The 54010-nt window shown below is 67.8% G+C and carries 62 protein-coding genes (1 of these 62 running past the window's edge); 12 read left to right on the top strand and 50 right to left on the bottom strand.

Annotated elements, in window-relative coordinates; all coding sequences use genetic code 11:
• Positions 1-37 precede the first annotated feature (37 nt).
• The gene (locus BXU09_RS09875; RefSeq protein ID WP_078302150.1) at positions 38-1258 is read left to right on the top strand and encodes a type II secretion system F family protein; all 1221 of its coding nucleotides are present in this window, start codon (positions 38-40) and stop codon (positions 1256-1258) included.
• Between the two features lie 67 nt (positions 1259-1325).
• On the opposite strand, the gene BXU09_RS09870 is transcribed toward BXU09_RS09875, so the two are convergent.
• Positions 1326-2528 carry a S8 family serine peptidase gene (locus BXU09_RS09870; RefSeq protein WP_240501148.1) on the bottom strand — a complete coding sequence of 401 codons (1203 nt, stop codon included), beginning with the start codon at positions 2526-2528 and terminating at the stop codon, positions 1326-1328.
• Positions 2529-2755: 227 nt separating this feature from the next.
• The gene (locus BXU09_RS09865; protein WP_346417559.1) at positions 2756-2995 is read right to left on the bottom strand and encodes an HNH endonuclease; all 240 of its coding nucleotides are present in this window, start codon (positions 2993-2995) and stop codon (positions 2756-2758) included.
• A 145-nt stretch (positions 2996-3140) separates the two neighbouring features.
• On the opposite strand from BXU09_RS09865, the gene BXU09_RS09860 reads away from it, so the two are divergent.
• The gene (locus BXU09_RS09860; protein ID WP_168174582.1) at positions 3141-3722 is read left to right on the top strand and encodes a Uma2 family endonuclease; all 582 of its coding nucleotides are present in this window, start codon (positions 3141-3143) and stop codon (positions 3720-3722) included.
• A 78-nt stretch (positions 3723-3800) separates the two neighbouring features.
• Here BXU09_RS09860 and acnA read toward each other — a convergent pair whose 3' ends face one another.
• Positions 3801-6512, bottom strand: coding sequence for an aconitate hydratase AcnA (gene acnA / locus BXU09_RS09855; RefSeq protein ID WP_078302144.1), 2712 nt, complete (start codon positions 6510-6512; stop codon positions 3801-3803).
• Between the two features lie 197 nt (positions 6513-6709).
• On the opposite strand from acnA, the gene BXU09_RS09850 reads away from it, so the two are divergent.
• From BXU09_RS09850 to BXU09_RS09835, 4 genes are all read left to right on the top strand, one after another.
• Positions 6710-7549: a hypothetical protein gene (locus BXU09_RS09850; protein WP_078302142.1), complete on the top strand. Its 840-nt coding sequence runs from the start codon at positions 6710-6712 to the stop codon at positions 7547-7549.
• 169 nt (positions 7550-7718) lie between these two features.
• Positions 7719-8501 carry a DUF664 domain-containing protein gene (locus BXU09_RS09845; RefSeq protein WP_078302140.1) on the top strand — a complete coding sequence of 261 codons (783 nt, stop codon included), beginning with the start codon at positions 7719-7721 and terminating at the stop codon, positions 8499-8501.
• Positions 8502-8876: 375 nt separating this feature from the next.
• On the top strand, positions 8877-10808 hold the full coding sequence (locus BXU09_RS09840; RefSeq protein ID WP_078302138.1) for a cation-translocating P-type ATPase: 1932 nt from the start codon (positions 8877-8879) through the stop codon (positions 10806-10808).
• A 129-nt stretch (positions 10809-10937) separates the two neighbouring features.
• A complete protein-coding gene (locus BXU09_RS09835) occupies positions 10938-11267 on the top strand; it encodes a hypothetical protein (RefSeq protein ID WP_078302136.1) in 330 nt (109 codons plus the stop codon).
• 195 nt (positions 11268-11462) lie between these two features.
• Here BXU09_RS09835 and BXU09_RS09830 read toward each other — a convergent pair whose 3' ends face one another.
• The 4 genes from BXU09_RS09830 to BXU09_RS09815 all read right to left on the bottom strand — a co-directional run bounded on the left by BXU09_RS09830 (position 11463) and on the right by BXU09_RS09815 (position 15001).
• Positions 11463-12527 carry a 3-oxoacyl-[acyl-carrier-protein] synthase III C-terminal domain-containing protein gene (locus tag BXU09_RS09830; RefSeq protein ID WP_078302134.1) on the bottom strand — a complete coding sequence of 355 codons (1065 nt, stop codon included), beginning with the start codon at positions 12525-12527 and terminating at the stop codon, positions 11463-11465.
• Positions 12528-12637: 110 nt separating this feature from the next.
• A complete protein-coding gene (locus tag BXU09_RS09825; RefSeq protein ID WP_078302133.1) occupies positions 12638-13534 on the bottom strand; it encodes an aldo/keto reductase in 897 nt (298 codons plus the stop codon).
• A gap of 110 nt (positions 13535-13644) precedes the next feature.
• The gene (locus tag BXU09_RS09820) at positions 13645-14424 is read right to left on the bottom strand and encodes a nitroreductase family protein (protein WP_078304920.1); all 780 of its coding nucleotides are present in this window, start codon (positions 14422-14424) and stop codon (positions 13645-13647) included.
• Positions 14425-14671: 247 nt separating this feature from the next.
• Positions 14672-15001, bottom strand: coding sequence for a hypothetical protein (locus tag BXU09_RS09815; RefSeq protein ID WP_078302131.1), 330 nt, complete (start codon positions 14999-15001; stop codon positions 14672-14674).
• Positions 15002-15091: 90 nt separating this feature from the next.
• On the opposite strand from BXU09_RS09815, the gene BXU09_RS09810 reads away from it, so the two are divergent.
• The gene (locus BXU09_RS09810; RefSeq protein ID WP_078302129.1) at positions 15092-15619 is read left to right on the top strand and encodes a hypothetical protein; all 528 of its coding nucleotides are present in this window, start codon (positions 15092-15094) and stop codon (positions 15617-15619) included.
• A 45-nt stretch (positions 15620-15664) separates the two neighbouring features.
• Here BXU09_RS09810 and BXU09_RS09805 read toward each other — a convergent pair whose 3' ends face one another.
• Both BXU09_RS09805 and ndk read right to left on the bottom strand, forming a co-directional pair.
• On the bottom strand, positions 15665-16696 hold the full coding sequence (locus tag BXU09_RS09805) for a GGDEF domain-containing protein (RefSeq protein WP_230275081.1): 1032 nt from the start codon (positions 16694-16696) through the stop codon (positions 15665-15667).
• A 281-nt stretch (positions 16697-16977) separates the two neighbouring features.
• Positions 16978-17394: a nucleoside-diphosphate kinase gene (ndk, locus tag BXU09_RS09800; RefSeq protein ID WP_055362801.1), complete on the bottom strand. Its 417-nt coding sequence runs from the start codon at positions 17392-17394 to the stop codon at positions 16978-16980.
• A 127-nt stretch (positions 17395-17521) separates the two neighbouring features.
• Between ndk and BXU09_RS09795 the strand changes: the two genes are divergently transcribed.
• The 4 genes from BXU09_RS09795 to BXU09_RS09780 all read left to right on the top strand — a co-directional run bounded on the left by BXU09_RS09795 (position 17522) and on the right by BXU09_RS09780 (position 22998).
• A complete protein-coding gene (locus tag BXU09_RS09795) occupies positions 17522-19492 on the top strand; it encodes an ABC transporter permease (RefSeq protein WP_078302127.1) in 1971 nt (656 codons plus the stop codon).
• Entirely contained in the window at positions 19489-20400 is a 912-nt protein-coding gene (locus tag BXU09_RS09790) for an ABC transporter permease (RefSeq protein WP_078302125.1), read from the top strand. Before BXU09_RS09795 ends, BXU09_RS09790 begins: the two co-directional genes overlap by 4 nt.
• Before the next feature lie 57 nt (positions 20401-20457).
• Positions 20458-21498, top strand: coding sequence for a helix-turn-helix domain-containing protein (locus BXU09_RS09785; RefSeq protein ID WP_078302123.1), 1041 nt, complete (start codon positions 20458-20460; stop codon positions 21496-21498).
• 360 nt (positions 21499-21858) lie between these two features.
• Entirely contained in the window at positions 21859-22998 is a 1140-nt protein-coding gene (locus BXU09_RS09780) for an AI-2E family transporter (protein WP_078304917.1), read from the top strand.
• 179 nt (positions 22999-23177) lie between these two features.
• On the opposite strand, the gene rplQ is transcribed toward BXU09_RS09780, so the two are convergent.
• The 7 genes from rplQ to infA form a co-directional block, all read right to left on the bottom strand.
• Complete coding sequence (gene rplQ / locus BXU09_RS09775; protein WP_055362798.1) at positions 23178-23528, bottom strand: 50S ribosomal protein L17; 351 nt, start codon at positions 23526-23528, stop codon at positions 23178-23180.
• A 27-nt stretch (positions 23529-23555) separates the two neighbouring features.
• Positions 23556-24557, bottom strand: coding sequence for a DNA-directed RNA polymerase subunit alpha (locus tag BXU09_RS09770; protein ID WP_055362797.1), 1002 nt, complete (start codon positions 24555-24557; stop codon positions 23556-23558).
• A 14-nt stretch (positions 24558-24571) separates the two neighbouring features.
• Positions 24572-25192, bottom strand: coding sequence for a 30S ribosomal protein S4 (rpsD, locus tag BXU09_RS09765; protein WP_055362796.1), 621 nt, complete (start codon positions 25190-25192; stop codon positions 24572-24574).
• A 144-nt stretch (positions 25193-25336) separates the two neighbouring features.
• A complete protein-coding gene (gene rpsK / locus BXU09_RS09760; RefSeq protein ID WP_046843186.1) occupies positions 25337-25732 on the bottom strand; it encodes a 30S ribosomal protein S11 in 396 nt (131 codons plus the stop codon).
• Between the two features lie 3 nt (positions 25733-25735).
• Positions 25736-26116: a 30S ribosomal protein S13 gene (rpsM, locus tag BXU09_RS09755; RefSeq protein WP_055362795.1), complete on the bottom strand. Its 381-nt coding sequence runs from the start codon at positions 26114-26116 to the stop codon at positions 25736-25738.
• A gap of 2 nt (positions 26117-26118) precedes the next feature.
• A complete protein-coding gene (rpmJ, locus tag BXU09_RS09750) occupies positions 26119-26232 on the bottom strand; it encodes a 50S ribosomal protein L36 (RefSeq protein WP_019012075.1) in 114 nt (37 codons plus the stop codon).
• A 117-nt stretch (positions 26233-26349) separates the two neighbouring features.
• Positions 26350-26592, bottom strand: coding sequence for a translation initiation factor IF-1 (infA, locus tag BXU09_RS09745; RefSeq protein ID WP_019012076.1), 243 nt, complete (start codon positions 26590-26592; stop codon positions 26350-26352).
• A 214-nt stretch (positions 26593-26806) separates the two neighbouring features.
• On the opposite strand from infA, the gene BXU09_RS09740 reads away from it, so the two are divergent.
• Complete coding sequence (locus BXU09_RS09740; protein WP_078302121.1) at positions 26807-28033, top strand: hypothetical protein; 1227 nt, start codon at positions 26807-26809, stop codon at positions 28031-28033.
• 103 nt (positions 28034-28136) lie between these two features.
• Here the strand turns inward: BXU09_RS09740 and BXU09_RS09735 are convergent, their stop codons facing one another.
• The 34 genes from BXU09_RS09735 to rpsG form a co-directional block, all read right to left on the bottom strand.
• Positions 28137-29318 (bottom strand): VWA domain-containing protein, encoded by a 1182-nt coding sequence (locus tag BXU09_RS09735; protein WP_240501146.1) that lies wholly within the window; start codon positions 29316-29318, stop codon positions 28137-28139.
• The gene (locus tag BXU09_RS09730) at positions 29315-31495 is read right to left on the bottom strand and encodes a DUF5682 family protein (RefSeq protein WP_078302117.1); all 2181 of its coding nucleotides are present in this window, start codon (positions 31493-31495) and stop codon (positions 29315-29317) included. The genes BXU09_RS09735 and BXU09_RS09730 overlap by 4 nt, the downstream gene beginning before the upstream one ends.
• Positions 31492-32793: a hypothetical protein gene (locus BXU09_RS09725; protein WP_078302115.1), complete on the bottom strand. Its 1302-nt coding sequence runs from the start codon at positions 32791-32793 to the stop codon at positions 31492-31494. The genes BXU09_RS09730 and BXU09_RS09725 overlap by 4 nt, the downstream gene beginning before the upstream one ends.
• A 2-nt stretch (positions 32794-32795) precedes the next feature.
• Entirely contained in the window at positions 32796-33887 is a 1092-nt protein-coding gene (locus BXU09_RS09720) for an AAA family ATPase (RefSeq protein ID WP_078302113.1), read from the bottom strand.
• Positions 33874-34536 carry a hypothetical protein gene (locus BXU09_RS20255; RefSeq protein ID WP_144012056.1) on the bottom strand — a complete coding sequence of 221 codons (663 nt, stop codon included), beginning with the start codon at positions 34534-34536 and terminating at the stop codon, positions 33874-33876. Before BXU09_RS20255 ends, BXU09_RS09720 begins: the two co-directional genes overlap by 14 nt.
• Positions 34533-35957, bottom strand: coding sequence for a DUF5691 domain-containing protein (locus tag BXU09_RS09715; protein ID WP_078302111.1), 1425 nt, complete (start codon positions 35955-35957; stop codon positions 34533-34535). The genes BXU09_RS20255 and BXU09_RS09715 overlap by 4 nt, the downstream gene beginning before the upstream one ends.
• Positions 35954-37285, bottom strand: a complete 1332-nt coding sequence (locus tag BXU09_RS09710) for an SWIM zinc finger family protein (protein ID WP_078302109.1) — start codon at positions 37283-37285, stop codon at positions 35954-35956. Before BXU09_RS09710 ends, BXU09_RS09715 begins: the two co-directional genes overlap by 4 nt.
• 364 nt (positions 37286-37649) lie before the next feature.
• On the bottom strand, positions 37650-38243 hold the full coding sequence (locus BXU09_RS09705; protein ID WP_078302107.1) for an adenylate kinase: 594 nt from the start codon (positions 38241-38243) through the stop codon (positions 37650-37652).
• Between the two features lie 303 nt (positions 38244-38546).
• Positions 38547-39866, bottom strand: a complete 1320-nt coding sequence (gene secY, locus BXU09_RS09700) for a preprotein translocase subunit SecY (protein ID WP_055362788.1) — start codon at positions 39864-39866, stop codon at positions 38547-38549.
• Positions 39867-40337, bottom strand: a complete 471-nt coding sequence (rplO, locus tag BXU09_RS09695) for a 50S ribosomal protein L15 (protein WP_055362787.1) — start codon at positions 40335-40337, stop codon at positions 39867-39869.
• Positions 40334-40501, bottom strand: coding sequence for a 50S ribosomal protein L30 (rpmD, locus tag BXU09_RS09690; RefSeq protein WP_055362786.1), 168 nt, complete (start codon positions 40499-40501; stop codon positions 40334-40336). Before rpmD ends, rplO begins: the two co-directional genes overlap by 4 nt.
• Positions 40498-41019 (bottom strand): 30S ribosomal protein S5, encoded by a 522-nt coding sequence (rpsE, locus tag BXU09_RS09685; protein WP_078304916.1) that lies wholly within the window; start codon positions 41017-41019, stop codon positions 40498-40500. The genes rpmD and rpsE overlap by 4 nt, the downstream gene beginning before the upstream one ends.
• Positions 41009-41347, bottom strand: coding sequence for a 50S ribosomal protein L18 (gene rplR, locus BXU09_RS09680; protein WP_055362784.1), 339 nt, complete (start codon positions 41345-41347; stop codon positions 41009-41011). Before rplR ends, rpsE begins: the two co-directional genes overlap by 11 nt.
• The gene (gene rplF / locus BXU09_RS09675; protein ID WP_078302105.1) at positions 41347-41904 is read right to left on the bottom strand and encodes a 50S ribosomal protein L6; all 558 of its coding nucleotides are present in this window, start codon (positions 41902-41904) and stop codon (positions 41347-41349) included. The genes rplR and rplF overlap by 1 nt, the downstream gene beginning before the upstream one ends.
• A 101-nt stretch (positions 41905-42005) precedes the next feature.
• On the bottom strand, positions 42006-42407 hold the full coding sequence (gene rpsH, locus BXU09_RS09670) for a 30S ribosomal protein S8 (protein WP_055362782.1): 402 nt from the start codon (positions 42405-42407) through the stop codon (positions 42006-42008).
• Positions 42408-42754: 347 nt separating this feature from the next.
• Positions 42755-42940, bottom strand: a complete 186-nt coding sequence (locus BXU09_RS09665; RefSeq protein WP_055362781.1) for a type Z 30S ribosomal protein S14 — start codon at positions 42938-42940, stop codon at positions 42755-42757.
• A gap of 9 nt (positions 42941-42949) precedes the next feature.
• Positions 42950-43489, bottom strand: a complete 540-nt coding sequence (rplE, locus tag BXU09_RS09660) for a 50S ribosomal protein L5 (protein WP_055362780.1) — start codon at positions 43487-43489, stop codon at positions 42950-42952.
• A 94-nt stretch (positions 43490-43583) separates the two neighbouring features.
• Positions 43584-43931, bottom strand: a complete 348-nt coding sequence (gene rplX / locus BXU09_RS09655; RefSeq protein ID WP_055362779.1) for a 50S ribosomal protein L24 — start codon at positions 43929-43931, stop codon at positions 43584-43586.
• Positions 43931-44335 (bottom strand): 50S ribosomal protein L14, encoded by a 405-nt coding sequence (gene rplN / locus BXU09_RS09650; protein ID WP_022800312.1) that lies wholly within the window; start codon positions 44333-44335, stop codon positions 43931-43933. Before rplN ends, rplX begins: the two co-directional genes overlap by 1 nt.
• Positions 44332-44616 carry a 30S ribosomal protein S17 gene (rpsQ, locus tag BXU09_RS09645; RefSeq protein ID WP_055362778.1) on the bottom strand — a complete coding sequence of 95 codons (285 nt, stop codon included), beginning with the start codon at positions 44614-44616 and terminating at the stop codon, positions 44332-44334. The genes rplN and rpsQ overlap by 4 nt, the downstream gene beginning before the upstream one ends.
• Positions 44613-44816, bottom strand: coding sequence for a 50S ribosomal protein L29 (rpmC, locus tag BXU09_RS09640; protein ID WP_055362777.1), 204 nt, complete (start codon positions 44814-44816; stop codon positions 44613-44615). The genes rpsQ and rpmC overlap by 4 nt, the downstream gene beginning before the upstream one ends.
• Positions 44803-45228 carry a 50S ribosomal protein L16 gene (gene rplP / locus BXU09_RS09635; protein WP_055362776.1) on the bottom strand — a complete coding sequence of 142 codons (426 nt, stop codon included), beginning with the start codon at positions 45226-45228 and terminating at the stop codon, positions 44803-44805. Before rplP ends, rpmC begins: the two co-directional genes overlap by 14 nt.
• The gene (gene rpsC, locus BXU09_RS09630; protein WP_055362775.1) at positions 45228-45971 is read right to left on the bottom strand and encodes a 30S ribosomal protein S3; all 744 of its coding nucleotides are present in this window, start codon (positions 45969-45971) and stop codon (positions 45228-45230) included. The genes rplP and rpsC overlap by 1 nt, the downstream gene beginning before the upstream one ends.
• Positions 45971-46369 carry a 50S ribosomal protein L22 gene (rplV, locus tag BXU09_RS09625; protein ID WP_078302104.1) on the bottom strand — a complete coding sequence of 133 codons (399 nt, stop codon included), beginning with the start codon at positions 46367-46369 and terminating at the stop codon, positions 45971-45973. The genes rpsC and rplV overlap by 1 nt, the downstream gene beginning before the upstream one ends.
• Positions 46366-46653: a 30S ribosomal protein S19 gene (gene rpsS / locus BXU09_RS09620; protein ID WP_055362774.1), complete on the bottom strand. Its 288-nt coding sequence runs from the start codon at positions 46651-46653 to the stop codon at positions 46366-46368. Before rpsS ends, rplV begins: the two co-directional genes overlap by 4 nt.
• Before the next feature lie 12 nt (positions 46654-46665).
• Entirely contained in the window at positions 46666-47499 is an 834-nt protein-coding gene (gene rplB / locus BXU09_RS09615) for a 50S ribosomal protein L2 (RefSeq protein WP_078302102.1), read from the bottom strand.
• 13 nt (positions 47500-47512) lie between these two features.
• Positions 47513-47800 carry a 50S ribosomal protein L23 gene (locus BXU09_RS09610; RefSeq protein WP_055362773.1) on the bottom strand — a complete coding sequence of 96 codons (288 nt, stop codon included), beginning with the start codon at positions 47798-47800 and terminating at the stop codon, positions 47513-47515.
• Positions 47797-48408, bottom strand: a complete 612-nt coding sequence (rplD, locus tag BXU09_RS09605) for a 50S ribosomal protein L4 (protein WP_055362772.1) — start codon at positions 48406-48408, stop codon at positions 47797-47799. Before rplD ends, BXU09_RS09610 begins: the two co-directional genes overlap by 4 nt.
• A 3-nt stretch (positions 48409-48411) precedes the next feature.
• The gene (gene rplC, locus BXU09_RS09600; RefSeq protein WP_055362771.1) at positions 48412-49032 is read right to left on the bottom strand and encodes a 50S ribosomal protein L3; all 621 of its coding nucleotides are present in this window, start codon (positions 49030-49032) and stop codon (positions 48412-48414) included.
• Positions 49029-49352 (bottom strand): 30S ribosomal protein S10, encoded by a 324-nt coding sequence (gene rpsJ / locus BXU09_RS09595; RefSeq protein ID WP_014685998.1) that lies wholly within the window; start codon positions 49350-49352, stop codon positions 49029-49031. Before rpsJ ends, rplC begins: the two co-directional genes overlap by 4 nt.
• A gap of 5 nt (positions 49353-49357) precedes the next feature.
• Positions 49358-50575, bottom strand: a complete 1218-nt coding sequence (gene tuf, locus BXU09_RS09590) for an elongation factor Tu (protein WP_078302101.1) — start codon at positions 50573-50575, stop codon at positions 49358-49360.
• A 497-nt stretch (positions 50576-51072) separates the two neighbouring features.
• Positions 51073-51498 carry a hypothetical protein gene (locus BXU09_RS09585; protein ID WP_055363462.1) on the bottom strand — a complete coding sequence of 142 codons (426 nt, stop codon included), beginning with the start codon at positions 51496-51498 and terminating at the stop codon, positions 51073-51075.
• Between the two features lie 171 nt (positions 51499-51669).
• On the bottom strand, positions 51670-53763 hold the full coding sequence (gene fusA, locus BXU09_RS09580) for an elongation factor G (protein ID WP_055363463.1): 2094 nt from the start codon (positions 53761-53763) through the stop codon (positions 51670-51672).
• Between the two features lie 155 nt (positions 53764-53918).
• Positions 53919-54010, bottom strand: the 3' portion of a protein-coding gene (gene rpsG, locus BXU09_RS09575) for a 30S ribosomal protein S7 (RefSeq protein ID WP_055363464.1). 379 nt of this gene lie beyond the right edge of the window; the window shows 92 of its 471 coding nt (coding positions 380-471); its start codon lies beyond the right edge, outside the window; its stop codon occupies positions 53919-53921.

The raw sequence follows: 54010 nt of genomic DNA, 5'->3' as shown, positions 1-54010 counted from the left end.
AGGTCAGCGCAAGACCATCAGACTATACTGATCCGGTATGCCCGTCTTCGAATACCGAGTGCGTGACCGCTCCGGCAAGGTGCTGAAATCCCAGATGGAAGCCGAGACGGCCAACCAGGTCCGGGACGCCCTGCGCGCCAAGAACCTGATGATCGTCGAGATCAAGGCCCCCAAATCGGGCCTGAACGCCGACATCAAGATCCCCTTCCTGGATAACCGCCCCCCGAACCTCAAACAGGTGGCCATCTTCAGTAAACAGCTGGCCACGCTGATCAACGCCGGGGTGCCACTGGTGCAGTCGCTGGCGATCCTGCAGAAGCAGATTGACCACAAGGGCTTCCAGAACGTCGTGAAGAACATGCGTACCGACGTCGAGTCCGGCACGCCCCTGAGCGACACCATCGTCAAGTACCCGAAGATCTTCAACCGCCTGTACGTGAACCTCGTGCGCGCCGGCGAGACCAGCGGCACTCTGGATTCGGTCCTGGAGCGCATCGCTGCCTTTCAGGAAAAGGACCTCGCGCTGCGCGGAAAGCTGAAAAGCGCCCTGACCTACCCGGTCGTGGTGCTGGTCTTCGCGATCCTGATCACGTACTTCCTGCTCACCACCATCGTGCCGCAGTTCGCGAACATCCTCTCGCAACTCAACGCCCCCCTGCCGCTGATCACCCGGGTACTGATGGCCGTGTCCGACTTCCTACAGAATTCGACTCTGATTATCGTCGCGATCGTTGCGGCCATCACGTACATCTACCGCTGGTACTACAAGACCCCCAAGGGCCGGATGATCATCGATGACATCAAACTCAGGATTCCAGTCTTCGGGAATCTCGTACAGAAGAGCGCGATCGCGTCATTCGCGCGCACGTTTGGGCTGCTGATCAGCAGCGGCGTGAACATTATCGAGAGCCTGGAGATCACCAAGGGCACCGCGAACAATGCCATCGTCGAGGAAAGCATCGAGAACGCCAAGAACGTCGTCATGGTCGGCGAGCAGATGAGTTCCAGCCTCGCGACCAGCAAGGTCTTCCCGCCCATGGTGGTCAGCATGATCTCCATCGGTGAGGAAACCGGTTCGCTAGACAACATGCTCGGGAAGGTCGGGGACTTCTACGACCGCGAGGTGGACGAGGCCGTGGACAGCATGACGGCCGCTATCGAACCGCTGATGATCGTGTTCCTGGGTGGGATCGTCGGGGTGATCGTGGCCGGGATGTTCCTCCCGATGTTCGCCATCATCGGGCAGCTCAGCCAGTAACGACCTTCGGTGTCAAGGGGCCGGTGAGCATAATGCACCGGCCCCCTTCACGTTGGCTCTGTGTAGTTCAGCGGGTGGCGGCTCGCACGGCGGCGTTCGCGTCCAGCAGGGGTTGCCCGGCCGCGCCGTTCACGCTGGCCAGCAGCCGGGCCTTCGTGTCGGCGGCACTCAGGGCGGGGTTCGCGGCGCGCATCAGGGCGGCCACGCCACTGACGAGGGGCGCGGCGAAACTGGTTCCTGCGCCCAGGGTGTACCCGCCGCCAGGCGCGAGGATCAGCATCTGCGCGGCGTTCGTGGCTCCGGGGCAGTTGCCGGCGCCGCCCGGCGCGACGATGTTCAGGGGGCGGGGCCGGGCGGCGCTGGGGCGGGCGCTGTAACAGGCGAGTTGACCGTCGTTCTGCGCGACGGCACCCACAGCGATCACGTCCGGGTGGCTGGCCGGGTAGTACACGCCGTCCCCGGCCGTATTCCCGGCAGCGGCGACCAGCACGGCGCTCCTCGCGGCGTCCGTGAGGGCCTGGGCCAGCACGGCGTCTCCAGGATCGCCAGCCAGTCCGAGGCTCATGTTGATGACCTTCGCGCCCTGCCGCACCGATTCGTTCAGGCCGCGCGCCAGATCGCTGGTGCTACCGCCCGCCGCGCCCAGCACTTCCACGGCCAGCAGCGGGCCGCTCCAGGTGACACCTGCCACGCCGCGCCCGTTGTTCGTGGCGGCACCCACCAGTCCCGCCGACGCCGTTCCGTGCCCGGTGCTGGTATCCGACCCGCCCGAGTCCGGGCTGAGGAACGACGCGCTGCCGGCCACGCGGCCCGTCAGGTCCGGGTGACCCGCCTCGACTTTCGAGTCCAGGATGGCGGTCTTCGCGGCAACCGGCGTCTTGCCGCAGCCCTGCAGGAACGTCCACGCCTGCGGGGCACGCACGCGCGTCAGGTACGACTGCGTGAACGTCCCGGCCCCGCTGATCGGGACGCCCGCGTTCCCCGGCACACCCGGATCGTTCGGGTTCGCCAGTGGCGCGTACAGGAAGTCCGGCTGGGCACGCAGTCCGGCCTGCTGCAACGTCACGGCGAACGCACGGTCATCCGTACCGGCGGGCGTGAAGGCCAGTCGCACGCCGTCCGTGACCGCCTGCGTCACCACGCCCGACAGGGTCGTCACGGACTGCACCGCCAGGGAATCTGCGCCCAGCAGCAGCACCCGCCCCGGCACGCGCGGCGCACTCCAGTCCGGCGCGCCCACCGCTGCCGCCGGAACGGACTGTAGCTGCACGGGCGAGGATGCTACCGCCTGCGTACAGATGGGACCAGCATCAGGTGGTGCGGGGTTCGGGGTGGAACTACCGCCCCCTCCGCAGGCCGACAGCAGCAGCGAGGCGCTCAGGGCAAACAGCAAGGGCACAGGCAGACGCATACCCCAGCGTATAAACCCCCGGCCTGACGCGGGTCTGAACAGCCTCCATCAACCCTGAACTTCACCCCGGCAGTCACCTAACCGGATCAGTGAACGCGCACACCCTTCGTCAGCGGCTGCTTCTGCACCCACTTCACGAACTTCTGCACTTCTTCCCGCTCGCGGATCGCCTCGACGGTATTCAGTTCATTGGCTAGCTGCGCGTTACTGAACGTCTTGCTCAGGAAGCCCTGGCAGGCCGCGCACATCTTCACGGTCGGGATCTCGCCCAGCTTCACGCCCTGCCGCCGCCCCTGCGACTTGGGCACCAAGTGATGGTCCGTCATGCTCGGAGCTTCACGCCCGCACAGCACGCACTCCTCCAGTTTCTGCACCTGGGTGTCTTCAACCCAACTCGCCTGCTCCCGATCCTTACGACCCATATCCGCACACCATAGCGCGGGCAGGACACCCGCCCGGTACACTGAACGCATGACCAGTTCGCCCCTGAAGAAACTCAGCGAGGCCGAATACCTGAGCAGCGAACCGAGCAGCTCCCACCGCCGCGAGTACGTGGACGGCTTCGTGTACACCCTTCCCGCCGACGCCCCCACCGCGCAGGCCGGAGCGACCAGCCGACACGGCACGGTCGCCACGAACCTCGTCGCCGCCCTGCACGCCCCCGCGCGGCGCCTGGGGTGCCGCGTGTACGCCAGCGACATGCGCGTCCGCATCCCCACCCACGGCACCCGCTACTACTACCCGGATCTCCTGATCACCTGCGAGGACATGCCGGACGACGCCCGCTACACGAACGCCCCGTGCCTGATCGTCGAGATTCTCAGCGACAGCACCCAGGACATCGACCGCCGCGAGAAACTCTGGGCGTACCAGCAACTCCCCAGCCTCCAGGGGTACCTGTTGGTGGATACCGGCACCCGCGCCGCCCGCCTCTACACCCGCACCGGCAACAGCTGGAGCGAAGACTACGTGGAAGGAGCGGGGGCGCTGACGCTGCCGTGCGTGAACATCAGCGTTGCACTGGACGAGATGTACGACGGGACGGCCCTGTAACGCCGGGCCACTGCCTCGCCATAGCGTGAGCCCCGCCCAGTTTCCCGGGCGAGGCTCGTTCACGTCAGAAGGTCAGGCTTAGGCTTTGACTTCGTTGCTCTTGGCGAGGATGCCGCGGAGCACGGTCTGGAGGATGCCGCCGTTCTTGTAGTAGTCGATTTCGACGGGGGTGTCGATGCGGCACTGGACGGTGATGGTGCGGGTGCTGCCGTCCTTGGCGGTGATCTTCACGTTGACGTCCTGGCGGGGTTTGAGGTCGCCGGGGAGGATGACGTCGAAGGTTTCTTCGCCGGTGATGCCCAGGGTGTCGGCGCTTTCGCCGTTCTTGTACTGGAGGGGCAGGACGCCCATGCCGACCAGGTTGCTGCGGTGGATGCGCTCGAAGCTTTCGGCGATGACGGCTTTCACGCCGAGCAGGAAGGTGCCTTTGGCGGCCCAGTCGCGGCTGCTGCCCATGCCGTAGTCCTTACCGGCGAAGATGACGAGGGGGATGTTGCTGGCCTTGTAGTTGACGCTGGCGTCGTAGATGGAGCTGACCTGTCCGGTGGTGTAGTCGGTGGTGAAGCCGCCTTCGGTGCCGGGGGCGAGCTGGTTCTTGAGGCGGATGTTGGCGAACGTGCCGCGCGTCATGATGCGGTCGTTGCCGCGGCGGCTGCCGTAGCTGTTGAAGTCTTTGGGCAGGATGCCGCGTTCGGTGAGGAACTTCCCGGCGGGGGTGTCGCTCTTGAAGCTGCCGGCGGGGCTGATGTGGTCGGTGGTGACGGAGTCGCCGACTTTCACGAGGGCGCGGGCGCCTTCGATGGACACGATGTCGCTGGGGCCGCCGGCGAGGTTGTCGAAGAAGGGGGGGTTCTGGATGTAGGTGCTGTCTTCCTTCCAGTCGTACAGGGCGCCCTCGGCGACGGGGATGGCGTTCCAGTCCTGGTTGCTCTTCTCGATGCCGTCGTAGACCTTGCGGAACATGTCGGCGTTGATGGCGCTGTCCATGACGGTCTGGATTTCAGCGGCGGTGGGCCAGATGTCGCGCAGGTAAACGGGCTGGCCGTCCTTGCTGGTGCCGATGGGGTCGTTGACGATGTCGTTGACGACCGTGCCGGCCAGGGCGTACGCGACGACCAGGGGCGGGCTGGCGAGGTAGTTGGCCTTGATGTGCGGGTTGACGCGGCCTTCGAAGTTGCGGTTGCCGCTCAGCACGCTGGCGACGACGAGGTCACCTTCGTTGATGGCGTCCACGGTGGGTTCGGGCAGCGGGCCGCTGTTGCCGATGCAGGTCATGCAGCCGTAACCGACGGTGTTGAAGCCGATCTGGTCGAGGTACGTCTGGAGGCCGGCAGCCTCGAGGTACTCGGTGACCACGCGGCTGCCGGGGGCGAGGCTGGTCTTGACCCAGGGTTTGCTGTCCAGGCCCAGCTCGACGGCTTTCTTGGCGACGAGGCCGGCGGCGATCAGGACGCTGGGGTTGCTGGTGTTGGTGCAGCTGGTGATGCTGGCGAGCGTCACGGCGCCGTGCCCGATCTTGATGTCGGTGCCGGTGATGGTGCCCTGCGCGTCCAGTTTATCGGCGGGCAGTTCGAAGCCGCGGGCCTTGACGGGCGCGGTGAGGGCCTCGTTGAACACGGTGTGCATGCCGGTCAGGTCCACGCGGTCCTGGGGGCGTTTGGGGCCAGCGAGGCTGGGGACGATGGTGCCCAGGTCGAGTTCGATGGTGTCGGTGAAGACGGGATCGACGGTGTCGTCGGTGCGGTACATGCCCTGGGCCTTGTAGTACGCCTCGACCAGTTCGATCTCGGTTTCGAGGCGGCCGGTGCGGCGCAGGTAGCGCAGCGCCTCGTCGTCGACGGGGAAGAAGCCCATGGTGGCGCCGTACTCGGGGGCCATGTTGGCGATGGTGGCGCGGTCGGGGAGGGTCATGTTGCTCAGGCCCGCGCCGTAGAACTCGACGAACTTGCCGACCACACCTTTGGCGCGCAGCATCTCGGTGACGCGCAGCGCGAGGTCGGTGGCGGTCGCACCTTCGGGCATGGCGCCCGTGATCTTGAAGCCGATGACTTCGGGCATCAGCATGTAGATGGGCTGGCCGAGCATGACGGCCTCGGCCTCGATGCCGCCGACGCCCCAGCCGACGATGCCCAGGCCGTTGATCATGGTGGTATGAGAATCGGTGCCGACGAGGCTGTCGGGGTACACGACGACGCCGTCGTCCTCGGGGCGGCTCTGGACGCCCTTGGCGAGGTACTCCAAGTTGACCTGGTGCACGATCCCCGAGGCGGGGGGCACGACGCCGAAGTTGTCGAAGGCCTGCTGGCCCCAGCGCAGGAACTCGTAGCGTTCGCGGTTGCGTTCGAATTCGAGGGCCATGTTGTTGGCGAGCGCGAAGTCGGTGCCGAACTCGTCGACCTGCACGGAGTGGTCGATGACGAGGTCCACGGGGATCAGCGGGTTGATCTTGCTGGGGTCGCCGCCGAGTTTGACCATGGCGGAGCGCATGGCGGCGAGGTCGACGACGGCGGGCACGCCGGTGAAGTCCTGGAGGATCACGCGGGCGGGCTTGAAGGGAATCTCGACTTCCTCGTTGACGGGTTTCCACCCGGCGACGGTGGCGACGTCCTCGCGGCGCACGTCGTAGTCGTTCGCCTCGCGCAGCACGCTTTCGAGCAGCACCTTGATGCTGACCGGCAGGCGGCTGATGTCATGGCCCTGCTCCTGGAGTTTGTTGAGGTTGTAGTAGTAGAGTTTCTGGCCGCTTTGCGTGGTGAGCGTGTCGCGCGCGCCGAACAGGTTCATCGCCATGTGTGTTCCTCCTTGCCCGTTTCCGGGCGGTACTTCCATCATACGTGAAGGGTGTCTGAGTGGGCGTTACCGGGGCAGGCACGCGACTTCCAGAGTCGTTACCCCTGTAGGGACAACAGCTCTGGGCAGGAGGCGTCCGGGGGGGGACGGCTCTGGTATCGTTCACGGGCATTCTCTTCCCTGCGAGGTTCCCCTGCATGAGCGACCCTACCCACCCGCCCGCCCAGCTTCAACCGCACCAGCGCGCCCGCCTGACCTCCCTGGAACAGACCGTCCGCGACGGCCTGCGTGACTTCCGCCGCACCGGGCAGGCGCTGTCCGAAATCCGCGACAACGAATTCTTCCTCGCCACGCACGACTCCTTCGAGGCCTACCTGCAAGACCGCTGGGGATTCACCGCCCCGCAGGCCGGTCGCCTGATCGACGCGGCGGACGTGGCCAGGGTGCTGGAACCGCTGGGCATCCAGCCGAAGAACGAGGCGCAGGCCCGCTCGTACCGCGCCGCCGCGAAGGTCATCACCGACCTCGAACCCGAACAGCAGCGCGTGATCGCCCGACTGGTCGAGCAGGCCGCCCCCGCCCCGGCCGACAGTGACGAGGACCTGCCCTGGGACGTGCCGGCCGCCGAGGTCCGCATCATGGCGGGCGTCGTGAAGAAACTGCACGACGACACGCTGGTCCACCACCCGGACAGCGGCGACGAGGTCCCCATGGGCACCCTGAGCACCCCGGAGCGCTTCGAGGTGGTCCGCACGCACGTGGACCAGAAAACCCAGGCGTACCGCGAGAAGCAGGAGGCAAAAGCGAACGCCCCGCAGGCCGAGAAGATCAACTGGGCCGACTGGGTCCTGAACACCGCCGCGCAGAACCTCGGGCACGGGCAGCGGCTGGAGATCACCGTGGAACCCGACGGCAGCGGCGCCGCCCGCGCCGTCGCCCGCATCGTGGACGGCAGCACCGGCGAGGTCCTCTCCGCCGGGGGCGGCGCCGTCACCCTGAAAAAAGCCGTGCTGAACCTCGCCGCTGAACTGAAGTAATACGGACTCCGATTGAAGGGGCTGCAAAGACCCTTCAATCCGAGCGGATGCGAGTAGGAGAGAAACGGGTTCCGGACGTGGAGCTGACAATCCGGTGAAGTTCCGGATTGTCAGCGAAACAAACGGAATCCGTATAACGCCGCGCGGAGGCGGCCCGTATGCTGCGGGCATGCCTTCCACCCTGCTGTCCGACCAGCCCGGTTTCACGCCCATGATCGCCCGACTGGTCGGCATGATGACGTACACGCGCGAGACGACCCTGGAGGCCGTGCAGGGCTGGACGCCAGAGGAACTGGACCTGATCCCGGACGGGCACGCCAACAGCGCCGGAATGCTGCTGGCCCACATGGCGGCCGTGGAACGCATCTATCAGCTCATCAGCGACGGGCACCCGGACCCGGACGGCGCGCTGGAAGCCCACCACTGGCCGGGCCTGAACCTCGGCCAGCAGGGCCGCGCCGAGATCCGGGGGCGGCCCCTGCGGCACTACCTGGAGGCACTGGCCCAGGTGCGCGCCGGGACGCTGGCCCTGCTCGCCGCGCGGGACGACGCGTGGCTGGACGAACCGCTGCCGCTGTGGGGGGACACGGGCAACCGGCACTTCATGTGGTTCCACGTGTTCGAGGACGAGATTAACCACCGGGGGCAACTGCGCCTGTTGCGGCGGCACCAGCCGGGGTTGCAGGGGCTGGGTACCATCGGCGCGTGGCTGGAACCGCTGCGGGACGGGCGCGGCGTGCGCTGCCGCATGGTGCATAAGGGCAGCCCGGCCGAACAGGCAGGCCTGCGCGGCGGAGATGAGATCGTCGCCATTGACGGGGCGGATGTGCGCGACACCCTGTTCCACGAGCTGCGGCTGGGCGCCGCGCCGGGCGTCAGCAGCACCTACCGCGTGCGCCGGGCCTCCGGGGAGCTGGACCTGACCGTGACGCGGGTGGCGCGGCCCGGCTGATACGGATTCCGTCTGTTTCGCTGACATTCCGGAAGGGCGCCGGATTGCCAACTCCACGTCCGGAACCCGCTTGGCTCCCACTCTGCGGGGCAGCTCTACGAGTCACATCCGCTCGGACCCAGCGGCTTGACAAGCCATTCAATCGGAGTCCGTATGAGTCTCGCGCTGAATGGGGAACCCGGACGGACTGGCCAAGCGGACCTACACGGGTTCCGGGGGCGGGACTTTCAAGAGACGTTCTGTCGGGCGATACCCGAGCATTCCGCTGGGTGTTCTGCGTTGAGTTAGCAGGGGAAGAGGAGTACAATCGAGCTTATTGAGAATCCTTCCTATTAAGAAGGACCGTCCCTCTCCCCCACCCCCGGAGGCTCACCCGTGACCAGCCAGACCCTCACTCCCACCCCGGAGCGTGCCGCGCCCCGTTTCACCCTCTCACGCGAACTGCGCCTCGCGGTCGCCCTGACGGCCCTGACCCTGGCCGGCCTGCTGCTCGGCGCGGCCGGCGAGTACCTGCTGGCCTCGCCGCCCCTGATGTGGGCCGGGTACACGCTGGCGTTCCTGGCGGGCGGCATTCCCGCCGGCCGCGCCGCCCTGCACTCGCTGTTCGTGGAACACAAACTCGACGTGGACCTGCTGATGGTCCTCGCGGCTCTGGGCGCGGCCAGCATCGGGCAGGCGGCGGACGGCGCGATCCTGCTGTTTCTGTTCAGCCTCAGCAACACCCTGCAGGACTGGGCGATGGGCCGCACCTCCAGCGCCGTCCAGGCCCTCATGAACCTGAATCCCGAGGGCGCGACCGTGCTGCGCGGCGGGCAGGAGAAGTGGTGCGAACTGGGCGAAATCCGCATCGGGGACGTGCTGGTCGTGCGGCCCGGCGAGCGGGTGGCCGCCGACGCCCGCGTGATCCGGGGTCAGACCAGCGTGGACGAGAGCCCCATCACGGGCGAGAGCGTCCCGGTCGACAAGGTGCCGGGCGCGGAACTCGCCTCGGGGACCGTGAACCTGAACGGCAGCGTGCAGGCCGAGGTGCTGCGCCCCGCCGGCGAGAGCACCCTGGCGCGGCTGGTCACGCTGATGGAACAGGCGCAGACGCAGAAGAGCCGCACCGAGAGCCTGACCGAACGCTGGGAGAGCCCCTACGCCATGACGGTCCTGCTGGCCGTACCCGCCGTGTACGCCCTGCTGAGATTCGGGTTCGGCCTGAACGTGGACGACGCGTGGTACCGCGCCATGACGTTCATGGTGGTCGCCAGTCCCTGCGCGGTCGTGATCAGCACCCCGGCCGTGATGCTCTCGGCCATGGCCGCCGCCGCGCGTGGGGGCGTGCTGTTCAAGAGCAGCGCCGCCGTGGAAGCCCTGGCGGGCGTGCGTACCGTCGCCTTCGACAAGACCGGCACGCTCACGCAGGCCCGGATGACCCTGGGCGACGTCATCGCAGACGACGGTCACGCCGCGCTGGCGCTGGCCGCCGGTCTGGAAGCGCACAGCGAGCATCCCATCGCGCAGGCCATCGTGACCGCCGCGCGGGAGCGCGGCGTGACCCCAACCCCCGTGCAGGACGCGCAGGCCGTGCCCGGTCACGGCATCGAGGCGCGCGGCGCGGACGGCCTGACCGTCTGGGCCGGGAACGTGCGCCTCGCGGAGCGCAACGGCGCGGCCCTGACCGCCGCGCAGCACGCCGCCCTGACCCGCCTGGGCGAGCGCGGCAGCTCCAGCGTGATCGTCGGGCGAGGCGCGCAGGTGCTGGGCGTGATGGGCGTGGCCGACGCCCTGCGCCCCGGCATTGCCCAGGCCCTGACGGAACTGCGTGCCAGCGGCGTCACGCATCCCGTCATGCTCACCGGCGACCGCCAGGAGGTCGCGCAGACTGTCGCCGCCGAACTGGGCCTGACGGAATTCCGCGCCGAACTGCTGCCCGAGGACAAACTGCGCATCATCGGGGAACTCGGCGCGCATCCCGGCGCGGGGCTGGTCGCCATGGTCGGGGACGGCGTGAACGACGCGCCCGCCCTGGCCCGCGCGGACCTGGGCATCGCGGTCGCGTCGGGTACCGACGTCGCCATCGAGAGCGCCGACGTGGTCCTGATGCGCAGCGACCTGGGCAAACTGGCCGGCGCGGTGCGACTGGCCCGTGACGCGCGGCGCACCGTGATCACGAACCTGCTGTTCGCGTTCGGCGTGATCCTGATCGTCGCGCCGCTCGCGGTGGCCGGGAAGGTGCCGCTCCCGCTGGGCGTCATCGCGCACGAGGGCGGCACGGTGTTCGTGGTGTTCATGGGTCTGCGCCTGCTGGGCCGCCGGCTGTAAGGGCCAGCGGGTCAGCGGGCAGGTCCCAAGGGCGCGTGAAGCCTCGCCCACCCGGCTGCCCGGACGCGCGCCGTACCCTGGAAGGCATCACACGCACAGCGCCCGGCAGCGGGCACCAGGAGGCACGACATGGGAGAAGGCAACCCGAACGGTCAGGCGAACGCCAACGTCTCGCAGGAGACCATCAACGACACGGCGCAGTGGAACACCGGCACGCCCAAGAACGCCGGTGACGCCGCAACCGAGGGCCAGTACACGGGCGTCAGCGACGCGAACGCGGGCGCCGGCGACAGCACCTCGCCGGCCGGGCAGGTCAGCAGCACCACCGACCCCCGCGCCGCCGACAACACCGGCCAGGACGCCAACCCCAGCACGTACGGCGGCTACCAGGATGGCCTGCCCGCCAGCGGCGCCGCCACCAACCCGGACAGGACCGTGGACGGCAACGAAGGCAGCTGATACGGACTCCGATTGAATGGTCTTTGCAGCCCATTCAATCCGAGCGAAGCGAGTAGGAGAAAAACGGGTTCCGGGCGTGGAGCTGGCAGATCGGTGGTGTTCCGATCTGTCAGCGAAACAGACGGAATCCGTATGACCCGCCCAAAGACGCACTCGCGGGGCCGTTCTCCGGTGGAGGGCGGCCCCGCTGATCCGTCACTCCGGGAAGCTCAGCAGGACGTGTTCGGCGCTGAAGCCCGGCCCCATGGCGCTCAGCAGGGCGCGGCCCTGTGGCGCGGCCCGCATGGCTTCGGCCAGCACGAACAGCACGGTCACGCTGCTCATGTTCCCGTACTGCCGCAGCACGCGGCGGCTGGAGTCCAGCGCCCCGGCCGGGAGCGACAGCGCCTCCTCGTAGGCGGCCAGGACCTTCACGCCGCCCGGATGCACCACGAACGTCCCCACGTCCTCGCGGCTCCAGCCGTGCGCGGCCAGGGCGTCCTCGACATTGCCGTGCATCATGCCGCGCACCAGCGCCGGAATGTCGCGGCTGAACCGGACCTTCAGGCCGTCGTCGACCACGTCCCAGCCCATGATGTCCTCACTGTCCTCGATCAGGGTGGAGTACGCGCCGTGCAGGTGCGCCAGCGCAGGCGGGCCGGGCACGTCCGGGGCGGTCAGGACCAGGGCGGCGCCGCCATCCGCGAACAGGGCCGTGCCCACGAAGTTGCTGCTGGACTCGTCACCCCGCACCAGCGTCAGGCTGCACAGTTCCACCGCCACGAACAGCACCCGCCGGAACCCCGCACGCACCAGATCGGCCGCGCGGGCCAGTCCGGCCGCGCCGCCCGCGCAACCCAGCCCCCAGATGGGCACGCGGGCCGCGTGACGGTTCAGGCCGAGCGCGCCGATCAGGTCCGCGTCCAGGCTGGGGGTGCTCAGACCGCTGGTGTTCACGACCACCACGGCGTCCACGTCCTGCGGGGCCAGCTGCGCCTCTGCGAGGGCCTGCGCCGCCAGCCGCCGGGTCAGGGCGCGGGCCTCCTCGATGAAGACGGCGTTCTTCTCCCCGAACCCCCTGGGCGTCAGGTACCACTCCAGCGGCCGCGCCAGCGCCCGCGAGTCGATCTGCGCGTTCCCGAACACCTCCAGCAGGCCCGGTCGGGCCGCCATGCGGGGAAAGAGGGTGCGGGCCGCCGCCTGCACGTCGGACTGCGCGGTCAGGTGCGGCGGCGTGCCCGTCACCAGGGAACGGAGGGCCGGAAGGGCAGGAACGGACATGCGGGCATTCTGCCGTGCCCACGCGCCGACAGACCGTGCGCCTTCCCCCTTCCGGCTCCCGGCAGGCTTGGCCGGACCTTCAGAGATCCCGTGTCCGGCCGGGTCTGGCTTCAGTCGGGTCTGGACTGACTGGCCCACTCCTGCTTCCCGACCTCGTCGAGCGCGCGGAAGTCCTCGTCGGTCAGGTTCAGGGCGGCAGCCGCCACGTTCTCCTCGAGGTGACGGACCTTGCCGGTGCCGGGAATGGGCAGCATCACGGGGCTGCGGCGCAGCACCCAGGCCAGCGCCACCTGCGAGGGGCTGGCGCCGAGGCGGGCCGCCACGTCGGCCAGCACGCTGCCGTCGCGGGCCAGACTGCCGGCGGCCAGCGGGAACCAGGGCATGAAGCCGATGTTCTCGCGTTCGCAGTAGTCCAGCACGTCCTCGCTCTTGCGGTTCACGAGGTTGTACAGGTTCTGCACGGTCGCCACCGGGAACACCCGGCGGGCCGCCTCGATCTCCTCGACCGTGACCTCGGACAGTCCGGCATGCCGGATGACGCCCTCGTCCATCAGTTCCTTGATGGCCGCGAACTGCTCGTCGCGCGGCACTTTCGGGTCGATGCGGTGCAGCTGCCACAGGTCGATGCGGTCCACGCCCAGGCGGCGGCGCGACAGGTGCGCCTGCTGTTTGAGGTACTCGGGGCGGCCCACGGGCGGCCACACGTTCGGGCCGGTGCGGGTCAGGCCGCCCTTGGTGGCGATCACGACCGTGTCGTAGGGGTGCAGCGCCTCGCGGATCAGTTCCTCACTGACGGCCGGGCCGTAACTGTCGGCCGTGTCGATCAGGTTCACGCCGAGTTCCGGCAGGCGGCGCAGGGTGGCCAGCGCGCCCTCACGGTCGGCCGGGTCGCCCCAGACACCCTCGCCCGTGACGCGCATCGCGCCGAAGCCGAGGCGGTTGACGCTGATGTCGCCGCCGATCCTGAAGGTGCCGCTCGGGGCGGCGCTTGGTGTGGGTTCAGTCATGGTGATGCCCTCCAGGGAGGCATTCTGCGCCGCCCGTCGGGACCCCGTGTGGCAGTCACGCTAAGAGATCATGAAGGATTCCGGCACATGTCCGTCGCGGCACGCCCGGTTCAGGTGGTGGCGGCGTCGTCCGGTTCCGGCACGTCGCAGGTGTCGCGGGACACGAACTGCGACAGGCGTTTGCGGTGGCGGCTGCTCCAGTCGATGCTGGGCCGCGCCTGCTCGGGCGGCAGGTACCCCAGGCGGTACACGGCCATCAGTTCCAGGTCCGGCGGCACGCGCAGCAGCTCCCCGATCGCCTGCCACTGCCGGGGGATCTCCATGGGCGTGCTGACGAACTGAATACCCATGCCCAGCGCACCCACGGCGTTCCAGATGTTCTCGACGGCGGCGCCCAGCCCGAACACGCTGTAGAAGCCGCTCAGTTCGCCGGGGCGGTACTCCTCACGGTCCAGCAGCGCCGCCAGCAGCAGCGGACTGCCTGCCACGAGGCGGCGGTTGTCCTCGCCGAGTTTTCTCGGCACGCCGAGTTGCCGCATGAGTTTCAGGCCCGCGTCACTGAAGATCTGGCGCGTGAAGGGCCGCAGCGGGCCGGGCAGGTGGTCGATGTGAATGCCGTCGCGCCGCTCGTTCATCTCGGCTTCACTGAAGCGGAAGTAGCGGCGGTAGCGTTCGAAGAACACGCCGGCCTCGATCAGTTCGGTCATGCTCTCGCCGCTGATCTGCGCGATGCGGGCGATGGTATCGGGGTTCTCGATCAGCACGAAGCGCCACGGCTGAGAGTTGAAGTGGCTGGGCGCGGCCTGCGCGGCGCGCATCAGGACGTGCTGGTGCTCGCGGCTGACCGGGTCCGGGCGGAAGGGGCCGTTCGTGGTGCGGCGGCCCAGCATCCCGCGAATCAGCGCGGCGTCCGGCGCGGACAGGCGTTGCAGGGCCTCCTGCACGGCACTTTCTGGGGTGGAGTCGGAAGAACTCATGCGGGTCAGCTTAGAGCAGTTCTCCGAATGACGGGGTCAGGGCAGAAAACTCCGGATGCCTCCCTTTCCCGTCCCGCCCGGTCAACTTCACTCGCTCCGCCCGGCCAGCCGGACAGCGACGAAAAGCGCCTGTATGGCACCTGTTCCAGCGCACCCGGCCTCAGGGATTCGGCACGCCCCACGCGACCAGCGTGCCGGTCAGGAACGCGGCGGCGCAGGCCAGCGCCCGTTGCCAGTGGTCGGCGTGGCCGGGCCGGGTGCGGGGCATGCTCAGCAGCAGGGCCAGGGCGGGCAGCAGCGCCCAGGCGCGCGCGCCGTCACGCCACGCCAGCGCGGCGGCCAGCAGCGTACCGGCGCTCACCAGGAAGAACAGCAGGTGGTGAACGCGGCGCCTCACGCCCCGCCGACCCAGTTGCAGGCTCAGGCCCAGGCCCAGCAGGACCGTCAGGAGGGCGCCCGTGACCAGAAGCGTCAGCTGGTGCGGCGTCATACCCGGTCACCATAGCGGAGTGGGCACGCAGTGCAGGGAAGGCGGGGCGCGTGACAGATGACCCGCGCGGGCGGGTGTACGGTCAGGGTCATGCGCGCCTCTGCTTCCGCCGCCCTGCTGTCCGCCGCGCTGTGCGCCCTCGTCCTGACCGGCTGCCGGCCCGACGTGGGCAGCTCCCAGGGGGGCGGCTCCCAGGCGGGCAACGCCCGGACGGACGGGACGGTCGACCTGATCGGGCAGGTGCTGTTCATGGCGACCGGCGCGTTCGACGTGCAGTCCACGCAGAAGGCGCGGGTGCCGGGCGGCCTGCGCCGCGCCGTGTGGGAGGACCGGGTGCCGCTGGACGCGCGGCGGGTGGTCATCCAGTACGACAGTGACGCGCGCCCCATGACCTGGATGCTGGAACTCACGCGGCCGGGCTTCACGGCGCGGGACGTGGCGGGCGCCGACGCCCGCGCCGTGAGGACCGCGCAGGGCGAGGGCCTGCGGCCCGGCCCGGCGTCACGCCTGCGGGACACGCTGGTCCTGACCCGCACGGACGGCCTGAAGATCCTGACGCGCAGCTACGCCACGCAGGTCGAACCGGAGCTGCTGGGGGCGTTCCAGCCGGCCCGCTGAGGCCCGGCAGGCTCCGTGCGGGGCAGGGGGCGGGCGGGGCAGGGGTCAGCGCACCGCGTTGCGCCCGGCGCGTTTGGCCTCGTACAGGGCGCTGTCGGCGCGGCCGAACAGGGTCACGGTGTCGTCCTGCTCGCCCCGGTAGCTCGACACGCCGAAACTGGCGGTCACGCGCAGGCCCGCGATCGCCTCGTCGGCGACCTCCTGACGCAGCCGCTCGGCGATGGCCTGCGCGTCGGTCCTGGCGACGCCCGGCAGCAACACGATGAATTCCTCGCCGCCCCAGCGGCCCACGACGCCGCCCCCGCCGCTCACGCTGCGGCGCAGGCGTTTCCCGAAGGCGCGCAGCACGTCGTCGCCGGCAGCGTGGCCGTGCTCGTCGTTCACGCGTTTGAAGTGGTCGATGTCGGTCACGACGATGCTCAGGGGCGTGCCGGTGCGCTGCGCGGTGTGCAGCGCCCGCTCGAACTCCTCCTCGGCCGCGCCGCGCCCGTACACCTCGGTCAGGGCGTCGAGCCGCGCGGCACGCAGGCGGCGGGTGTCCTCGCGGTGCTCGTCGAGGTTCTGCTCGATGAACGCCGTGAGCAGGTACGCCAGCAGGCCGGTCGTGCCGATGGCGAGGCTGGCCGTCACCCAGTCCACCAGGTTCGGCGGGTCCACCGGGCCGTTGGCGATCACCGTGACGATCATGCCGACCACGCTGACCATGTTCACGGCCGTCCCGATGCGCGAACCGAACACCAGGTACGACACGAGCACGTTCAGCATCAGCCACAGTGTCAGGTGCATGGGCATGTCGCCCCAGGCGATGGCGCGCGGAATCTCGACGAGCGCCACCAGCAGGTAGCCCACGGTGCTGAACGTGTAGATCTCCCGCAGCCGGTGAGGCCAGATCAGCGTGCCGATCACGGTCACCAGCGGCACCAGGGTCGCCCAGTACTTGGGGGTCTGGTACGCGCCGGGAAAGGGGCCGGGCGGGTCGATCAGGGCGGTCAGCAGGGCGTACAGCAGGTAGGCGCTGCTGGCGATGCACACCGCGAACAGGCGGCTGCGCTGAAGTCGTTGCGGCAGGGAGGTCATGGGCGGCGTCTCCGGCGGGCGGCAGGGAGGAACGGGGTTCGGGCGGGGCTGATACGGATTCCGTTTGTTTCGCTGACAGATCGGAACACCACCGATCTGCCAGCTCCACGTCCGGAACCCGTTTTTCTCCTTCTCGCTTCGCTCGGATTGAACGGTCTTTGCAGCCCATTCAATCGAAGTCCGTATGAGGGGTGCCGGCGCCCGGCGGACGCCACTGCCCCCTGCATGAACGGCGCCCCGACCAGTTCAGACCAGCCGGGGCGCACGTGACGGGGGTCGGTTCAGGCGAGCAGTTCGCCGTCCGCGAAGAACAGCGCGAGTTCACGCGCGGCGCTTTCGCTGCTGTCGCTGCCGTGCGTGACGTTCTCGCCCATGCTGGTGGCGAAGTCGGCGCGGATGGTGCCGGGCGCGGCGCTCGCGGGGTTGGTCGCGCCCATCATGCCGCGCCAGCCGGCGATGGCGTTCTCGCCTTCGAGGGCGATGGCGACGACCGGGCCGCCGGTGATGAAGTCCACCAGTTCACCGAAGAAGGGACGCTCCTTGTGCTCGCCGTAGTGGGCTTCGGCGGTCTCGCGGGGGATGACCATCTGCTTGAGGCCCACCACGCGGTAGCCCTTGCGCTGAATGCGCGCCAGAATTTCAGGAGTGAGGCCACGGCGGACGCCGTCGGGTTTGATCATGGCAAAAGTACGTTCCATAGCGTTCCCGAGAATAGCAGGCGGCGGGCGGGGCGAAGAGCCCGGTCCCCCGGTACCCCCGCCGACGGACCCCGCACACTCCGGGCAGGGTCCTCCACTGCATGTCTGGACCACGTACAATGCTCCGGTGACCCACGTTTCTCACTCTCGCCCCTCCGGGGACGCTTCACGTATCGCGCTGATCGCCTGCGCGGTCGCGGTCGCGGGGATGCTCCTGGCTCCCCTGGCCACCCTGGGCCGCGGTTTCAGCGCGGACGCCGTGCTGCTGCACCTGAGCGGTTCGGTCATGAACCTCTCGGCCAGTCAGGAGGCGCCGCTGCCGCCGACCGGCACCATCGTCGCGCTCGCCTGGGCCACCCTCGTCATGATGGTCGCCACGCTCGCCGGAGCGCTGCGCCGCCAGAACTGGTTCTGGATCACCGGCCTGATCGGTTCGGTCCTGGCGACCGCGGCCGTCGTGACGCTCGGCAACAGCATCGACGAGCAGACGGCGCGCGTCATGGCCGACAGCGCCCTGCGGCCCGGCGCCAAACGTCAGCTGCGGAACTACTACGCCAGCGGCGGCATGAACCTGGGCCTGTTCCTTCCGGTCCTGGCGGGCCTGATCGCCGCCGGGGCGGGCCTGAGCGCCCGCGACTGGTGGTGGCAGACCTTCAACCGCATGCGCGGCCTGCTGGTCCCGACCGCCGCCATCGGTCTGGCGATCCTGGTGGGCGCGCTGGTCGTCCTGATCGTGCAGCCGGCCGTCAACCAGAGCGGCGCGCCCCTGGGCCTCTGGAGCGGCTGGCTGGCCAAGGCCGACATGGTGTACTTCGTGTACTCCACGCTGTTCGCGCCGCTCACGGCCCTGAACCCGCTGCTGGACAGCCTGAAGCTCGCCACGCCCCTGATCTTCACGGGTCTGAGCGTGGCGTTCGCGTTCCGCACGGGTCTGTTCAACATCGGCGCGCCGGGCCAGCTGACCATGGGCGCCATCGGCGCGATGCTGGTCGGCGTGTACGCCCCGGCCAGCCTGGGCTGGGCGCTGCTGCCGCTGTCCGTGCTGGCTGCCGCGCTGGGCGGCGCGCTGTGGGGCGCCATTCCGGGCGTCCTCAAGGCGCGCTTCGGGTCCAGCGAGGTCATCAACACGATCATGCTGAACTACGTGGCGTCCGCGATCTTCATCTTCATGATCGGCAACGACAAGTTCCCGTTCCTGGGCCGCGAGTACTCGCTGCCGTTCAAGGCCGAGGGCTTCGAGCCGCGCAGCCAGGAATTGCAGGAGGCCGCGCAGCTGCGCCCGCTCCTGAGTGTCCTGAACGTCGGGCAGAACGGCGCGGTCGCCATCAGCATCGGGCTGCTGGTCGCCACCGCCGCGTTCTTCGGGGCGCGCCTCGCGCTGCGCCGCCAGAAGAACCGCTCCCTGATCGCGGCGGCCGCCGCGCTGATCCTGGGCGCCCTGACGTGGCAGATCGGCATTCCGGTCAGCGTGACCGGCAGCCAGCTGAACGGCGCGTTCCTGATCGCGCTGGTGTGCGCGGCGCTGTTCGGCCTGCTGATGTGGCGCACCGCGACCGGCTACGCCCTGCGCGCCGTGGGCCTGTCGCCCAAGGCCGCCGAGTACGGCGGGATCAGCGTGGCGCGCGGCACGATCCTGGCCATGACCATCGCGGGGATGTTCGCGGGTCTGGCCGGCACGCACTACGTGAACGGCGGCGCGCTCGACGAGTACCGCCTGAAAGGCAACATGCCCGTGAACGTCGGCTTCGACGGCATTGCGGTCGCCCTGATGGGCCAGAGCACCCCGGCCGGCGTGGTGGCCGCCAGCGTGCTGTTCGGCACCATCGACACCGGCGGGATCGACGTGGACCAGAAACTCGACACCATCAACCGCGACATCGTGACGGTCCTCAAGGCCCTGATCGTGCTGTTCATCGCCGCCGGCGGATTCCTGAGCCGCCGCGTGACCGACCCGCCACCCCCCGCCCTGCTGGCCTCCGCGAAGGCCTCCCCCGGCGCCCCCTCCCTGGACGGCACCTCGGCCGCGCACCTGGAACGCAGCACCCCTCTTCCCAACGTGGGTCAGAACCCCGAGCACAACCGGGACGGTGACAAATGAATCTTCTCGAGCAGCTGTTCACGACCGCCTTCCTGGTCACCTTCATCCGCTCTGTCGTGCCGCTGCTGCTGACCGCGCTGGGCGGCCTGTTCAGCGAACGCAGCGGCGTCGTGAACATCGCCCTGGACGGCCTGATCATCTTCGGGGCGTTGACCGGGGCGGTCGCCACCAAACTGCTGGAACCGTCGCTGGGCGCCGCTGCCCCCTGGGTGGGCTGGCTGGCCGGCATGCTGGTCGGCGGCCTGATCGCCTGGATTCACGCGGTCGTGTCCATCAAGTACCGCGCCAATCAGGTGATCAGCGGCACGGCCATCAACCTGCTCGCCACGGGCGTCCCGGCGGTCCTGCTGACCGCGTTGTACGGCGTGTCGAACGAGAGCCCCAAGGTCGAGAACGCCCTGCCGCTGTGGGGCATCGGGGACCTGAAGTTCTCGCCGCCCGTGTACTTCGCGTTCCTGGCCGTGGCCGCCGCGTGGTACGTGATGTACCGCACGCCGTACGGCCTGCGCCTGCGCGCCACCGGTGAGCAGCCGGGCGCGGCGGCCAGCATGGGCGTGAACGTGCGCCGCATGCGCTACAGCGCCGTGATTCTCTCCGGCGTGCTGGCCGGCACGGCCGGGGTGTTCCTGAGCATCGGGAACCTGGACTCGTACGTGCGCAACATCAGCGCCGGGGGCGGCTTCATCGCGCTGGCCGCACTGATCTTCGGGCAGTGGAAACCGCTGGGCGTGCTGGCCGCGACCCTGCTGTTCGGGCTGCTGCAGGCCCTGAGCATCACGCTCGACGGGCAGAACCTGCTGCCGTCCACGCTGGTGCAGGCGCTGCCGTACCTGATCACCATCATCGCCCTGATCTTCACGGGCCGCAGCCGCGCACCCAAGGCCCTGGGCACCCCGTATGACGGCTGAGGTCGTTGTCTCGTTCAGCGCCGGCATGCACGGCCGGAAACGTGTAGGGTAACGGATATGAGCTTTGGCGCCGCGCTGAAACAGGCCCGTGAATCCCAGGGGCTCACCACGCAGGACGTGGCCCTGCGCACCAAGATCCGCGGGGATTACCTGCGCGCCCTCGAGGACGGCAACACCAGTCTGCTGCCCGAACGCACCTTCGCCCGCTCGTACCTGCAACGCTACGCCCGTGAACTCAGCCTGGACCCCGCGCCGCTGCTGGCCGACTTCGACCGCAGCGTGCCGGCCTCGGCCGAGATGACGCAGTCGCTGCGCGGCCCGGCCGCCCGACCCGGCCCGCGCGCCCCTGGCCGCGGCCTGAGCCCGGCGCTGCTGGCCGGCGTGGCGACCGGCGTGATCGTCCTCGCGGCCGGCGGGTACTACGCCCTGAGCGCCCTGCGGCCCGCACCCGCCCCGGCGGTGGTCACGCCCGCCGTGACGCCCGAACCGACCCCCGCCCCGGTCGCGACCGTCCGCCTGAGCGTCAGCAGCGTGCCGGCCGGCGCGCGCGTCTACCTGGACAACCGCGACCTGGGCGTCACGCCCGTCCGGTCGTTCCCGGTGGACGCCCGCCGCAACGCGCAGCTGCGTGTAGAAGCCGCCGGACGCGCCCCCCTGAAAGAAACGGTGGACCTGAGCCGCAGTCGCAACCTGCGCGCCCAGCTGCGCCCGACCGGACAGAACAGCGCCCTGGTGGACCTGAACGCCGCCCGCGCCGCCCGGCCAGCGCCGACCCCGGCCACGGGAACTGTCACGCCGGGCGGCTCCACCACCCCGACCACGACCACCCCGGCCGCTCCTCCGGCCGTCGCCCCCACGCCCGCAGCGACCCCGGCGCAGGCGGTGAACGTCACCTTCAGCGGCGCGTCCTGGACCCGCGTGACCGACGCGGCGGGCCGCGTGCTGTACCAGGGCACCCCGCCGGCCGGAACCGTCAAGGGGTTCCCGAAAGGCGTGACCATCCGCACCGGGAACGCCGGGGCCGTGAAGGTCGCCGTGAACGGCGCCGCGCCCGCCCCCCTCGGACAGGCCGGTCAGGTCGTGACCCGCACCTTCTGATACGGACTCCGATTGAATGGGCTGCAAAGCCCGCTGGGTCCGAGCGAAGCGAGTGGGAGCAGGGCGGGTTCCGGAAGTGGAGCCGGCAACCCGGTGAAGTTCCGGATTGTCGGCGAAACAAACGGCAGTCCGTATGACCTCCCCCGCCTGACCGCACGACCCGCCCGGCCTGAAGGAATGATACGGACTCCGATTGAATGGGCTGCAAAGCCCGTTCAATCCGAGCGGATGCGAGTAAGAGAGAAACGGGTTCCGGACGTGCAGCCGGCAATCCGGTGAAGTTCCGGATTGTTGGCGAAACAAACGGAATCCGTATGACCCTCAGGCCGGGCGGGTTCCTTGCCGTACAGTGTGAGTAACGTGACCACTTCACCTTCCTCCCGTCCGGACCGGAACAACCTGAACGCCTTTCAATATGCCTGGCGTCTTCCCTGGGTGCGCCTGGCGGTCTTCGTGCTGGTGGCGTATGTGCTGTACCGGCTGGCCGGCCAGATCCGTTCGGTGCTGATCGATTTCGCGGTGGCGTTCCTGATCGCCTACCTCGCCAATCCGCTGCTGAACTGGCTGGAGCGCGGCCGGGTCAAACGGGGGCTGGGCGTGTTCTTCGTGGTGCTGGTCTTCATGGCGCTGCTGGGACTGGCGGGCGTGCTGCTGGCGACCGTATCGGCGCAGCTGGTGACGCTGCTGCAGAAACTTCCGGAGCAGATCGGAACGCTGGGCGACACCCTGGACCGCATGACCCGCTGGCTCAGCAGTCTGGGCGTGCCGGGCCTGGGGAACACCCGCGCGCAGCTGATCGAGGCCGCGCAGAAGTACGTGCAGAACCTCGGCGAGAACCTGATGCCGATCCTGCAACGCGGCCTGAGCTCCACCGGTTCGATCCTCAGCGGCCTGCTGTCCATCGGGGGGGTCGTGGGGCAGCTGCTGCTGATCCTGCTGCTGAGCATCTACCTGATGCTGGACTACAGCCGCGTGAACGCCACGCTGCTGGGCATCTTCCCGCGCCCCTGGCAGCCGCGCGTGCTGGAGATCACGGACCTGATCGGCACGGCGGTCGGCGGGTACGTGCGCGGGCAGCTGGTGATCGCCACGTTCATCGGGGTGTTCGTGTGGCTGGGCCTGAGCATCGTCGGGATTCCCAGCGCCGCCGCCATCGGGTTCCTGGCGGGCGCGTTCAACATCGTGCCGTACCTGGGGCCGATCATCGGGGCGCTTCCGGCGATCCTGCTGGCCCTGACCCTGCCGGGCGCCCTCGTCAAGATCCTGGTGGTGATCGGCATCTTCGTACTCGCCAACCAGATCGAGGGGAACTTCCTGAGTCCGTACGTGCTGTCCAGAACCACGGACCTGCACCCGGTGACGGTCCTGATGGCGATCCTGGTGGGTGTGGGACTGCTGGGCTTCGTGGGGGCGCTGCTGGCCGTGCCGACCGTGGCGCTGGGCAAGCTGCTGATGCAGCGGTACTACTTCCCCAGCCGCGTCTACACCGAAGGGCCATAGCCGTCCGGCGGACCGAACTGAAGCAGGGCCAGGACGTATATTTCCTGGCCCTGCTTCCATTCCCGCCTCCCGCGAGCAACCGGGTCGGAAACCCCTGCAACCCGCGCCGCTGGGCAGGCCGGACTATAAACACGAAACCCCGCCATGGGGGCGGGGTCTCGCTCGGACAGGTCAATGAATCAGACGAGTTCGATCAGGGCCATGGTGACGCCGTCACCGCGGCGGGTGCCGACGCGCAGGATGCGGGTGTAGCCACCGGGACGCTCGGCGTACTTGGGGGCCACTTCGTCCATGACTTTACGCAGAACGTCGTTGTCGTGGATGTCGCGGGCCACCAGACGGCGGGCGTGCAGGTCGCCGCCCTTGGCGGTGGTGATCAGTTTCTCGACGTAGGGGCGAAGCTCCTTGGCCTTGGTGAGGGTCGTCTGGATGCGACCTTCACGCAGCAGGGCCGTCGCCTGGGCGCGGGCCAGGGCGGTGCGGGCGCTGCTGTTGCGGTTGAGCTTGCGACCGGATTTACCGTGACGCATGGTGTATCTCCTTTGGGATCAGTCGGCTCAGTCGCGCAGGGCGAGGCCGAACTGGGCGAGTTGCTGCTTGATTTCGTCCAGGCTGCGCTCGCCGATACCGGGGACCTTTTTCAGGTCGCGGTCGGAGAGGGCGCACAGGGCGTCCACGCTGTCGATGCCTTCTTCCTTGAGGGAGTGCAGCACGCGGGTCGTGAGACCCAGCCCTTCGAGGGTCACGCGGGGTGAGTCCATCTCGGCGGGGTAATCGCCGGGGTTCAGGTTCAGCGAGGAGGTCTGGGGGGGCAGGTCGTACACGTTCGGCGCGGCGGGCGCGGGGGTGTAGACCGGCTGCTGGTACTCGGGAGCGGCGGCGGGGAGGGTTTCCACGTTGCCGAACACCGTGAGTTCATCGCGGAGAATCTCCACACCCTTGTCCAGGGCGTCCTGGGGGCTGACGCTACCGTCAGTCCAGACGCGCAGGATCAGGCGGTCCAGGTCGGTCTGCTGACCGACGCGGGTGTTCTCGACGTGGTACGCCACGCGGCGCACGGGCGAGAACATGGCGTCCACCGGAATGGAGTTGATGCGGTCCTTGGTGGCGTGCTTGTCGGCGGGAACGTAGCCTTCGCCTTCCTCGACACGCACTTCCATGACCAGTTTGCCGTCCTCTGCGAGGTGGGCAATCACCAGGTCAGGGTTGACGATCTCAGCGTCGCTGGGGACCTCGAAGGCGCTGGCCCGCACGACCCCTTCGCCCTGCGCACGCAGGGTCAGGGTCTTGGGGCCGCTCGCGTGGAATTTCACGACGAGCTCCTTGAGGTTCAGGATCATCTGGATCACGTCTTCCTTAACGCCAGGAATCGTGGAGAACTCGTGCAGGACGTCCTCGATGTACACGCTGGTGACAGCCGTGCCGGGGATCGAGGACATCAGGATGCGCCGGATGGGGTTCCCGATGGTGACGCCGTAACCGCGCGTGAGCGGTTCCAGGACGAACTCGCCGTAATCGCCGTCCACGCGGGCCTTGAGTTGAGGGCGCTTTTGATCCACTGGGGCCTCCTGATTTAGCGCGAGTAGTACTCGATGATGAAGTTCTCGTTAATGGGGAGGGCGAGGTCTTCACGCGCGGGGAGGCGAGAGAAGGTGCCCTTGAAGTTCTCGGCGTCCAGTTCGACCCAGGGGCTCACGCGGCGGCGCTTCTGCGCTTCCATGTTTTCCTGGATGAAGCCGATCTTGCGGCCGAGTTCGGACACGCTGATCTCGTCGCCGATCTTGACGCGGTAGCTGGCGATGTCGACCTTCTTGCCGTTGACCAAGATGTGACCGTGGCCGACGAACTGACGGGCCTGCCGGCGGGTGCTGGCGAAGCCCATGCGGAAGACGACGTTGTCCAGGCGGCGTTCCAGCAGCTGCAGGAACACGGTGCCGGTCACGCCGGGAACGTTGGCCGCTTCCTCGAAGAGGTTACGGAACTGCTTCTCACCCATGCCGTACAGGCGGGCGAGTTTCTGCTTTTCACGCAGTCGGACGCTGTAGTCGCTGGGGCGACCACGGCCACGGCGCTGGCCGTGCTGGCCGGGCGCGTAGGGACGGCGGTCCAGGTACTTCTGGACTTTTTCAGTCTCCGCGAGGTTGATGCCTTCGCGGCGGCTCTGTTTGGTGATGGAACCACGGAAACGACCCATGTCTTAACTCTCCTTGCGGCGCGACTTCTGTGAAGTGCGGCCGGGTCTGCGGCCCTCTGTTGCCCGCCTCCGTTGCCTGTGGTGAGGCTTACGTCACCGTGAGGTGAGCGGTGGAGGCGGGGCAGGTGGGCGCGCGCGTGCGCTTTAGGCGCGGAACTTCTTCTTGGGGCGGCAGCCGTTGTGGGGGACGGGGGTGTCGTCCATGATGGACTTCACTTCGATCCCGCTGGCCTGGATGGCACGGATGGCCTGCTCGCGGCCGGAGCCGCTGCCGCGCACGATCACGTCGACGATGTTCATGCCGAAGGTCTGCTGCGCTTTCTTCACCGCGTCGGCGGCGGCCAGCTGGGCAGCGTAGGGCGTGCCCTTCTTGCTGCCTTTGTAGCCGATCGTGCCGCCACTGCTCCAGGCAACGGAGTTGCCGTCGAGGTCAGTGATGGTGACGATGGTGTTGTTGTAGCTGGCGTGCACGTACGCGCGGCCAGCGCTGATGTTGCGCCGGGCGCGGCGCGGGGTCTTGCCTTTGGTGGATTTCGCCATGGCTTACTTCCTCGTCGCTTTCTTCTTACCGGCGACGGTCTTGCGCGGCCCCTTGCGGGTACGGGCGTTCGTCTTGGTGCGCTGGCCGCGCACGGGCAGGCCGCGGCGGTGGCGCAGGCCGCGGTAGGCACCGATGTCCATCAGACGCTTGATGTTCTGACCGACTTCGCTGCGGAGGTCACCTTCGACCTTGTAGGTCTTCTCGATGGCTTCACGCAGGGTGCTCTGTTCCGCTTCGCTGAGGGTCTTGACGCGGGTGTCCGGGTTGATGCCGGTGGTCGCCAGGATTTCCTTGGAGCGGGTCAGGCCGATGCCGTAGATGTAGGTGAGCGCGATTTCGACGCGCTTTTCGCGGGGCAGGTCAACGCCAGCAATACGTGCCATGCTTAACCCTGCCTCTGCTTGTGCTTGACGTTGGTGCAGATGACCAGAACGCGCCCGTGGCGGCGGATCACCTTGCAGTTGTCGCACATCTTTTTGACACTGCTACGAACTTTCATGCTTCCTCCTCGCGCAGCCGCGTCGGCGCGCCCCATCGTGGGCGGCTGACTGGCAGCGCTCGACCCCCCTCCCACCTCTGGCAGGCGGGGAATCTGTGGGTACTTCTGCCTTCGGGCTTACTTGCGGTAGACGATCCGTCCGCGCGACGTGTCGTACGGACTGATTTCCAGAACCACACGGTCACCGGGCAGGATGCGGATGTAGTGAATGCGCATCTTGCCGCTGATGTAAGCCAGGAGATCGTGTCCTGTATCGAGCTTCACTCGGAAGGTCGTGTTCGGAAGTGCTTCCTCCACGACGCCCTCGGCCCGCACGGTATCGGACTCTTCCTTCTTACGCTTTTCCCGCTGTTCCGGCATTTTTCGTCTCGCCACGCAACCTCCAGGCTTGATACAAGCCAAACGTAAAGGTATCATGCGTCCCCCCGAAACAGCAAGCGCCCGCGCCGGGGTCTGCCGGTCCCCTCAGGCAGCCCACCGCAGTCGTTCGGTTATTCAGGACACCCCGACCGGGCCGGCTCCGGCTGCCCATCTGCCACTCCCCTCCCCCGGCCGGCATGGCACGCTGAAGCCCATGCAGCCTCCGGCCACCCTGTCCGCCGCTCTGACACTGATCGCGCAGGCCCCGGACCTGTGGCCCGGATTCTGCCCTCAGCGCACGCCGCTCCTGACCTTCGACGGCACGCACACCTGGCTGCACCAGCTGACCGGCCCTCCACCCGACCCGCTGGCCGGCCCGGACTGGACCGCGCACCCGGACGGCTGGGGCTGGCCGGGCCGCTGGCCGGACCTGAACGCCAACACGGCGTTGCCCCTGGGAAACGGCCAGTGGGCGGCGGGCGTGCTGCTGCCCAGCCTGGGAGAACCGGACGCCCGGACGCTGGCTGCCACCCTGATCCACGAGGCCTTTCACGTCTACCAGCACGCCACTCCCTCGGTCGCGTGGGAGGTGAGCGAACTGGACGCCCTGACCTACCCGGCCTGCACGCCAGTCCTGCACGCCCGCGCCGAGGAGACCCGCTGCCTGCGCCGCGCCCTGCACGAACCCGACTGGCTCACCCCGGCCCGGCAGGCCCTGTTCTGGCGCGGGCAGCGCCACGCCCTGCTGACCGACGCGCAGCGCACCTTCGAGGCACGGATGGAGACCCGCGAAGGGTTGGCCACCTACGTGGAAACCCGTTTCCTGCAACAGCTCCCGGCGCTGGCAGCGGCCGCCGCTCCGGGCCTGGGGCCACGCCGCTGGGCATATGTCAGCGGCGCCGCCCTGGCCCACCTGCTGGACCGCCACGACCCGCAGCGCCGTTGGCCGCAGGCCGTGCTGACCGGGCAACCCCTGGCCGGGCTGCTGCTCGAACGGACCGGCCCCCCGCTTCCGGCCGCGCCGCACGCCGACCTGCACGCCGCCGCGCAGGGGGCGGCCGCCACCCACGCCGCGCAGCTTCAGGTGCGGCTGGAAACCTTCGAGGCCCAACCCGGCCCGCGCCTGCACCTGAGCGGCGCGCTGCGCGTCTGCGGATTCGATCCCATGAACCTGCACGTCCTGCCCGGCGGCGACCTGCTGCACGCCCGGCACGTTCAACTGCGCGGCCCCGGACCGGACGACCAGCTGGGCACCTTCGGCCACCCCGCCCGCACCGGCGGCCCCACGCTGTCACACGTTCAGGAGGTCACGCTGCGCGGCCTGCCCCACCCCACCGTGCAGGGAGGCCGCTGGCAGATCCGCACGCCCGGCCTGACCGTGGACCTGCCCGCCGACACCGTTCACCCCGACGCGGACGGCTGGACGGCCCGGCTGCCCTGACTGGCGATTCTGGAATCCGGATCACCGGGCGGCGTGACCCACCTGGCGCGCCTCGCGGACCGGCTGACGCTGTAGGCTCACCAGACGCTGCGCTGTCATGCGTTCAACCTACGCCGGCGCCCCGGACCGGAAGTCCCTGCGTTCCGGCCCAGCTGCCCACGTCATCCCCGCGAATGGCGGCCGCCATCAGGCCGGGAAAGTGGTCGGGCGTGCAGGCGAACGCCGGGATGCCCATCTCCGCGAAGGCCCGCGCCACGCCGTGATCGTAACTGGGCGCGCCGTCGTCCGAGAGGGCCAGCAGGGCGATCAGCTGCACGCCGCTGCCCTTCAGGGTGCGGGCGCGGGCCAGCATCTCGCGCTCGTTGCCACCCTCGTACAGGTCGCTGATCAGCACCAGGATGGTCTGCTCGGGCCGCTGGATGACCCCCTGGCAGTACGCGAGCGCCCGGTTGATGTCGGTGCCGCCGCCCAGCTGAATGCCGTACAGCACGTCTACCGGGTCCTCCAGGTGCTCGGACAGGTCCGCGACTTCGGTGTCGAACACCACGACGCGGGTACTGACGGCCGGGAGGCTGGCCAGCACCGCGCCGAACACCCCGGCGTACACGACGCTGCTCGCCATGCTGCCCGACTGATCCAGGCACAGCACGATGTCCCGCAGCGAGCGGCGCCGGCGGCCCATGCCGATCAGCCGCTCGGGGATGATGGTGTTCTTCCCCGGCTGGTAGGTCTTGAGGTTCGCGCGGATGGTCCGGTCCCAGTCGATCTCGGCCGGGCGGGGCCGGAAGTTCCGCTGCGCGCGGCTCAGGCTGCCGGTCACGGCGGCGCGGGTGGGTTCCTCCAGCCGGCGCGTCAGGTCGTCCACCACGCGGCGCACCACGGCGCGGGCCGCGTCCTTCGCCCGCTGCGGCATCACGCCCTTGAGGGTCAGGAGGGTGCCCACGAGATTCACGTCCGGCTCGACGCCGTCGAGCATCTCGGGTTCGAACAGCAGTTGCTGAAGGTCCAGGCGTTCGATGGCGTCCGCCTGCAACACCCGCACCACGTCCGCCGGGAAGAACTCGCGCAGGTCCGCCAGCCAGCGCGCGACGCCCGGAGCACTCGCGCCCAGCCCGCCCCGGCGCGGCCCGGCGTCCGCGTCGTACAGGCCGCCCAGGGCGCTGTCCATGCGGCGGTCCAGCGCCGAGAGGTTCAGCGGCGTTCCCCCGGAGTCACTCACGCCGTCCGCGTCTCCCCCGCCCAGCACCAGCCGCCAGCGGCGCCGACGTTCCGTGTCGTCCATCATGCGTTCACCCCCAGCAGTTGCAGCACCACGGGCACGGCCCGTAGCGCCCGTTCCCCGTTCACCTCGCGCCGGGGGCCGCGCGCCGACGCGCCCGCGCCACGCAGGGCCTCGCCGATCGCGCGGCGTTCCGGCCGCTCGAACCGCGAGAACACCCGCCGCAGCAGCGGGAGCGTCTGCGTGAACCCGGATTCGTCCAGGCCGGTCAGCCACCCGTCCAGCAGGCCCAGCAGCGCCGGATCATGCACGAGGAGCGCGCCACTGTCACCCAGGAACCCGTCCAGCCAGGCCGTGACCTCCGGCGGCGTTCCGCTCAGGGCGCGGGCCAGTCGGCGCTCGACCTCCGCGCTGTCCAGCAGGCCCGCGTCCCGCAACCGGCGCACCGCGTCCCCGCCGGGCAGCGGGTGCGTGTCGTCCCGCGCCGCGAGGCGGGCCAGGGCCGAGTGCCAGCCGCTCAGGGCGTCCGGGTCGTCCAGCAGGCGCACGGCCGCGTCGGCGCCCTGCACGTGCCCGCGCAGGGTGGCGGCCGCATCGTCCGCGAGGCCCACCGCCGCCAGCGGCAGGCCCACACCCGCCCGCGTGAGCAGCGTGCGGAAGGTCGCGCCGGCCAGGGCGTTCGACTCGCCGTCCCGGCCGCGCACGTCGCCGTACCGCGCCAGCCGCGCCAGGGGCGGCAGGGCCCCCAGCAGATCACTCACGTCCGCGTTCCCGGCCGCCCGCGCGTCCAGCGCCGAGAGGGCCACCGGCAGCGCCCCCTCCAGATCGGCGTAACGCACCACCTCCAGCAGCGTGGTCAGTTCCGCCAGCGTGCCCGCGTTCCGGGCGGCATCCACCGCCACCGCCGTCGCCGCGTCCTGCACGGTCTGCCCGCTGCGGCTCGCCTCGACCAGCCGCACGCTGAACTCGGGCCGCCAAGCCAGCGCCCACGCCTCCTTGAAGGTGCCGCGCCCGCCCGCGTACCGCTCCTGCGCCCACGGCACGCCCAGGAGGTTCAGGCGGTGGAACAGCACGCTGCGCGCCAGATCGTTGTCCGTCCGGAGGTCAAGCGTCAGCTCGATCTGCTCGGGCTGCACCTTCAGCCGCAACCGCTTCTGGAGTCGCGCCAGATCCTGCGCCAGCGGCACCGTCGGCACGCCGTCCGGCACCTCGCCCAGCGCCTCGCCCACGATCAGCTGCCGCTCGATCAGCCGCAACGGCAGGTCGCTATCCCACCCGAACACGCTCAGGGCCGCCTCGTTCAGCTCGTCCAGGCCCGGCAGCGCCCGCCCGCGCAGGGCCGCCAGGGTGTTCGCCAGCCGCGTCGCCTCGATCACGGACGCGCTGCTCGCCTCCAGCCGCTCCTCGCGCAGCAGCCGCGCCACCCGCGCGAACCAGCGTTCCGTCACGTCCCGCCGCGTCGTGAACAGATGATGGTAGTACCCCGGCGACCGCACGCCCGCCCCGTACCCGCTGCCCGTGCTGAGGCGACCGTGCGTCCACGGCACCCAGGTCAGCGTGACCTTCGCCTTCGGCAGGCCCTTCAGGAGCGCCGCATCATCCTTCGCCTTGAAGGCGTTCACGTCCAGCACAGGGGCATGCCACGCCCCACACACCACCGCCACCCGCTGCGCCCCGCCCTTCACGGCCGCGCGGATCGTCTGCCGCATCCACGCCTCCCGCTGCGCCTCCCGACCCGACGCCGCCGGGGCGTCCGCGCGCACCGCCCGCATGGCCTCGTTGATCGCGTCGAACACCTCGAAGTCGTCGCCGCGCGCTTCGACCAGCGTCTCCCACCACCGCTCGAAATCCGCGTACCCGGCCGCCTCCGCCAGCACCCGCAACGGATCGCTGTGCAGATCGTCCGAATCGTCCTCTTCACGCTCGCCTGCCAGCGATACCGCCGCCGGAAGATCCATGAATCGCGCCACTGCCCCCGCACGCGCCGCCCAGCGGAACGCCACGAACTCCGGACTGAACGCCGCAAATGGCCAGAATGAGGCCCGCACCGGATCGTCGTTCACGTAGCCCAGCAGCGCCACGGGCGGCGTCATGTCCGCCTGCGCCAGAAACGGCAGCACGGAATCCGCATCCGACGGCCCCTCGACCAGCACCACATCCGGATCGAGCTGCGACAGCGCGTGCTCCAGCGACCGCGCACTGCCGGGGCCGTGATGACGAATGGGGAAAATGGAGACGCTCATGTGTAGGTGTTCAGGATGGCGCTAACCCGACAGGACGCGCACCAGAATCCGTAGATGATGCCATTGGTGTAGGCCAGTCCGTCACGAAGCTGGAACACGAACAGCATGGTCTGCTGACATTTAGGACAGGTTTCCCACTCTGGCCCCTGCAACCAGGAAGGTAGTCCACCTACCCGATTCAGGTTCTGACTGTCGTTGAAATTGTTCTGGAACAGCCAGCGTGGCGGAGTCGCCTTTAACTGCACGGGAAGACCCTGATGCGGGAACTTGTAGGTCTCCCGGTCAAGGTCTGAGAAGTCATAACCGCGCGTCTCGTCAAAACCAAACCCGTGGTACTCGGGGCGTTCAGGCAGTCCGTGTTCATCATGAACGAAGATCGTAGGCCGGTCACCGATCATGCAATACGTGCAGACCACGAAGGTGATGGGCGTCTGAAGCGCAACGCCGGGCACCGGGTTCCTGAGAGTGAGGAGATGCTGCAGATTGTAGTCACAATGTGGGCACTTCGGCCCTTCTGCGCCCCAGTATTCAGCCTGCATTCCCTCGCCATCAATCCGCCACGACAGATCATCCAGATGCATATGAGCTGGAGCGGTCACGTTATGTGTCTGCAAATCAGATGAACTGGGCAGGATGTGATAACAGACGTCCGGGTACAGCGCACGCCAGTGCCCATCCTGCATTTCCATTCCAGCCTCGTCCAGTCGATGCACGCCGAGCGCCTGCGCCAAGAAGTCGTAGTTCTCCACTGCACCTGATCGTTCCAGGCAGCCCTGAGTCCAGGCGCGATCCGCCGAGGGACACTCGAACTCGCGTCTCAACTCTCCGCTCATGCGCAGACCGACACCACGCCAAGCATCGAGTCGCAACCAGTCCTTCTCGCTCAACAAGACGGGCAGATGTTCGTAGAACAACTCAGGAGCCTGATCCTGAAGCTTGTTCAGCGTCAGGTAATGCAAGTACAGACCCGCCGCCTCGGCTTCCTTATGATCCAGTGCCAGTGCAGGGAGGCAGGACTCGAACACGCGGGGAAGTCCGTGAGCTGGGACGTAGTCCACCAGTCGGCGATGCTCGCCGAGGGTGTCGCGCCGATCCAGCAGCGTCATCAGCAGGCTCAACGAGGCTTCCGGATCGGTCTGGATGCGGCTCCTCAGAACTTCATCGGCAGTCTGCTGGAGCCTGACCAGGTGTGCCTGCTCTTCACTGGACAGCTGGGAAAATCCACCGACAGCGACACTCTTCTGTCCAAGAGTTTGTCTGGCTTCCAGAAGACGCAGGTACTCATTGATGGCATCCATGCTCAGCTCACTGCCCGGCAGGCTTTATAGAAATCCTTCCAGTCGTCGCGTTTTTTGGCGACGGTTTCGAGGTATTCGCGCCAGATGACGGCGTCCTGCACGGGGTCTTTCACGACGGCTCCGACGAGGCTGGCGGCGACGTCGTGGGCGGTCAGGTGGCCGTTCCCGAAGTGCGCGGCGAGGCTGAGGCCGTGGTTGACGACGGATATCGCTTCGGCGGTGCTGAGGCTGCCGCTGGGGCTCTTGAGTTTCGTTTTGCCGTCCTCGGTGGCTCCGGCGCGCAGTTCGCGGAACACGGTGACGATCCGGCGGACTTCCTCCAGCGCGGGCGGCTGGGCGGGAATGTGCAGGTTGGTGGCGAGTTGCGCGACGCGGCGGGTGACGATGCTGACCTCGTCGTCGAGGCTGTCGGGAACGGGGAGGATGACGGTGTTGAAGCGGCGTTTCAGGGCGCTGCTCAGGTCGTTCACGCCCTTGTCGCGGTTGTTCGCGGTGGCGATCAGGTTGAAGCCCTGCACGGCCTGCACCTCGGCGTTCAGTTCCGGGATGGGCAGCGTCTTCTCGGACAGGATGGTGATGAGGGTGTCCTGCACGTCGCTCTGCACGCGCGTCAGTTCTTCCAGGCGGGCGATCTTCCCGGTGCGCATGGCGCGCACGATGGGACTCTCGACCAGGGCGGCCTCGCTGGGACCCTCGGCGAGCAGGCGGGCGTAGTTCCAGCCGTAGCGGACGCTTTCCTCGCTGGTGCCGGCGGTGCCCTGCACGAGCAGGGTGCTGGTGCCGCTGATCGCGGCGGCGAGGTGTTCGCTGACCCAGCTCTTGGCGGTGCCGGGCACGCCGATCAGCAGCAGGGCGCGGTCCGTGGCGAGCGTGGCAACGGCGATCTCCATCAGGCGGCGTTCCCCGACGTACTTGGGGGTGATCTCGGTGCCGTCTTTCAGCGTGCCGCCCATCAGGTACGTCAGCACCGCGTGCGGTGAGAGGTTCCAGCGGGGCGGGCGGGGCCGGTCGTCATGCGCGGCCAGGGCTGACAGTTCGTGTGCATAGGCCTGCTCGGCGTGCTGACGGAGGACGGTGGAATCAGGGGTGGTCATGGGTGGGCTCCTTACTGAGTAAGCGCTGTCTAATTTCGTTCCGGACGGAAAGGGCGACTTTATCGATGTTTTCAAGCAGGCCGAGCTGTACATGCGGGTCTGAACATTCAGAGAGTCGGACAGCGGCTTCTGCCGGAATCAGATCGGTGAGGGCCATGGCCCTTACGAGTTTTTCAGCGGGAACATCTTGCGTCTTGCCATAGAGGTCCAGGAGGCCCATGCTGCGAAGCAGTAGATGATCACTGACCGCCGAGTTCGGATCATCACGCAGAATCAGAAGGAGATGAAGCGGAGCGGAAGGGTTGAAGGAGACCGCCTCTCTGATTTGATCGTTCTGACTCTTTCCAAGTCGCTCCAGTGTCGGCCCTGGAGTGGATTTGTTATGAGCGACTTTTTTGGCAAGTGCTGTATTTTTTAGTGACAGGGCCTCCAGTGTTTGAGGCGGTGTATGTGGATTGCTGGCTACAGCCTCCACAGTAAGAGCGTCAGGGTGAGCTGCCAGCGCCTGCAACAGTTGGGGTGGGGTATGTTGCCCTCTCGCGACTTCCCGAGATAATTCCGTCCCCAGCGCGACTAGCTCCGCCAGTCTTTCTGCGGAAGTGCCCTGTTTCCGCGCTTCCCGTTTCAGCGCCTTCAAGTCCACCGTCATCCTCTCCCCTTCCCGAAGTCGGTCCACATCTGCTTTCTCAGTTCCAGGGTGCCCAGCAGTTCGGTCAGGGTGCGGTGGGCGTAGTCGGTGGCGTCGGTGGGGAGCGGGTCGGGGTGGAGGGTGTGCGGGTGGGCGTGCGTGGCGGCGAGTTCTGCGAGTTGTGCCCAGCGGTAGCCCCAGGCGGCGGCGTAGTGGGCGGTTCCGATGGTGTCGCGCAGGGTGCCGAGGAGGGCGGCGCTGGGGTCGGGGGGCCAGGGGCCGGGGTGTGGGCCGAACAGGGCCAGCAGGCGGTCCGGGTCGCGGTCAAGCAGGGCCTGTGTCTGCGCGGCGGCCAGAGTTTCAGGTGGTCCGATCTGAAGCAGGAAGGGGTGGGTGGGCAGTTCGGGCAGGAGGGCGGCGGCAAGCGCAGGATGGGCGGTGCTGACGGCGTTCTCCGCGAGGGGTTGGAGCTGCTCGTGCTTCCGGGCGAGGTCCACCAGGGCGGCGGGGGTGGTGTTCAGCGCGGCCAGCAGGGTGTCGGGGTGGGTATGTTCCAGCAGGTGTTCCAGCAGGGCCGCAGAGCTCAGGGCGTCCTGGCTGGTGGGGTCGGGCAGGCCGTCGCGGGGGGCGTGCTCGTCGGGGGTGGGGGTCGCGCCGTTCAGCAGGGCGGCGAGGCGGGCGGCGTTCCGGGCGTTCTGGGCGCTGCGGCTCAGGCGGTGCAGGGCGGTGCGGGCCAGGGTGCGCACGTCGTCGCTGCGGTCGGTGGTCAGGGCGTCCAGCAGCGGTTCGAGGCTGTGGTCGTCGTCGCTCAGGGTATCCAGCAGGACCCCCAGAAGGCGTTTGCGGCTGCCGGCGCGTTCGCTGCTCAGGTGCTGGCGCAGGAGGTCGCGGGCGGCGTGCGGGTCGCGTTCGCGCACGCGGCGCCACAGGGCCTCGCGGCTCGCGTCGGTGGCGGTGTCCCAGGCGTCCTCGTCGGGGGGCGTGAAGGCCCAGTCGGGGTTAAAGCGGGCGAGCCAGCGGCCCCGCTCGCCCAGCACGGGGATCAGCAGGGGGCGCAGGCGGCTGTCGCGACTGGCGTGATCCAGAAGCTCCGGCAGTCGCGCGGGCAGTACGCGCCAGCCGGCCTGCGCGCACAGGGTCAGCCATTCGCTCAGGAGGGGCGTGCCGAGGACCAGTGACAGGTGCCGCGCGGCGCGTTCCGGCACTTCCGGCAGCGTCTCGGGGGGCGCGGGAGCCGGGGGTGGGTCGCCCGGTGGGTCGGGGGTGTGTCCGGCGGCGTGCGCGAGGGCGTGCAGGGCGGCGCGGGCCAGCAGGGTGCCCTCGGCCTCCGGGCGGGTGATCTGCGCGGCCGCCTGCGCCAGTGGGTCGGGGTCGGGGGTGGGGAGGGTGCCGCGCGTGGTGCCTACCAGGGCCAGGGCGAGCAGGGCGTCGTGGTGGCTCATGCGTCGGCCACCGTCCGGAAGGGGTGCAGCGTTCCCTCGTGCTGCACGCTCAGGGGGGTCAGGGTCTTTCCGTTCCACTCGGCATACACGGTGACGGGGTGCCCGCCGCTCAGGGCCAGCAGGGTGTGCAGGGTGCGCCCATGGCCGCTCAGGGGGAGGCGGCCGGTGGTGTCCTGCGCGTGCCAGGGGTCGCCGGGGATCACGAGCAGGGGGCCGGCGAGGTGCGCGGTGCGGTCCAGCCAGGGGTTCAGGGCCAGGGCCGCGCCGTGCCGGTCGAGCAGGGCGTCCAGCGTCAGGCCTGCCGGGAGCGGGCCGGACGCAACCGCCAGCGCTTCTCCGTTCAGGAGGGCGCGCTGCGGGAACGTGCCGGGCGCGTGGCACACCTCGGCCTGCACCGCCGCGCCGGGGGGCAGGGCGGGCGGGAAGGGCCGCCCCCACGCCGAGAAGTCCAGCAGCAGGGCGGTGTGGTCGCCGCTGACCAGCCAGGTGCGGCGGGTGCTCAGGGTGTCCTCCTCGGTGACGCTCTGGCCCATGACCTGCCAGTCGGCGCGGATGCCGCCGCCCGCCAGGACGCTGGCCGAGTCGAGCGGGAAGCCCAGCGCGGCGCGCAGGTCCGCCTGCTGCTCTCCCGACAGGGTGTCCCGGCGGGGCCACGCCTCGGTCAGCAGGTACAGGCGGGTCAGGTGCGAGAGCAGCGCGGCGGGGTCGTGCAGGTGGTCGGGAATCTGCCGCACCAGTCGGGCCGCGCCGGGCGCCTGGGCGTCCACGAGGCGGGCGGCCTGGGTGTCCCAGTCGCTGTACGGGCGGGCGGGCGCGTGGGCCAGTCCGTCGCGGATCAGGTCTTTCAGGAAGGTCTGGAGGGCGTCCAGGCCGGCGGTGACTTTCTTCTCGCGGGCGGCGCGGCGTCTGGCCTGCGCGGCGGGGTCGGGCGCGGCGGTTTCTGTGGTGGTCGGGCTGGTCGGGGCGGCGCGCGCGGCCCGGCCGTCCAGCCAGGTCTGGAGGGTGGCGGGCGGCGCGGCCTGTCCGAAGGTGTCTGCGTGGGTGGCGCGGAGCAGCAGCAGGGCCAGGGCGTGCTTGCAGGGGAATTTGCGGCTGGGGCAGGTGCACTTGAAGGCGGGACTGGTCTGCGCCGGGCCGCTCAGATCCACGCCGGTCAGATAGGGGGTGCGGCCGCTGCCCTGGCATTCGCCCCACAGGCTGCCGGCCGGGGTGTTCAGGTTCTGCCATTTGCCGGGCGCGGCGAGTTTGCGGGCGGCCTGGGCGCTGGCGGCGTCGGGCGCGAGCGCCAGGACGGCGTCGGGAGTCAGCGGAGTGGGCGTGGGGGTCATGGGCCTTCCTTTCGGGTCCAGCCTGCAGCTCAGAACCCCGGAGATAAATTACGCTACTGGCGTAATGTAACGCATTCACCCTTGGCAGGCAAGCGGCGCTGCAACGACCGCGCGCCCGGCAAGGCGCCAGCACAGACACCCGGCAACCCACCGGGAATCAGAGTCACCACAGGAAAGGGCCGGAAGCGACGGCAGTCCTGCACGTCACCCCCGGCCCCGGTTCAGGCCTTATACGGGTTCCGTTTGTTTCGCTGACAATCCGGAACTTCACCGGATTGCCAGCTCCACGTCCGGAACCCGTTTTTCTCCTACTCGCTCCGCTCGGATTGAATGGGCTGCAAAGCCCATCCAATCGGAGTCCGTATTACTTCAGGCCAGCCACGATCCGGTCGTAGACCTCGTCCATGCCCCCCACGCCATCCACGCGGTACAGGTGCCCCCGCGCCGAGTAGTAGTCGATCAGCGGCTGCGTCTGCTCGCGGTACACCTGCTGACGGTGACGCGCCACTTCCTCGGTGTCGTCGCTGCGCACCGCCTCGCCCCGCTCGGCGGCCTGACGGCCCCGCTCCACGATCCGCGCCACCAGCACCTCGTCCGGCACTTCCAGCAGCGGCACGGCGTTCACGGGTGCGCCCAGTTCCTCCAGCAGCACGTCCAGACCCTGCGCCTGCGCGGTCGTGCGGGGGAACCCGTCGAAGATCACGCGCACGCTCTCCATGTCGGCCAGCCGGTCGCGGATCAGCGCGATCAGGATCTCGTCCGGCACCAGTTTCCCGGCGTCCAGAATGGGCTTCACCTGCTGCCCCAGTTCGGTGTCACGTTTCACGTGATCCCGCAGGATGTCACCGGTGCTGATCTTCACGAGACCCCGGTCCTGCGCCAGTCGTTCCGCCTGGGTTCCCTTGCCGGCGCCGGGAGGCCCGAGGAAGATCACGACGTTGTTCTTCTGTCCAGTCACACTTTCCCTCCGTTAGACCCTCAGGATATAGGCTCCGGCGCTGTCCGGGGCGGGCCTGATCAGCCCGGCCCTGTACCCCGGCAGGTAACGAGACCGCGCCGCACGGGTCCGACCACAAAAAAAACCGCCTGCACGAACGGCAGGCGGTTGCAGAAAGCAGTCGGGGTCATACGGATTCCGTTTGTTTCGCTGACAATCCGGAACTTCACCGGATTGCCAGCTCCACGTCCGGAACCCGTTTCTCTCCCACTCGCATCCGCTCGGATTGAACGGGCTTTGCAGCCCATTCAATCGGAGTCCGTATCAGTTGTTCAGTCGGCCACGGATGCGGCCCTTGCTGATGAACCCGTCGTAGCGGCGCACCGTGAGCTGCGCTTCGAGCTGCTTGAGCGTCTCGAGGGCCACGCCCACGATGATCAGCAGCCCCGTTCCGGAGAACTGGAAGGTGGTGATGCCGGTGGCGCTCTGCACGAGCTGCGGCATGATCGTCAGGACCACCAGGAAGGTCGCGCCCCACAGGCTCAGGCGGCCACTGATGGTGCCCAGGAACTCGGCGGTCGGCGTGCCCGGACGGACGCCCGGAATGAAGCCGCCCGCTTCACGCAGCTGCTCGGCAATGCGCTTCGGATCGAACTGCACGCTGTTGTACAGGTACGTGAACCCGAAGATCAGCAGCGCTTCGACCGCCATGTACAGCGGCTGACCGAAGGTCAGGTTCGTCTGGATGAACGCGTTCACGTTCGGCGCGCGTTCCACGGTGGCCGTGGCGATCAGGTTCGGGAGGATCAGCACCGCCGACGCGAAGATCACGGGAATCACGCCCGCCTGGTTCACCTTGATCGGCAGCCAGGTGGCCTGTCCCGCGCCGCGCGCCTGACCGGCCGCGCCAGCCCGCGCGCGGGCGTACGTGACGGGCACGCGGCGCTCGGCCTGGTACACGTACACGATCCCGGCGATGGTCAGCAGGATCACGGCGGCGAAGGCCACCAGCGACAGGATCTGCACCTGATCGGTGCGGAGCAGCTGCGCGGTCGCCGCGATCTCACGCGGGTACACCGCGATGATCCCGGCCGTGATGATCAGGCTGATGCCGTTCCCGACCCCGACGTCCGTGATGCGCTCCCCGATCCACATCGTGAAGGCGATCCCGGCCACCTGGGTCAGGACCATCACGAACAGCGTGAAGAATCCGCCGTCCCAGCCGGGCGCCAGGAACTGCGGCTGCGAGGTGATGTACAGCGAGAAGAACACTGCCTGCACGGTGCCCAGGCCCACGGCGGCGTAGCGCGTGAACTGGTTGATCTTCTTGCGGCCTTCCTCGCCCTCCTTGGAGAGCTTCTCCAGGGCGGGAATGGTGGTGGTCATCAGCTGAATGACGATGCTGGCCGTGATGTACGGCAGCACGCCCAGCGCGAAGATCGAGAACTGCGAAAGATTGCCACCCGAGATCAGGCTGATCAACCCGAAAAGGCCACCCGAGGTGGCCTGTTCAAGTGCGGCGGTGTTGACGCCGGGAGTGGGTATTGCACTCCCGAGTCGGTACACCGCCAGGAGCAGCAGGGTGAAGACAATCTTCCGCTGGAGATCCGGAATCCGGAAAGCGTCGCGGAAGGCGCGCAGCATTTACTCCGCCTTCTCGGCGCTTTCCGTCTTCGCGGCGGGCAGGATGACCTTGCCGCCGGCAGCTTCCACGGCCTTGACCGCGCCTTCGCTGGCCGCGTCGACGTGGATGGTCAGGGCGCGGCTGATTTCACCGTTGCCGAGCAGTTTCACGGGGCGGTTCTTGCGGCGCACGAGGCCCACAATTTCCAGCGTGTTGCGGTCGATGGTGGTGACGGCGTCCTCGATCATGTCGAGGCTGGCCAGGTTCACCACTTCGAAGGTCACGCCCACGTTGTTGAAACCGCGCTTGGGCAGGCGGCTGATCAGCGTGCTGCGGCCACCTTCGAAGTAGCTGCCCTTACCGGCGCCGCTACGGCTCTTCTGGCCCTTGTGACCGCGACCGGCGGTCTTGTCGGTGCCGCCGGGGCCGCGACCGACGCGCTTGCGGTCCTTGCGGCTGCCAGCGTGGGGTTTGAGTTCGTGGAGCTTCACGCTTCCACCTCCAGGAGGTGCTTGACGGTGTTCACCATGCCGCGAATGGCAGGGCTGTCGTTGATTTCACGGCTGTCGCCGATCTTCTTGAGGCCCAGCGCGTGAACGGTCTTCACCTGGTAACCAGGGCGGCCGATGACGCTGCGCTTGAGGGTAATTTTCACTGCGCGCCTCCGGTGGGCTGCGCCTCGCCGCGCAGGGCACGGACCTGCTTGGCGGTGCGGAGGTTCTTCAGGCCGTCGAACACGGCGTACGCCACGTTCACCTTGTTCCGGCTGCCGAGTTCCTTGCTGAGCATGTTGGTAATGCCCGCCAGTTCGGCGATGGAGCGGGGCACGGTGCCGGCGATCACACCGGTACCGGGGCCTGCGGGCTTGAGCAGCACGCGGCTGGTGCTGTTCACGCCCACGATGTCGTGGGGGATGGTGCCGTTCTCGACGGGCACCATGATCATGTTCTTGCGGGCGATGCTCTTGGCCTTCTCGATGGCCACGGGCACTTCCTTCGCCTTGCCGATGCCCATGCCCACGCGGCCGTTGCGGTCGCCCAGGATCACGAGTGCAGCGAAGCGGAACCGGCGACCACCCTGGTAGGTTTTGCTGGTGCGGTTGACGAACAGCATCTTCTCTTCGAATTCGCTGCTTTCGCGCTCCATGCGGTCGTTGCGTCGGTTAAAAGTCAAGGCCACCCTCCCGCGCCGCGTCTGCGAGCGCTTTCACGCGTCCGTGGTAGCGGTACTGGCCACGGTCAAAGACCACCTTGCTGACGCCCTTGGCGACAGCGGCTTCCGCCAGGGCCTTGCCCACGGCGGCGGCGGTGTCGGTCTTGGTCCCGGTCTTGACGGCGGCGCTGCTGGCCGCAGCAACGGTCGTGCCCTTGCTGTCGTCGATGATCTGGGCGTAGATGTGCTTGCTGGAGCGGAACACGCTGAGGCGCAGGCGCTCTCCGGCGGCCTGCCGCACTTTGCGGCGGGCGCGGAGCTTGCGGCGCACGGTCGTCTGGGCAGCCATTATTTCTTCCCTTTCCCGCCGGTGGCACCGGCTTTACCAGCTTTGAGGGCGATTTTCTCGCCGGCGAAGCGAACACCCTTGCCGTGGTAGGCGTCGGGCTTACGCACCTTGCGGACGTTGGCGGCCACCTGACCGACGAGCTGCTTGTCGATGCCGCTCACGTCGATCTTGGTAGGCTCGGGAACCGTGAAGGTCACGCCGGCCGGGGGCTCGATGATGACCGGGTGGCTGTAGCCGATGGTCAGTTCGAGGTTCTTCCCGGCGAGCTTGGCGCGGAAACCCACGCCCTTCAGTTCCAGGTTGATGGTGTAGCCGTCGCTGACACCCTTGACGGCGTTGGCCACCAGGGTGCGGGTCAGGCCGTGCAGCGCGCGGTGGCGCTGCTGGTCGCTGGGACGCTCGACGATGAGCTGGTCGCCGTCCTGCTTGATGGTCAGTTCCTGGTTGTAGGGAACCGTCAGTTCGCCTTTCGGGCCTTTGACCTTGAAGACGCCGCCAGTGGCGCTCGTGGTCACGCCGCTGGGAACGGCGATCGGCTGTTTACCAATTCGGGACATGGGCTGTCCTCCTTCTTCCTTAAGTTCGGAACGTTCCGCCGGGCGGTGTCCGAGGTCAGGTGAGATCTCGTGCTCGCTGGAATCCTACCGCTGGGCGGGGATTACCAGAGAACGCAGATGACTTCGCCGCCGACACCCTGTTTGCGGGCGTCGCGGTCGGCCAGCAGGCCTTTGCTCGTGGAGACCACGGCGACGCCCAGGCCGCGCTGGATGCGGGGCAGGTTGTCGGCGCTGACGTAAGCGCGGCGGCCAGGACGGCTGATGCGCTCGATGTGCTTGATGACCTGCTCACGCTTGGCCCCGTACTTCAGGGTCAGGCGCAGCACGTCGAATTTCTGCCCTTCGGGCAGCAGGCGCTCGTAGGACGCAACGTAGCCTTCCTGCACGAGCAGTTTGGCCAGTTCTTCCTTGAACTTGGAGGCCGGGATGTCCACGGTCTCCTTAAAGGTGCGCGTCGCGTTGCGGATGCGCGTGAGCATGTCGGCGATAGGATCACTCAGCATGTATCTCCTCCAGGGGTCGGCGTGTCAGGCACGCGCGCCCCGGCAGGTGGCCCCGCATCTGTCTGATGCCGGGCGCTAGGCTCCCCTCGTGAAGTGGATGGCAGTATGGGGACCGCCGCTTCTTCTGTTGGGTTGGAATCCGCCGCTGGACGATGACCGCTCAAGGTGAGGGGTTCGTATCCAGGGTGGCACAGCACGAACACCGCACAGGGTGCGGCAAGAAACGAGTGTATCAGACTGCGGCCGCTTCTGGCAATGCCTGCGCGGAAACGCCCCGGCAGGACAGCTGGGGGCAGAAATGAACAACCCCCCGTTGCCGGGGGGGGAATGTTCTGAGAGGGGGTCGCTTACCAGCTGCTTTTCTTCACGCCGGGCAGTTCGCCCTTGTGCGCCATCTCGCGGATGCAGATGCGGCACATGCCGAAGAAGCGGTAGTACCCACGGGCGCGGCCGCAGCGGCTGCAACGGCTGTAGTTCTGCACGGCGTACTTGTGACCGCGCGCGGCCTTGACAACTTTCGAGGTGTTCGCCATATCAGTTCCTTATTTCCGGAAGGGCAGACCCATGGCCTGGAGGAGCGCGCGGGCTTCTTCGTCGGTTTTCGCGGTGGTCACGATCGTGATGTCCATCCCGCGCACCTTGTCGACCATGTCGTAGGTGATTTCCGGGAAGATCAGCTGCTCCTTGATGCCGAGGTTGTAGTTGCCGCGGCCGTCGAAGGCGTTGGGGTTCACTCCACGGAAGTCACGGATGCGGGGCAGGCCGATGTTGATCAGCTTCTCGAGGAACACGTACATGCGCTCGCCGCGCAGCGTGACCTTGATGCCGACCGGCATGCCCTGGCGCAGCTTGAAGTTGCTGATGCTCTTCTTCGCCTTGGTGACGATGGGCTTCTGCAGGGTGATCAGCGCGAGTTCCTTGCTGGCCTTGTCGATCGCCTTGCTGTCTTCCTTGGCGGAGCCCAGGCCTTCGTTCACGACGATCTTCTCGATGCGGGGCACGGCCATCACGCTGGAGTAGCCGAACTGCTGCATCAGCGCGGGGCGGACCTGCTCGTTGTACTTGACTTTCATCTGCTGCATGGTGGGTTCCTTCGAGCGGTCTCCCAGTTTTTCAGAGAGCGCCGCTCAGGCCGCTGCGCGCCCCGCGGTGGGGGCGGCGCGGCCCGGAGTGGGTTCAGTCGATGTTCTTGCCGCTCGCGACGGCCACGCGGACTTTCTTGCCGTCCACGATGGTCTTGCGGATGCGGGTCGCCTTGCCCGTTTCGGGATCGACGATGGCGACCTTGCTGGCGTGAAGGGCCAGTTCGCGGCGCTCCTGCCCACCCTGGGGGTTGGCGGGGCTGGGCTTGACGTTCTTGGTGACGAGGTTCACGCCTTCCACGACGACCTTCTGGTCGCGGGGCAGGGCGAGGAGAACCTTGCCGGTCTGACCTTTGTGCTTGCCGCTCAGAACGATGACGGTGTCACCCTTCTTGAAGTGCAGCTTGTCGCCGTGGTGGCTACCAGCGCTGGGACGGGGCATTACAGCACCTCCGGGGCCAGGGAGACGATCTTCATGAAGCGGCGGTCGCGGAGTTCACGGGCGACCGGCCCGAAGACGCGCGTGCCGCGGGGCTCGCCCTGGTTGTTGATGATGACGGCCGCGTTCTTGTCGAAGCGGATGGTGCTGCCGTCGGCGCGCTTGATGGCGTGGCTGGTGCGCACGACCACGGCCTTGACGACGTCGCCGGCCTTGACGGTGCCGCGGGGGGCGGCGTCCTTGACGGAGGCGACGATGATGTCGCCGACGTGGGCGTAGCGTTTGTTACCGCCGCCGCCGGTCGTCAGGCCCTTGCCGCCGATGCCGCTGTTCAGCACGCGGATGCACATGATCTCGCGGGCGCCGCTGTTGTCCGCCACGTCGAGGCGGGATTGAGGCATGATCATGCGTTACCCCCTTCGGTTTCCACGGCGGTGGTCTCGATGCCGCGGGGACGCTCGATCAGCTTGGTGACCTTCCAGGTCTTGGTCTTGCTGATGGGGCGCACCGCGAGGATCTCGACGCGGTCGCCGATACGGAACTCGTTGTTCTCGTCGTGCGCAGCGTACTTGTGGCTGCGGGTCACGACCTTGCCGTACAGCGGGTGGGCGAAGCGGCGCTCGACCTTGACGCTGACCGTCTTGTCGGCCTTGTCGCTCACGACGACGCCGGTAAAGGTCTTCTTCATGCCTGCTCTCCCTGCTTGCTCTGCTCAGCGCGGATGGTGTTGAGCTGAGCGACTTCGCGGCGCAGCTGCGTCACGCGGTGGGGCTGGGCCAGGTTGCCGGTGGCGGCCTGGAAGCGCAGCTCCATCAGTTCTTTCTTGCGGGCGTCGATTTCACGGGCGAAATCGTCGGCCTTCAGGTTACGCATCTCACTGGGCTTCATCGTAGACCTCGCGCTTGACCATCTTGGTCTGGATGGGCAGCTTGTGACCGGCGAGGCGGAAGGCTTCCTTGGCCTGCTCCTCGGTCACGCCGGACACTTCGAACATCACGCGGCCGGGTTTCACGACGCTGACCCAGAACTCCACGGCGCCCTTACCTTTACCCATTCGGGTTTCGGCGGGTTTCTTGGTGACGGGTTTGTCGGGGAAGATGCGGATGTAGATCTTACCGCCGCGGCGGAAGTGACGGCTCATGACGATACGGCACGCCTCAATCTGGTTGCTCTTGATCCAGGCGGGTTCCAGGGCGATCAGGCCGAAGTCGCCGAACGCGACGTAGTCGCCGCCCTTGGCGTCACCGGTCATCCGGCCGCGGTGCTGTTTACGGAACTTGGTGCGCTTGGGAAGAAGCATCACTCACCTCCGGGGCGGCGCCGCGCGGTCGGGCGGCGCCGGTTGGGACGGTCACCTTCAGGGCGGCGCTCGTCGTTGCGGCGCTGGGGGCGGGCGAAGGTCTCGGTGCGGCCACCGATGACTTCACCGGTGAAGACCATGACCTTGATGCCCAGGATGCCGTAGGTGGTGCGGGCCAGGGCGGTGCCGTAGTCGATGTCGGCGCGCAGGGTGTGCAGGGGCACGCGGCCTTCGCGGACCATCTCGGTACGGGCCTGCTCGGCTCCGCCGAGGCGGCCGGACAGGATGATCTTGACGCCACGGGCGCCGGATTCCATCACGCGCTGGGCGGCCTGCTTCATGGCGCGGCGGAACGCGAAGCGGCGTTCGATCTGCTCGGCGATGCGCAGGGCGACCAGGGGCGCGCTGATGTTGGGGTTGGGGATCTCGGCGACGTTCACCGCAACCGTGCCGGCGGACACGAGTTTCTCGATGTCCTGGCGGAGTTCCTTGATGGACTCGCCGCCCTTGCCGATCACGATGCCGGGTTTCGCGGCGCTGATGATCACGTTGACCTGCTGGCCGGCGCGCTCGATCTCGATGCGGGCGATGCCGGCAGCGTTGAGCTTCTTGCCGACGAGGTTACGGATCTTCTCGTCCTCTTTCAGCAGACCGGCGTACTGCTTCTTGCCGGCGTACCAGCGGCTGTTCCAGCCACGGGTGATGCCCAGGCGGAAGCCGTTCGGGTTGATCTTGTTACCCATTACTTGTTCCCCTTCTCGCCCACGATGATGGTGATGTGGCTGGTGCGCTTCTTGATGATGTTCGCGCTGCCACGGGCGCGGGGAATCAGGCGCTTGAGGGTCGGTCCGGCGTCCACGTAGGCGGCCGTGATGACCAGGCGGTCTTCGAGCATCTCGTCGTTGTGCAGCGCGTTGTGCTTGGCGCTGTTCAGGACTTTCGCGACGGGCTCGCTGGCGGCGCGGGGGATGAAGCGCAGCAGGTCTTCGGCGTCACGCACGCTCTTGCCGCGGATCACGTCGACCACGAGGCGGACCTTGCGGGGGCTGATGCGCACGTACTTGGCGATGGCCTTGCCGGGGGTGCGCAGTTTCTGCTGCTGCTTGCGCTGCTTCTTGTTGCGGAATTCAGGAGCGGTCATTTCTTCTTGCTCCCCTTGGCGTTCTTGTCAGCGCCGTGGCCGCGGTAGCTGCGGGTGGGGCTGAACTCGCCGAGCTTGTGGCCGATCATCTGCTCGTTCACGAAGACGGGAACGTGCTGCTTGCCGTTGTGGACGGCGATGGTGTGACCGATCATTTCGGGGACGATGGTGGAGCGGCGCGACCAGGTCTTGATGACGCGCTTGTCTTTCTTTTCGTTCTGGACGTCGACCTTCTTCAGGAGGTGGTCATCCACGAACGGGCCTTTCTTGAGGCTACGGGGCATGTCCTACCCTCCTTACTTCCCGCCGCGGCGGGTGATGATGAAGCGGTCGCTGTTCTTACGCTTCTTGCGGGTCTTGAGACCCTTGGCGGGCTGGCCCCAGGGGGACACAGGCACGCGTCCGGCACCGGTGCGGCCTTCACCGCCGCCGTGGGGGTGATCCACGGGGTTCATGGAGCTACCACGCTGGTGGGGCTTGCGGCCGAGCCAGCGGCTACGGCCGGCCTTACCGAGGTTGATGTTCTTGTGCTCGGCGTTGCCGACCGTACCGATGGTCGCGTAGCACTCGCTGTGCACGCGGCGCAGCTCACCGCTGGGCAGTCGCAGGATCACGTAGTCGCTTTCCTTGCCCTGCACCTGGATGCTGGTGCCGGCGCTGCGGGCGAGCTGGGCGCCCTTCTGCGGCACGAGTTCCACGGCGTGGACGACGGCACCGACGGGCACGAAACGCAGCGGCAGGGCGTTGCCCAGCTTGGGTTCGGCTTCGGGTCCGGCGTTCACGGTCGCGCCGACCTGCAGGCCTTCGGGGGCCAGGATGTAACGCTTGGCGCCGTCGGCGTAGTGCAGCAGGGCGATGCGGGCGCTGCGGTTGGGATCGTACTCGATCGCGGCGACCTTGGCGGTCACGCCGGCCTTGTCGCGGCGCTTGAAGTCGATGATGCGGTACAGGCGCTTGTGGCCACCGCCGATGAAGCGGCTGGTGATGCGGCCACGGTTGTTACGACCGCCGGTCTTGGGGAGGGCGGTGGTGAGCGCCTTTTCGGGGCGCTTCTTGGTCAGTCCGCTGAAGTCCGCAGTCGTCATCTGGCGACGGCTGGGGGTGTACGGACGGTATTTCTTGACGGCCATGTTCAATCTCTCCTTAGGCCTGGCCTTCGAGGGCCTCGATCTTCTGGCCTTCGGCGAGACGCACGATGGCCTTCTTGCGGTCGGCGCGGTGACCGATGAACCGGCCGACGCGCTTGCGCTTGCCGGGGACGTTCATGGTGCTGATGCCGATCACGGTCACGCCGAACGCTTTCTGAACGGCGCTCTTGATGTCGGTCTTGGTGGCCTTGGGGCTCACCCAGAAGGTGTACACGCCGCGTTCCATGCCAGCGTAGGCTTTCTCGCTGATCACGGGCTGCTGAAGGATGTCGTAGTGGCTCATGCCTGCTCCCCTTCTTCTTCCTGCGCGGGCTCCAGGGCGACCGCGTCGATCACCAGGCGCTCGTGGCGCAGGATGTCGTAGGCGTTCAGACCGGCGACGGGCATCACGGTGGCCCACGCGACGTTGCGCGCAGCCTGACGGGTCTGGGCGTCGTCGGTGACGATCAGAACGCGCTCGGTGCCGTCCATGCCGTTCTGGGCAGCCCAGGACACGAAGTTCTTGGTCTTGCCGTCGACGTCGAAGCCGTCGACCGCGACCAGTTTGCCTTCGTCCTGGCGGGCGGCCAGGGCCATGGCGAGGCCCAGCTGGCGGACCTTGCGGGGCAGGGTGTAGCCGTAGCTGCGGGGCTTGGGCCCGAAGGCCACGCCGCCGCCCACGAAGGTGGGAACGCTGCGGTCGCCGTGACGGGCGTTACCGGTGCCTTTCTGGCTGAACATCTTCTTGCCGGTCGCGCTCACCTGAGCGCGGGTCTTGGTGCTGGCCGTGCCGCGGCGGCGGCTGGCGAGCTGCCAGGTGACGACGTCGTGCAGGACGCCGCTGTTCACTTCCGGCAGTTCGAGGTCGATGGTGCGGCCCCCGTTCTTGCCGATGACGTTGATCTGCGCCATGTCTTACTTGCCTCCCTTGGCAGCCTGGCGCAGCACGACGAGTCCACCGTTGGCGCCGGGAATGGCACCCTTGACCAGAATGATGTTCTCGTCAGCGCGGATCTCGACCACTTCCAGGTTCTGGACGGTGATGCGCTCCATGCCCATGTGGCCGGCCATGCGTTTGCCCTTGTACACGCGGCCGGGCGTCTTGCGCTGGCCGATGGAACCGGGGCGACGGTGCCATTTCTTGGAACCGTGGCTGGCGGGACCACCCTTGAAGTTCCAGCGCTTCATGACGCCCTGGAAGCCCTTGCCCTTGCTGGTGCCGGTCGCGTCGATCTTCTCACCTTCGGAGAAGATGTCGATGGCGACGGTGTCCCCTTCGGGGTTGAAGTCACGGAATTCACGCAGGAAGCGCACGGGGCTGACCCCGGCCTTCTTGAAGTGACCCGCGGCGGGACGGTTGACGCTCTTCTCGCGCTTGGGAGCGTAACCGATCTGCACGGCCTCGTAGCCGTCGGTCTGCGCGGTCTTGCGCTGCACGACGGGGCACGGGCCAGCCAGCACGACGGTCACGGGAACGGCGCGGTCGCCTTTCCAGATCTGGGTCATGCCGATCTTGGTGCCGAGGATGCCTTTCATGCGCGGCCTCCGACGGTCTTGATCTCGATGTCGACGCCGGTGGGCAGGTCGAGGGTCATCAGGCTGTCAATCGTCTTCTTGGTGGGGTTCATGATGTCCACCAGACGGTTGTGCGTGCGGATCTCGAAGTGCTCGCGGCTGTCCTTGTTGACGAAGGGGCTGCGCAGCACGCAGAAGCGGCGGATGCGGGTGGGGAGGGGCACGGGGCCGCTCACGTCCGCTCCGGTGCGCCGGACCGTGTCCACGATCTTGCTGGCGGACTGGTCCAGCGCCTTGTGGTCAAAGCCACGCAGTTTGATGCGAATCTTCGGGGCAACCATTGCTATTACTCCAGGACCTTGGCGACGACGCCGGCGCCGACGGTACGGCCACCTTCGCGGATGGCGAAGCGCAGGCCTTCTTCCATCGCGATCGGCTTGATCAGTTCCACCACGAACGTGATGTTATCGCCGGGCATGACCATCTCCACGCCCTCGGGCAGTTCCACCACGCCCGTCACGTCCGTCGTGCGGAAGTAGAACTGCGGGCGGTACCCGCCGAAGAACGCGCTGTGACGCCCGCCTTCGTCCTTGCTCAGCACGTACACGCTCGCTTCGAACTTCGTGTGCGGCTTGATGCTGCCGGGCTTCGCCAGCACCTGGCCACGTTCCACGTCGTCACGCGCCACGCCGCGCAGCAGCACGCCCACGTTGTCGCCCGCCATGCCGCTGTCCAGCAGCTTGCGGTGCATTTCGATCCCGGTCACCGTGGTCTTCTTCGTGTCGCGCAGACCGATGATTTCCACTTCGTCCTGAACCTTGACCACGCCACGCTCGACGCGGCCGGTGGCCACGGTGCCACGACCGGTGATCGTGAACACGTCTTCGACGGGCATCAGGAAGGTCTTGTCCGTGGCGCGCTCGGGGGTGGGGATGTAGCTGTCCACCGCGTCGAGCAGGTCCCAGATGCGGTCGACCCAGTTGTTCTCGCCGCGGGCGGTCTTGGGGTTGGCCTGGAGGGCTTCGAGGGCCTGCAGGGCGCTGCCCTTGACGACGGGGAGGTCGTCGCCGGGGAACTCGTACTTGCTGAGGAGTTCGCGGACTTCCATCTCGACGAGCTCGAGGAGTTCTTCGTCGTCGACCATGTCGACCTTGTTCATGAAGACGACGATGTAGGGCACGCCGACCTGACGGGCGAGCAGGATGTGCTCGCGGGTCTGGGGCATGGGGCCGTCAGCGCTGCTGACCACCAGGATGGCGCCGTCCATCTGGGCGGCTCCGGTGATCATGTTCTTGACGTAGTCGGCGTGGCCGGGGCAGTCGACGTGGCTGTAGTGGCGGGTGGGGGTGTTGTACTCGACGTGGGCGGTGTTGATGGTGATACCGCGGGCTTTTTCCTCGGGGGCCTTGTCGATCTGGTCGTAGGCCAGTTTTTCGATGGTGGGGTCCGAGGCGGCGGCGGTGAAGGTGATGGCCGCGGTGAGGGTGGTCTTGCCGTGGTCGACGTGACCGATGGTGCCCACGTTCACGTGGGGTTTGGTGCGTTCAAACGTTCCCTTAGCCATGTTCTTACTCCCTCCAAGAGGTGGACACACGCAAAACCGGCCCTTTGATCGGGTTCCCCCCGCGCATACCGCAGGGTTCTGGTGGCGTGACCCACATTGGGTTGAATCTCGCCAGGGCAGTGTCCCGCCAAGCTGGCACGCTGCGCCGGAATCTTTCCGTTCCTGTGCTGCGGGCCGGAGCTCGCAACTGGACCCGTGAAAAACACGGCGCACCGAAGAGTCAGGGTACAGGATTTCTGTTCCCGGTACAAGCCCTGGCCGGTGGAAGGTGACTGTTGAGGTCGCCCGTGACCGGGTGGGAGGCATTATTTCAGCCTGTATGGCCCAACTGACCGTCCCCCATATCCGGACGGAGTGACAGGTCCGTCGTCCTTCCGCACCCAAGTACCGCGCCGCTCACACTGCGGGCTCCGGCGCTTTCCCCGAAGCCCATCCATTCTTGCTCCAACGTACTGGTTCTGCTCCGCTCTCCGATCTACAGGAGAAACGCAGTGTCCTTAGCGGGTGGTGTAGGCGACCACCTGCCGGTCGAAAGCGCCGATCAGCATGAAAATACCCAGCACCGGCCCGAACGGCAGGGCCAGCAGACTGAGGACCCCGATCACGATGGTGGACACCCGGCCCCAGGCGCGGCCCTCAATCACGGCGCGGCGCGTGAAGTACAGCCACAGGATCAGCGCCGCGGTCAGGGCGAACGAGATCCACAGCACCAGCGAGATCTGCGCCTCGTCCAGCCGGACCGGCGTGCTGCCCTGACCGAGCATGTCCAGCATCTCGTTCAGGGTCGAACCGGCGAACGGCAGGGACAGCAGCGAAAAGCCGTTGTAGAACAGCGCGATCAACAGCGGCACCGTGATGAACGACAGGCGGGCCGGCGGGGTCGGCAGCGGGGACTGGGAAGTGGGGTCGGTGGGCATGGTCATCGCCTTCAGAGTACAGCCCGCTGCATGCGGCGCCGCAGCGGGCTGGGGATACAGGGCTGACCGGGGTAAGTGGCTGGCCGCCGAATGCCGGCGCAAGCCAAGAGGCGGACCCGTGCAGGGGTCCGCCTCTCGCGCTGCGCCCGGCAGGGGCGCGCCTTTCCCGGAGGAAGGTTACTTCTTGATGAGCTGCTGGGCGATGTTGTTCGGCACCTGGGTGTAGTGGTCGAAGAACATGCTGTAGCTGGCGCGGCCCTGGGTCTTGGAGCGCATGTCGGTCGCGTAACCGAACATCTCGCTCAGGGGCACGAAGGCCTTGACGATCTGCGCGTTGCCGCGGGCTTCCATGCCCTGGATCTGGCCACGGCGGCTGTTCAGGTCGCCGATGATGTCACCCATGAAGTCGTCGGGCACGGTGACCTCGACGCGCATGACGGGTTCCAGGATGGCGGGGCTGCCCTTCTGGACGGCTTCCTTGAGGCCCATGGATCCGGCGATCTTGAAGGCCATTTCCGAGGAGTCCACTTCGTGGTAGCTGCCGTCGTAGATGGTGACTTTCACGTCGACCACGGGGAAGCCCAGCATGGGGCCGCTCTGCATGGCTTCCTCGACACCCTTCTGGGCCGGCCCGATGTACTCCTTGGGCACGGTGCCGCCGACAACGGCGTTCTCGAAGATGAAGCCGGCGCCGGGCTCCAGGGGCTCCACGCGCAGTTTGACGTGACCGTACTGACCGCGACCACCGGACTGGCGGGCGAACTTGCTGTCCACCTCGACCTGCTTGGTGATGGTTTCACGGTAGGCCACCTGGGGCGCGCCGACGTTCGCGTCGACCTTGTACTCGCGGCGCAGGCGGTCCACCAGGATTTCCAGGTGCAGTTCGCCCATGCCGGCGATGGTGGTCTGACCGCTTTCCTGGTCGGACTCCACGCGGAAGGTGGGATCCTCTTCGGCCAGTTTCTGCAGGCCGATGCCCATCTTTTCCTGGTCGGCTTTCGTCTTGGGCTCGATGGCGAGCTTGATGACGGGCTCGGGCACGTCGATGCTTTCCAGCAGGACCTTGTCGTCGCCGTCGCCGATCAGGGTGTTGCCGGTGCCGGCGTCTTTCAGGCCGATCACGGCGCCGAGTTCCCCGGCCTTCAGTTCGGTGACTTCCTCGCGGCTGTTGGCGTGCATGCGCAGCAGGCGGCCCACGCGTTCACGCTTCTCTTTGGTGGCGTTGTACACGTAGCTGCCGGACTGCAGGGTGCCCGAGTAGATGCGCACGAAGGTCAGGCGGCCCACGTAGGGGTCGGCCATGATCTTGAAGGCCAGCGCGGCCAGCTTGCCCTCGGGGTCCGCGGGGAACTCCTGGGTCTCTTCGCTGTCCTCGATCTTGCCCTTGATCGCCGGGACTTCCAGCGGGCTGGGCAGGTAGTCGACGACGGCGTCGAGCAGCAGCTGCACGCCCTTGTTCTTCAGCGCGCTGCCGCACAGGACGGGGAAGATGCGCTTCTCGATGGTGCCCTTGCGGATGGCGGCCACGAGTTCCTCGACGGTGGGTTCCTCGCCTTCGAGGTACTTCATCATCAGGTTCTCGTCGACTTCGGCGGCGGCCTCGATCAGCTGGGCGCGGATCTCGACGACCTTGTCGGCGTACTCGGCCGGGATGTCGGTTTCCTCGATGTCGGTGCCCAGGTCGTTGGTGTAGAAGTGGGCGCGCTGACGCACGATGTCGATGATGCCCTTGAACTCGTTCTCGGCGCCCATGGGGTACTGGATGGGGGCGGCGACGGCGCCGAGGCGCTCTTTGATGTCGTTCAGCACGAGTTCGAAGCTCGCGCCGGTCTTGTCCATCTTGTTGCTGAACGCGATGCGGGGCACGCCGTAACGGTCGGCCTGACGCCACACGGTCTCGCTCTGGGGCTCGACGCCCTGGCTGGAGTCGAACACGGCGACGGCGCCGTCGAGCACGCGCATGCTGCGCTCGACTTCGATGGTGAAGTCCACGTGGCCGGGCGTGTCGATGATGTTGACGGTGTACTCTTCGCCGGTCGTGGAGTGCTTCCACTTGGCGGTGGTGGCGGCGGCGGTGATGGTGATGCCGCGCTCGCGCTCCTGCTCCATCCAGTCCATGGTGGCGGCGCCGTCGTGCACTTCGCCGATGTTGTGGGTGCGTCCGGTGTAGTACAGGATGCGCTCGGTGGTGGTGGTCTTACCGGCGTCGATGTGCGCGGCAATCCCGATGTTGCGGAAGTGGTGCAGGTAGCTCTGGGCTTTGGTGGTCATAAGACTCCCTGATTCTGTCGGGTGACGTGTCTCGTCACCGTCAGCTCGGCGCGGAGGCCGTGTGGGGCGCGGGTCTCATGCGAAATGGACGGCGGGCGGGCCGCCGTCCGTCTCGCTCCCTCCAGTCCCCCGCAGAGGGGGGACGTGAAGCGGGATTACCAGCGGTAGTGCGCGTAGGCGCGGTTGGCTTCCGCCATGCGCTCGATGTCGTCTTTCTTCTTGATGGCGCCGCCACGGCCCTGCGCGG

This window comes from Deinococcus sp. LM3 (assembly GCF_002017875.1).
In the GTDB taxonomy this organism is placed as follows: Bacteria; Deinococcota; Deinococci; order Deinococcales; family Deinococcaceae; genus Deinococcus.
This window is presented reverse-complemented; position numbering and strand designations above follow the sequence as displayed.

What these genes read in the sequence shown, in the direction of transcription:
- BXU09_RS09875 (WP_078302150.1), top strand. Translation starts at nt 38, where the DNA reads ATGCCCGTCTTCGAATACCGAGTGCGTGACCGCTCCGGCAAGGTGCTG.
- BXU09_RS09865 (WP_346417559.1), bottom strand. Translation starts at nt 2,995, where the DNA reads ATGACGGACCATCACTTGGTGCCCAAGTCGCAGGGGCGGCGGCAGGGC.
- BXU09_RS09860 (WP_168174582.1), top strand. Translation starts at nt 3,141, where the DNA reads ATGACCAGTTCGCCCCTGAAGAAACTCAGCGAGGCCGAATACCTGAGC.
- acnA (WP_078302144.1), bottom strand. Translation starts at nt 6,512, where the DNA reads ATGGCGATGAACCTGTTCGGCGCGCGCGACACGCTCACCACGCAAAGC.
- BXU09_RS09850 (WP_078302142.1), top strand. Translation starts at nt 6,710, where the DNA reads ATGAGCGACCCTACCCACCCGCCCGCCCAGCTTCAACCGCACCAGCGC.
- BXU09_RS09845 (WP_078302140.1), top strand. Translation starts at nt 7,719, where the DNA reads ATGCCTTCCACCCTGCTGTCCGACCAGCCCGGTTTCACGCCCATGATC.
- BXU09_RS09835 (WP_078302136.1), top strand. Translation starts at nt 10,938, where the DNA reads ATGGGAGAAGGCAACCCGAACGGTCAGGCGAACGCCAACGTCTCGCAG.
- BXU09_RS09830 (WP_078302134.1), bottom strand. Translation starts at nt 12,527, where the DNA reads ATGTCCGTTCCTGCCCTTCCGGCCCTCCGTTCCCTGGTGACGGGCACG.
- BXU09_RS09825 (WP_078302133.1), bottom strand. Translation starts at nt 13,534, where the DNA reads ATGACTGAACCCACACCAAGCGCCGCCCCGAGCGGCACCTTCAGGATC.
- BXU09_RS09820 (WP_078304920.1), bottom strand. Translation starts at nt 14,424, where the DNA reads ATGCTGGGCCGCCGCACCACGAACGGCCCCTTCCGCCCGGACCCGGTC.
- BXU09_RS09815 (WP_078302131.1), bottom strand. Translation starts at nt 15,001, where the DNA reads ATGACGCCGCACCAGCTGACGCTTCTGGTCACGGGCGCCCTCCTGACG.
- BXU09_RS09810 (WP_078302129.1), top strand. Translation starts at nt 15,092, where the DNA reads ATGCGCGCCTCTGCTTCCGCCGCCCTGCTGTCCGCCGCGCTGTGCGCC.
- BXU09_RS09805 (WP_230275081.1), bottom strand. Translation starts at nt 16,696, where the DNA reads ATGACCTCCCTGCCGCAACGACTTCAGCGCAGCCGCCTGTTCGCGGTG.
- ndk (WP_055362801.1), bottom strand. Translation starts at nt 17,394, where the DNA reads ATGGAACGTACTTTTGCCATGATCAAACCCGACGGCGTCCGCCGTGGC.
- BXU09_RS09790 (WP_078302125.1), top strand. Translation starts at nt 19,489, where the DNA reads ATGAATCTTCTCGAGCAGCTGTTCACGACCGCCTTCCTGGTCACCTTC.
- BXU09_RS09785 (WP_078302123.1), top strand. Translation starts at nt 20,458, where the DNA reads ATGAGCTTTGGCGCCGCGCTGAAACAGGCCCGTGAATCCCAGGGGCTC.
- rplQ (WP_055362798.1), bottom strand. Translation starts at nt 23,528, where the DNA reads ATGCGTCACGGTAAATCCGGTCGCAAGCTCAACCGCAACAGCAGCGCC.
- rpsD (WP_055362796.1), bottom strand. Translation starts at nt 25,192, where the DNA reads ATGGGTCGTTTCCGTGGTTCCATCACCAAACAGAGCCGCCGCGAAGGC.
- rpsK (WP_046843186.1), bottom strand. Translation starts at nt 25,732, where the DNA reads ATGGCGAAATCCACCAAAGGCAAGACCCCGCGCCGCGCCCGGCGCAAC.
- rpsM (WP_055362795.1), bottom strand. Translation starts at nt 26,116, where the DNA reads ATGGCACGTATTGCTGGCGTTGACCTGCCCCGCGAAAAGCGCGTCGAA.
- rpmJ (WP_019012075.1), bottom strand. Translation starts at nt 26,232, where the DNA reads ATGAAAGTTCGTAGCAGTGTCAAAAAGATGTGCGACAACTGCAAGGTG.
- infA (WP_019012076.1), bottom strand. Translation starts at nt 26,592, where the DNA reads ATGCCGGAACAGCGGGAAAAGCGTAAGAAGGAAGAGTCCGATACCGTG.
- BXU09_RS09740 (WP_078302121.1), top strand. Translation starts at nt 26,807, where the DNA reads ATGCAGCCTCCGGCCACCCTGTCCGCCGCTCTGACACTGATCGCGCAG.
- BXU09_RS09735 (WP_240501146.1), bottom strand. Translation starts at nt 29,318, where the DNA reads ATGATGGACGACACGGAACGTCGGCGCCGCTGGCGGCTGGTGCTGGGC.
- BXU09_RS09730 (WP_078302117.1), bottom strand. Translation starts at nt 31,495, where the DNA reads ATGAGCGTCTCCATTTTCCCCATTCGTCATCACGGCCCCGGCAGTGCG.
- BXU09_RS09725 (WP_078302115.1), bottom strand. Translation starts at nt 32,793, where the DNA reads ATGGATGCCATCAATGAGTACCTGCGTCTTCTGGAAGCCAGACAAACT.
- BXU09_RS09720 (WP_078302113.1), bottom strand. Translation starts at nt 33,887, where the DNA reads ATGACCACCCCTGATTCCACCGTCCTCCGTCAGCACGCCGAGCAGGCC.
- BXU09_RS20255 (WP_144012056.1), bottom strand. Translation starts at nt 34,536, where the DNA reads ATGACGGTGGACTTGAAGGCGCTGAAACGGGAAGCGCGGAAACAGGGC.
- BXU09_RS09715 (WP_078302111.1), bottom strand. Translation starts at nt 35,957, where the DNA reads ATGAGCCACCACGACGCCCTGCTCGCCCTGGCCCTGGTAGGCACCACG.
- BXU09_RS09710 (WP_078302109.1), bottom strand. Translation starts at nt 37,285, where the DNA reads ATGACCCCCACGCCCACTCCGCTGACTCCCGACGCCGTCCTGGCGCTC.
- secY (WP_055362788.1), bottom strand. Translation starts at nt 39,866, where the DNA reads ATGCTGCGCGCCTTCCGCGACGCTTTCCGGATTCCGGATCTCCAGCGG.
- rplR (WP_055362784.1), bottom strand. Translation starts at nt 41,347, where the DNA reads ATGGCTGCCCAGACGACCGTGCGCCGCAAGCTCCGCGCCCGCCGCAAA.
- rplF (WP_078302105.1), bottom strand. Translation starts at nt 41,904, where the DNA reads ATGTCCCGAATTGGTAAACAGCCGATCGCCGTTCCCAGCGGCGTGACC.
- rpsH (WP_055362782.1), bottom strand. Translation starts at nt 42,407, where the DNA reads ATGCTGAGTGATCCTATCGCCGACATGCTCACGCGCATCCGCAACGCG.
- BXU09_RS09665 (WP_055362781.1), bottom strand. Translation starts at nt 42,940, where the DNA reads ATGGCGAACACCTCGAAAGTTGTCAAGGCCGCGCGCGGTCACAAGTAC.
- rplE (WP_055362780.1), bottom strand. Translation starts at nt 43,489, where the DNA reads ATGCAGCAGATGAAAGTCAAGTACAACGAGCAGGTCCGCCCCGCGCTG.
- rplX (WP_055362779.1), bottom strand. Translation starts at nt 43,931, where the DNA reads ATGCCCCGTCCCAGCGCTGGTAGCCACCACGGCGACAAGCTGCACTTC.
- rplN (WP_022800312.1), bottom strand. Translation starts at nt 44,335, where the DNA reads ATGATCATGCCTCAATCCCGCCTCGACGTGGCGGACAACAGCGGCGCC.
- rpsQ (WP_055362778.1), bottom strand. Translation starts at nt 44,616, where the DNA reads ATGAAGAAGACCTTTACCGGCGTCGTCGTGAGCGACAAGGCCGACAAG.
- rpmC (WP_055362777.1), bottom strand. Translation starts at nt 44,816, where the DNA reads ATGAAGCCCAGTGAGATGCGTAACCTGAAGGCCGACGATTTCGCCCGT.
- rplP (WP_055362776.1), bottom strand. Translation starts at nt 45,228, where the DNA reads ATGCTTCTTCCCAAGCGCACCAAGTTCCGTAAACAGCACCGCGGCCGG.
- rpsC (WP_055362775.1), bottom strand. Translation starts at nt 45,971, where the DNA reads ATGGGTAACAAGATCAACCCGAACGGCTTCCGCCTGGGCATCACCCGT.
- rplV (WP_078302104.1), bottom strand. Translation starts at nt 46,369, where the DNA reads ATGACCGCTCCTGAATTCCGCAACAAGAAGCAGCGCAAGCAGCAGCAG.
- rpsS (WP_055362774.1), bottom strand. Translation starts at nt 46,653, where the DNA reads ATGCCCCGTAGCCTCAAGAAAGGCCCGTTCGTGGATGACCACCTCCTG.
- rplB (WP_078302102.1), bottom strand. Translation starts at nt 47,499, where the DNA reads ATGGCCGTCAAGAAATACCGTCCGTACACCCCCAGCCGTCGCCAGATG.
- BXU09_RS09610 (WP_055362773.1), bottom strand. Translation starts at nt 47,800, where the DNA reads ATGAGCCACTACGACATCCTTCAGCAGCCCGTGATCAGCGAGAAAGCC.
- rplD (WP_055362772.1), bottom strand. Translation starts at nt 48,408, where the DNA reads ATGGCGCAGATCAACGTCATCGGCAAGAACGGGGGCCGCACCATCGAC.
- rplC (WP_055362771.1), bottom strand. Translation starts at nt 49,032, where the DNA reads ATGAAAGGCATCCTCGGCACCAAGATCGGCATGACCCAGATCTGGAAA.
- rpsJ (WP_014685998.1), bottom strand. Translation starts at nt 49,352, where the DNA reads ATGGTTGCCCCGAAGATTCGCATCAAACTGCGTGGCTTTGACCACAAG.
- tuf (WP_078302101.1), bottom strand. Translation starts at nt 50,575, where the DNA reads ATGGCTAAGGGAACGTTTGAACGCACCAAACCCCACGTGAACGTGGGC.
- BXU09_RS09585 (WP_055363462.1), bottom strand. Translation starts at nt 51,498, where the DNA reads ATGACCATGCCCACCGACCCCACTTCCCAGTCCCCGCTGCCGACCCCG.
- fusA (WP_055363463.1), bottom strand. Translation starts at nt 53,763, where the DNA reads ATGACCACCAAAGCCCAGAGCTACCTGCACCACTTCCGCAACATCGGG.